This window comes from Lentzea sp. NPDC042327 (assembly GCF_040647275.1).
Lineage (GTDB): Bacteria > Actinomycetota > Actinomycetes > Mycobacteriales > Pseudonocardiaceae > Lentzea.
This window is the reverse complement of the sequence record NZ_JBEZBX010000027.1, coordinates 1-55,140: the sequence shown is the minus strand read 5'-3', so window position 1 is coordinate 55,140 and position 55,140 is coordinate 1. Positions and strand designations below refer to the sequence as shown.

General features: G+C 71.5%; 58 protein-coding genes. 34 read left to right on the top strand and 24 right to left on the bottom strand.

Annotation, left to right across the window (positions count from 1 at the left end):
• Positions 1-307: 307 nt before the first annotated feature.
• The 3 genes from AB0A63_RS38800 to AB0A63_RS38790 all read right to left on the bottom strand — a co-directional run bounded on the left by AB0A63_RS38800 (position 308) and on the right by AB0A63_RS38790 (position 2,626).
• Positions 308-1,174: an LPXTG cell wall anchor domain-containing protein gene (locus AB0A63_RS38800; RefSeq protein WP_360401191.1), complete on the bottom strand. Its 867-nt coding sequence runs from the start codon at positions 1,172-1,174 to the stop codon at positions 308-310.
• Positions 1,175-1,184: 10 nt separating this feature from the next.
• Positions 1,185-1,748 (bottom strand): papain-like cysteine protease family protein, encoded by a 564-nt coding sequence (locus tag AB0A63_RS38795; RefSeq protein ID WP_360401188.1) that lies wholly within the window; start codon positions 1,746-1,748, stop codon positions 1,185-1,187.
• A 326-nt stretch (positions 1,749-2,074) separates the two neighbouring features.
• A complete protein-coding gene (locus tag AB0A63_RS38790; protein WP_360401186.1) occupies positions 2,075-2,626 on the bottom strand; it encodes a helix-turn-helix domain-containing protein in 552 nt (183 codons plus the stop codon).
• Between the two features lie 242 nt (positions 2,627-2,868).
• Between AB0A63_RS38790 and AB0A63_RS38785 the strand changes: the two genes are divergently transcribed.
• Together AB0A63_RS38785 and AB0A63_RS38780 are read left to right on the top strand one after the other, a co-directional pair.
• A complete protein-coding gene (locus tag AB0A63_RS38785; protein ID WP_360401184.1) occupies positions 2,869-3,837 on the top strand; it encodes a chlorophyllase in 969 nt (322 codons plus the stop codon).
• 72 nt (positions 3,838-3,909) lie between these two features.
• Positions 3,910-4,509 (top strand): NAD(P)-binding domain-containing protein, encoded by a 600-nt coding sequence (locus AB0A63_RS38780; protein ID WP_360401181.1) that lies wholly within the window; start codon positions 3,910-3,912, stop codon positions 4,507-4,509.
• An 80-nt stretch (positions 4,510-4,589) separates the two neighbouring features.
• Here AB0A63_RS38780 and AB0A63_RS38775 read toward each other — a convergent pair whose 3' ends face one another.
• Positions 4,590-5,150 (bottom strand): snapalysin family zinc-dependent metalloprotease, encoded by a 561-nt coding sequence (locus AB0A63_RS38775; protein ID WP_360401177.1) that lies wholly within the window; start codon positions 5,148-5,150, stop codon positions 4,590-4,592.
• A gap of 182 nt (positions 5,151-5,332) precedes the next feature.
• Positions 5,333-6,268, bottom strand: a complete 936-nt coding sequence (locus tag AB0A63_RS38770) for an NAD(P)-dependent oxidoreductase (RefSeq protein WP_360401174.1) — start codon at positions 6,266-6,268, stop codon at positions 5,333-5,335.
• 79 nt (positions 6,269-6,347) lie between these two features.
• Here AB0A63_RS38770 and AB0A63_RS38765 point away from each other — a divergent pair, with 79 nt between their 5' ends.
• From AB0A63_RS38765 to AB0A63_RS38745, 5 genes are all read left to right on the top strand, one after another.
• Entirely contained in the window at positions 6,348-7,268 is a 921-nt protein-coding gene (locus AB0A63_RS38765; protein ID WP_360401171.1) for a LysR family transcriptional regulator, read from the top strand.
• An 86-nt stretch (positions 7,269-7,354) separates the two neighbouring features.
• Positions 7,355-7,672, top strand: a complete 318-nt coding sequence (locus AB0A63_RS38760) for a hypothetical protein (protein WP_360401168.1) — start codon at positions 7,355-7,357, stop codon at positions 7,670-7,672.
• 209 nt (positions 7,673-7,881) lie between these two features.
• On the top strand, positions 7,882-8,220 hold the full coding sequence (locus AB0A63_RS38755) for a hypothetical protein (protein ID WP_360401165.1): 339 nt from the start codon (positions 7,882-7,884) through the stop codon (positions 8,218-8,220).
• Between the two features lie 188 nt (positions 8,221-8,408).
• Entirely contained in the window at positions 8,409-8,951 is a 543-nt protein-coding gene (locus AB0A63_RS38750) for an SRPBCC family protein (protein WP_360401162.1), read from the top strand.
• On the top strand, positions 8,948-10,123 hold the full coding sequence (locus AB0A63_RS38745) for a zinc-dependent alcohol dehydrogenase (RefSeq protein ID WP_360401159.1): 1,176 nt from the start codon (positions 8,948-8,950) through the stop codon (positions 10,121-10,123). Before AB0A63_RS38750 ends, AB0A63_RS38745 begins: the two co-directional genes overlap by 4 nt.
• A gap of 49 nt (positions 10,124-10,172) precedes the next feature.
• Here the strand turns inward: AB0A63_RS38745 and AB0A63_RS38740 are convergent, their stop codons facing one another.
• From AB0A63_RS38740 to AB0A63_RS38725, 4 genes are all read right to left on the bottom strand, one after another.
• Positions 10,173-11,228: a hypothetical protein gene (locus tag AB0A63_RS38740; protein WP_360401156.1), complete on the bottom strand. Its 1,056-nt coding sequence runs from the start codon at positions 11,226-11,228 to the stop codon at positions 10,173-10,175.
• The gene (locus tag AB0A63_RS38735; protein WP_360401153.1) at positions 11,228-11,728 is read right to left on the bottom strand and encodes a SigE family RNA polymerase sigma factor; all 501 of its coding nucleotides are present in this window, start codon (positions 11,726-11,728) and stop codon (positions 11,228-11,230) included. The genes AB0A63_RS38740 and AB0A63_RS38735 overlap by 1 nt, the downstream gene beginning before the upstream one ends.
• Before the next feature lie 68 nt (positions 11,729-11,796).
• Positions 11,797-12,684 carry an SDR family NAD(P)-dependent oxidoreductase gene (locus AB0A63_RS38730; protein ID WP_360401150.1) on the bottom strand — a complete coding sequence of 296 codons (888 nt, stop codon included), beginning with the start codon at positions 12,682-12,684 and terminating at the stop codon, positions 11,797-11,799.
• Positions 12,681-13,877 (bottom strand): zinc-dependent alcohol dehydrogenase, encoded by a 1,197-nt coding sequence (locus AB0A63_RS38725; RefSeq protein ID WP_360401147.1) that lies wholly within the window; start codon positions 13,875-13,877, stop codon positions 12,681-12,683. The genes AB0A63_RS38730 and AB0A63_RS38725 overlap by 4 nt, the downstream gene beginning before the upstream one ends.
• 321 nt (positions 13,878-14,198) lie before the next feature.
• Between AB0A63_RS38725 and AB0A63_RS38720 the strand changes: the two genes are divergently transcribed.
• The 3 genes from AB0A63_RS38720 to AB0A63_RS38710 all read left to right on the top strand — a co-directional run bounded on the left by AB0A63_RS38720 (position 14,199) and on the right by AB0A63_RS38710 (position 17,964).
• Positions 14,199-14,750, top strand: a complete 552-nt coding sequence (locus AB0A63_RS38720; protein WP_360401144.1) for an EF-hand domain-containing protein — start codon at positions 14,199-14,201, stop codon at positions 14,748-14,750.
• 139 nt (positions 14,751-14,889) lie between these two features.
• A complete protein-coding gene (locus tag AB0A63_RS38715) occupies positions 14,890-17,232 on the top strand; it encodes a molybdopterin-dependent oxidoreductase (protein ID WP_360401141.1) in 2,343 nt (780 codons plus the stop codon).
• Positions 17,233-17,328: 96 nt separating this feature from the next.
• Positions 17,329-17,964: a hypothetical protein gene (locus tag AB0A63_RS38710; RefSeq protein WP_360401138.1), complete on the top strand. Its 636-nt coding sequence runs from the start codon at positions 17,329-17,331 to the stop codon at positions 17,962-17,964.
• Between the two features lie 64 nt (positions 17,965-18,028).
• On the opposite strand, the gene AB0A63_RS38705 is transcribed toward AB0A63_RS38710, so the two are convergent.
• Both AB0A63_RS38705 and AB0A63_RS38700 read right to left on the bottom strand, forming a co-directional pair.
• Positions 18,029-19,627 (bottom strand): aldehyde dehydrogenase, encoded by a 1,599-nt coding sequence (locus AB0A63_RS38705; RefSeq protein ID WP_360401135.1) that lies wholly within the window; start codon positions 19,625-19,627, stop codon positions 18,029-18,031.
• A complete protein-coding gene (locus tag AB0A63_RS38700) occupies positions 19,624-26,889 on the bottom strand; it encodes an SDR family NAD(P)-dependent oxidoreductase (protein ID WP_360401132.1) in 7,266 nt (2,421 codons plus the stop codon). Before AB0A63_RS38700 ends, AB0A63_RS38705 begins: the two co-directional genes overlap by 4 nt.
• Before the next feature lie 142 nt (positions 26,890-27,031).
• Between AB0A63_RS38700 and AB0A63_RS38695 the strand changes: the two genes are divergently transcribed.
• Complete coding sequence (locus AB0A63_RS38695; protein WP_360401129.1) at positions 27,032-27,196, top strand: hypothetical protein; 165 nt, start codon at positions 27,032-27,034, stop codon at positions 27,194-27,196.
• 137 nt (positions 27,197-27,333) lie between these two features.
• The gene (locus AB0A63_RS38690) at positions 27,334-28,542 is read left to right on the top strand and encodes an FAD-dependent oxidoreductase (RefSeq protein WP_360401126.1); all 1,209 of its coding nucleotides are present in this window, start codon (positions 27,334-27,336) and stop codon (positions 28,540-28,542) included.
• Between the two features lie 3 nt (positions 28,543-28,545).
• On the opposite strand, the gene AB0A63_RS38685 is transcribed toward AB0A63_RS38690, so the two are convergent.
• Genes AB0A63_RS38685 through AB0A63_RS38675 form a run of 3 tightly spaced genes read right to left on the bottom strand, consistent with a single transcriptional unit; the run spans position 28,546 to position 30,931 of the window.
• Positions 28,546-29,517, bottom strand: a complete 972-nt coding sequence (locus tag AB0A63_RS38685) for an ArsO family NAD(P)H-dependent flavin-containing monooxygenase (RefSeq protein WP_360401123.1) — start codon at positions 29,515-29,517, stop codon at positions 28,546-28,548.
• On the bottom strand, positions 29,504-30,577 hold the full coding sequence (gene arsB / locus AB0A63_RS38680) for an ACR3 family arsenite efflux transporter (protein WP_360401119.1): 1,074 nt from the start codon (positions 30,575-30,577) through the stop codon (positions 29,504-29,506). The genes AB0A63_RS38685 and arsB overlap by 14 nt, the downstream gene beginning before the upstream one ends.
• Before the next feature lie 24 nt (positions 30,578-30,601).
• Positions 30,602-30,931, bottom strand: a complete 330-nt coding sequence (locus tag AB0A63_RS38675) for a metalloregulator ArsR/SmtB family transcription factor (RefSeq protein ID WP_360401116.1) — start codon at positions 30,929-30,931, stop codon at positions 30,602-30,604.
• 86 nt (positions 30,932-31,017) lie between these two features.
• On the opposite strand from AB0A63_RS38675, the gene AB0A63_RS38670 reads away from it, so the two are divergent.
• A complete protein-coding gene (locus tag AB0A63_RS38670; protein ID WP_360401113.1) occupies positions 31,018-31,419 on the top strand; it encodes an arsenate reductase ArsC in 402 nt (133 codons plus the stop codon).
• Here the strand turns inward: AB0A63_RS38670 and AB0A63_RS38665 are convergent.
• The 4 genes from AB0A63_RS38665 to AB0A63_RS38650 all read right to left on the bottom strand — a co-directional run bounded on the left by AB0A63_RS38665 (position 31,416) and on the right by AB0A63_RS38650 (position 35,682).
• The gene (locus AB0A63_RS38665; protein ID WP_360401110.1) at positions 31,416-32,606 is read right to left on the bottom strand and encodes an MFS transporter; all 1,191 of its coding nucleotides are present in this window, start codon (positions 32,604-32,606) and stop codon (positions 31,416-31,418) included. The two genes, AB0A63_RS38670 and AB0A63_RS38665, sit on opposite strands and share 4 nt — an antisense overlap.
• Entirely contained in the window at positions 32,596-33,858 is a 1,263-nt protein-coding gene (locus tag AB0A63_RS38660) for an FAD-dependent oxidoreductase (RefSeq protein WP_360401107.1), read from the bottom strand. The genes AB0A63_RS38665 and AB0A63_RS38660 overlap by 11 nt, the downstream gene beginning before the upstream one ends.
• Before the next feature lie 266 nt (positions 33,859-34,124).
• Positions 34,125-34,682, bottom strand: coding sequence for an SMI1/KNR4 family protein (locus tag AB0A63_RS38655; RefSeq protein ID WP_360401104.1), 558 nt, complete (start codon positions 34,680-34,682; stop codon positions 34,125-34,127).
• A gap of 55 nt (positions 34,683-34,737) precedes the next feature.
• A complete protein-coding gene (locus AB0A63_RS38650; protein ID WP_360401101.1) occupies positions 34,738-35,682 on the bottom strand; it encodes a WYL domain-containing protein in 945 nt (314 codons plus the stop codon).
• A gap of 63 nt (positions 35,683-35,745) precedes the next feature.
• On the opposite strand from AB0A63_RS38650, the gene AB0A63_RS38645 reads away from it, so the two are divergent.
• From AB0A63_RS38645 to AB0A63_RS38635, 3 genes are all read left to right on the top strand, one after another.
• A complete protein-coding gene (locus tag AB0A63_RS38645; RefSeq protein ID WP_360401098.1) occupies positions 35,746-36,687 on the top strand; it encodes an alpha/beta hydrolase in 942 nt (313 codons plus the stop codon).
• A 79-nt stretch (positions 36,688-36,766) separates the two neighbouring features.
• Positions 36,767-37,333, top strand: a complete 567-nt coding sequence (locus tag AB0A63_RS38640; RefSeq protein ID WP_360401095.1) for a dihydrofolate reductase family protein — start codon at positions 36,767-36,769, stop codon at positions 37,331-37,333.
• 116 nt (positions 37,334-37,449) lie between these two features.
• Entirely contained in the window at positions 37,450-37,812 is a 363-nt protein-coding gene (locus tag AB0A63_RS38635; protein WP_360401092.1) for a hypothetical protein, read from the top strand.
• Here the strand turns inward: AB0A63_RS38635 and AB0A63_RS38630 are convergent.
• Positions 37,802-38,644, bottom strand: a complete 843-nt coding sequence (locus AB0A63_RS38630) for an RICIN domain-containing protein (RefSeq protein ID WP_360401089.1) — start codon at positions 38,642-38,644, stop codon at positions 37,802-37,804. The genes AB0A63_RS38635 and AB0A63_RS38630 overlap by 11 nt on opposite strands.
• A gap of 177 nt (positions 38,645-38,821) precedes the next feature.
• Between AB0A63_RS38630 and AB0A63_RS38625 the strand changes: the two genes are divergently transcribed.
• Entirely contained in the window at positions 38,822-39,616 is a 795-nt protein-coding gene (locus AB0A63_RS38625) for an SDR family NAD(P)-dependent oxidoreductase (protein ID WP_360401086.1), read from the top strand.
• Here the strand turns inward: AB0A63_RS38625 and AB0A63_RS38620 are convergent.
• The 4 genes from AB0A63_RS38620 to AB0A63_RS38605 are packed head-to-tail and all read right to left on the bottom strand — an operon-like array spanning position 39,605 to position 42,539.
• Positions 39,605-41,206 carry a SulP family inorganic anion transporter gene (locus tag AB0A63_RS38620; RefSeq protein ID WP_360401083.1) on the bottom strand — a complete coding sequence of 534 codons (1,602 nt, stop codon included), beginning with the start codon at positions 41,204-41,206 and terminating at the stop codon, positions 39,605-39,607. The genes AB0A63_RS38625 and AB0A63_RS38620 overlap by 12 nt on opposite strands.
• Complete coding sequence (locus tag AB0A63_RS38615; protein WP_360401080.1) at positions 41,203-41,535, bottom strand: metalloregulator ArsR/SmtB family transcription factor; 333 nt, start codon at positions 41,533-41,535, stop codon at positions 41,203-41,205. The genes AB0A63_RS38620 and AB0A63_RS38615 overlap by 4 nt, the downstream gene beginning before the upstream one ends.
• 3 nt (positions 41,536-41,538) lie before the next feature.
• A complete protein-coding gene (locus tag AB0A63_RS38610; RefSeq protein ID WP_360401077.1) occupies positions 41,539-41,715 on the bottom strand; it encodes a hypothetical protein in 177 nt (58 codons plus the stop codon).
• A 44-nt stretch (positions 41,716-41,759) separates the two neighbouring features.
• Entirely contained in the window at positions 41,760-42,539 is a 780-nt protein-coding gene (locus tag AB0A63_RS38605) for an SGNH/GDSL hydrolase family protein (RefSeq protein WP_360401074.1), read from the bottom strand.
• Positions 42,540-42,581: 42 nt separating this feature from the next.
• Here AB0A63_RS38605 and AB0A63_RS38600 point away from each other — a divergent pair, with 42 nt between their 5' ends.
• The 13 genes from AB0A63_RS38600 (at position 42,582) to AB0A63_RS38540 (ending at position 51,115) form a co-directional block, all read left to right on the top strand.
• A complete protein-coding gene (locus AB0A63_RS38600) occupies positions 42,582-43,127 on the top strand; it encodes a helix-turn-helix domain-containing protein (RefSeq protein WP_360401071.1) in 546 nt (181 codons plus the stop codon).
• A gap of 205 nt (positions 43,128-43,332) precedes the next feature.
• Positions 43,333-43,482 carry a hypothetical protein gene (locus tag AB0A63_RS38595; protein ID WP_360401068.1) on the top strand — a complete coding sequence of 50 codons (150 nt, stop codon included), beginning with the start codon at positions 43,333-43,335 and terminating at the stop codon, positions 43,480-43,482.
• 77 nt (positions 43,483-43,559) lie between these two features.
• A complete protein-coding gene (locus AB0A63_RS38590) occupies positions 43,560-43,850 on the top strand; it encodes a hypothetical protein (protein WP_360401065.1) in 291 nt (96 codons plus the stop codon).
• A gap of 139 nt (positions 43,851-43,989) precedes the next feature.
• A complete protein-coding gene (locus AB0A63_RS38585) occupies positions 43,990-44,364 on the top strand; it encodes an antibiotic biosynthesis monooxygenase family protein (RefSeq protein ID WP_360401062.1) in 375 nt (124 codons plus the stop codon).
• Positions 44,361-44,969: a SchA/CurD-like domain-containing protein gene (locus tag AB0A63_RS38580; RefSeq protein WP_360401059.1), complete on the top strand. Its 609-nt coding sequence runs from the start codon at positions 44,361-44,363 to the stop codon at positions 44,967-44,969. Before AB0A63_RS38585 ends, AB0A63_RS38580 begins: the two co-directional genes overlap by 4 nt.
• A complete protein-coding gene (locus AB0A63_RS38575; protein ID WP_360401056.1) occupies positions 44,966-45,355 on the top strand; it encodes a cupin domain-containing protein in 390 nt (129 codons plus the stop codon). Before AB0A63_RS38580 ends, AB0A63_RS38575 begins: the two co-directional genes overlap by 4 nt.
• Positions 45,352-46,608 (top strand): beta-ketoacyl-[acyl-carrier-protein] synthase family protein, encoded by a 1,257-nt coding sequence (locus AB0A63_RS38570; protein WP_360401053.1) that lies wholly within the window; start codon positions 45,352-45,354, stop codon positions 46,606-46,608. The genes AB0A63_RS38575 and AB0A63_RS38570 overlap by 4 nt, the downstream gene beginning before the upstream one ends.
• Positions 46,605-47,861, top strand: a complete 1,257-nt coding sequence (locus AB0A63_RS38565; protein ID WP_360401050.1) for a beta-ketoacyl synthase N-terminal-like domain-containing protein — start codon at positions 46,605-46,607, stop codon at positions 47,859-47,861. The genes AB0A63_RS38570 and AB0A63_RS38565 overlap by 4 nt, the downstream gene beginning before the upstream one ends.
• 1 nt (position 47,862) lies before the next feature.
• Entirely contained in the window at positions 47,863-48,105 is a 243-nt protein-coding gene (locus AB0A63_RS38560) for an acyl carrier protein (RefSeq protein ID WP_360401047.1), read from the top strand.
• 2 nt (positions 48,106-48,107) lie between these two features.
• Positions 48,108-48,566 carry an SRPBCC family protein gene (locus AB0A63_RS38555; protein WP_360401044.1) on the top strand — a complete coding sequence of 153 codons (459 nt, stop codon included), beginning with the start codon at positions 48,108-48,110 and terminating at the stop codon, positions 48,564-48,566.
• Complete coding sequence (locus AB0A63_RS38550; protein WP_360401041.1) at positions 48,551-48,880, top strand: TcmI family type II polyketide cyclase; 330 nt, start codon at positions 48,551-48,553, stop codon at positions 48,878-48,880. Before AB0A63_RS38555 ends, AB0A63_RS38550 begins: the two co-directional genes overlap by 16 nt.
• A complete protein-coding gene (locus tag AB0A63_RS38545) occupies positions 48,873-50,426 on the top strand; it encodes an FAD-dependent monooxygenase (protein WP_360401038.1) in 1,554 nt (517 codons plus the stop codon). The genes AB0A63_RS38550 and AB0A63_RS38545 overlap by 8 nt, the downstream gene beginning before the upstream one ends.
• Positions 50,423-51,115 (top strand): SchA/CurD-like domain-containing protein, encoded by a 693-nt coding sequence (locus AB0A63_RS38540; RefSeq protein ID WP_360401035.1) that lies wholly within the window; start codon positions 50,423-50,425, stop codon positions 51,113-51,115. The genes AB0A63_RS38545 and AB0A63_RS38540 overlap by 4 nt, the downstream gene beginning before the upstream one ends.
• A gap of 35 nt (positions 51,116-51,150) precedes the next feature.
• Here the strand turns inward: AB0A63_RS38540 and AB0A63_RS38535 are convergent, their stop codons facing one another.
• Positions 51,151-51,558 carry a hypothetical protein gene (locus AB0A63_RS38535; RefSeq protein ID WP_360401032.1) on the bottom strand — a complete coding sequence of 136 codons (408 nt, stop codon included), beginning with the start codon at positions 51,556-51,558 and terminating at the stop codon, positions 51,151-51,153.
• Positions 51,559-51,903: 345 nt separating this feature from the next.
• Here AB0A63_RS38535 and AB0A63_RS38530 point away from each other — a divergent pair, with 345 nt between their 5' ends.
• The 4 genes from AB0A63_RS38530 to AB0A63_RS38515 are packed head-to-tail and all read left to right on the top strand — an operon-like array spanning position 51,904 to position 55,039.
• Complete coding sequence (locus AB0A63_RS38530; protein ID WP_360401029.1) at positions 51,904-52,434, top strand: EF-hand domain-containing protein; 531 nt, start codon at positions 51,904-51,906, stop codon at positions 52,432-52,434.
• Positions 52,435-52,461: 27 nt separating this feature from the next.
• Positions 52,462-53,538: an isocitrate/isopropylmalate family dehydrogenase gene (locus AB0A63_RS38525; protein ID WP_360401026.1), complete on the top strand. Its 1,077-nt coding sequence runs from the start codon at positions 52,462-52,464 to the stop codon at positions 53,536-53,538.
• Positions 53,535-54,182, top strand: a complete 648-nt coding sequence (locus AB0A63_RS38520) for an isochorismatase family cysteine hydrolase (protein ID WP_360401023.1) — start codon at positions 53,535-53,537, stop codon at positions 54,180-54,182. The genes AB0A63_RS38525 and AB0A63_RS38520 overlap by 4 nt, the downstream gene beginning before the upstream one ends.
• Complete coding sequence (locus tag AB0A63_RS38515; protein WP_360401020.1) at positions 54,149-55,039, top strand: class I SAM-dependent methyltransferase; 891 nt, start codon at positions 54,149-54,151, stop codon at positions 55,037-55,039. The genes AB0A63_RS38520 and AB0A63_RS38515 overlap by 34 nt, the downstream gene beginning before the upstream one ends.
• Positions 55,040-55,140 lie beyond the last annotated feature (101 nt).

The following is a 55,140-nucleotide window of genomic DNA, read 5'->3' as shown; positions in this document are numbered from 1 at the left end:
TGACATCGAGCCAGCGAGACGTGGGAGCTTTGAGGAGCACGGTGTGGGAGCGGAGTGGAGCAGCTCCATACGTTGAAACGCACCGGAACGGTCCTCAATGGACCTGAACGGAACCGCGCCGACCTGCAGGAGTCGTATCTCCGCAGGTCAGCGCAGTCTCATCGCCATAGTTCACACAGAAGGAGCCCTCGGATCGACCTGAACTGCGCCCAACCGCACCAAAGCACAGGTCAACAGCCCTGAACGCACGCTCATAACGCCCAGAACGGCTGTCGTTCGCCGTGTCCACCGAGACCGAGCCGAAGAATCACCCAGCGTTGTTGCGCCGGCGCCGGAAGAAGAAGGCGCCGCCCGCGAGCACGAGCGCCGCGCTCGAACCGCCGACGAGCAACGGCGCGATGGACGACGTGCTGTCCGTTCCGCTTGCAATGCCGTAGCCGCTCGACATCCCCTTGGTGTCGTAATCCGATGCGGGCAGCTTGTCGGCGTAGCGGGCCTTGACCAGCTTCTGGTACTCGCTCAGCGACATGGACGACTTGCCGCCCAGTCCTTGCCGTGCCTGGTCGTTGAGCGGCTCCACCGTGGTGAGCTTCAGCTGGTACCAGCCGCGGATCTGCGGCTCTGAGAACACCAGGACCCCCGCACCGGCCTTGCCGGCGTACTCGGCCTCGTCGTCGCCCTCGCGCACCGCCGCCAAGTGCCAGCCGCCGCCCTGTGTGGGGGCGAGCATGACGGTGGCCTGGCGGTCGTTGACGGTGTTGCTCAGCGAGGACACCAGGCGGGCCAGCTTGACCGCCTCCGTGGCGATCGGCGGGGAGGTGCCCGCGACGAAGCCCGGCGTGATCTCGCTGACCGCCAGCGGGTCCTTGATCGTGAAGGCGGGCATGCCCTCGCACGGATTGGCCTTGTCCGGAACCATCTGCACGGATTGGGACCCGCCCTGGGGCACCGGCACGGCGAGGAAGCGGCACACGGCGTTGCGGACGTCGGCCGACTTCACGGCGTTGAGAGCGGCCTGGTAGTCGGGGATGTCCACCGGGAGCGGGTCCTCGGCCGGGGCCGCGTGGGCGGGGCCCGCGACGGACAGGAGCGCGGATGCGCCCAGTGCCAGGACCGCGGTCAGGCGGGAAAGGCGCGAAGCAGCCCGCCGCCAGACCGTTCTTGGTTCGCACATGATGCCTGCCTTAACGGGAGATGCCGATCCGGGAGTGGGTCCACTTGAACGAGCTGTTGTTGACGTAGTCGTTGTAGTTCCACCACGTGTAGGTGGCGGTGTCCGGCCACGGGTCGGCGACCGCGATGGTGTTGTTCGACGTGTCGAAGCCGTAGACGACGTTCATGTGGCCCCCGCCTGAGGTCCACCCGATGCGCGCACCGATGGGGCGGGAGGCCTTGACGTCGGTGTAGATCTGGTTGAACGAGGCCGCGCTGCCCAGGCCCGAGCCGGGGTGGGCCATGCCGAGGCTCTGCCAGCCCCTGGCCATGTCGTCGAGCGTGGCAGGCTGGTTGTTGCAGCCGTAGTAGGGCTGGGCCCGAGTGCAGAAGTCCGCCTGCGTGCTGCCGACGCCCTGGTACTTGGCGATCGTCAGGCCCGAGGCGGCCCAGCACCACTGGGTCTTCTCCTGCTTGTACATGGCGATGCCGTCGTACGCTGCTTCCGCTTGCGCCGCGCCTGCCGCGGTCACGAGCAACCACGAGGTCGTCAGCGCGATGGCCGATGCCGTGATCGCGAATGTGGATCTACCCATTTCCTTGTCCTCCTGGATGTGACGAGTACCGGGAGACCTGAGGACATGAAAGCGCGAAAATTCGCTGCCACGCAGAAACAACACACAAATACGCCCACAAGAGTGAACTCCATGAATTCCAGCTCCCAGGCCGGAGTCACGAATTACCGAACATCAACAACGAGCTGCCGAAACCGCCACTGGTTTCCGGTCTTTGCCCGTGAAGGTTGCGGTATTGCACTCTTTACGGTGTCGAAGACGGTCCGAAAAGGCCACCATCCGCATCCGCCCACGGAATGCGAGGGTGACTCGAACACTTTGAGGTGAATGCCAGGAGGTCCCGATACCTAAGGGTCCAGCTTGAGCGAACCGTGACCGACGTCGGTGCTGTCGGCGATGGCACGGACCAGGTTCAGCAGGTCGTCGTGGAGCTCGTCGGTCATGCGGCCCTCGGCGACACCGCGGAGGAACACCTGGTTGACACCCCTGATCGCGGCTCGGCCCGCGGCTCCCGACAGGTCGTCACGACCGGTTCCGTCGAAGGGGAAGCCGGTTCCGGGAGTTCGCTGGGAGACCTCGGCCTCCGCCATGGCGACCACGCCGGGGTTGGCCAGGGCCATGGCGCGGGTGAGCGCGGCTTCCTCCTGGTCGACGTTGTCGCGCAGGTCGTGCCACCACCTGTCCACCAGGTCGATGAACTCCAGCGCGGGGTCCTCCCGGTGCAGCGCGATGATCCGCTGCTCGATGGACGCGGGCCATTCGGTGATGAAGTCGAGCTTCGACGGGAAGTAGCCCGTCACGGTCCGCGGCGCGACCTCGGCCGCCTCGGCGATGTCGGCGATCGTGGTCCGTTCGTACCCGTGTTCGGCGAACAGACGCAGAGCCGTGTGCAGGATCAACCGCCGGCGTCGTGCTTTGGACCGCTCCCGAAGCCCCGGACCGTCACTGGCCACCCGCACCCCTCCCGCACTCCGTTGACCACCGCCTGCGTGCACCTCAGCATACATGCTTCCCATGGCTAAAATGCCGTCTTGTGCAAACTTGCCGTCCATGGCAATCTTTTGCCGGGCGGTCGGAGTCGATCACCCCTCCGAGTCCGTCGAGCAACGCGTTCACGGACGAACCGCCTGAGAGGAACACCATGAACACGTCCTACGCGGACGCCGCCGGCTTCCCGGTCAGCGACCCCACCCCCGTCCTCAGCTGCAGTCCCGTCTCGCTGGAGGTGCCGGGCAGGCCCGTGCCGCTGGAGATCAAGATCTCGGCGCCCGTGACCGGGACCGACCTGCCGGTGCTGCTGCTCTCGCACGGCCACGGCATGACCAACTTCCTCTCCTCGCTGCGCGGCTACGGGCCCCTCGCGGACTTCTGGGCCGCTCACGGGTTCGTCGTCGTCCAGCCGACGCACCTGGACTCCACGGTGCTCGGGCTGCGCGACCAGGACCTGCCCGACGCGCCGCTGTTCTGGCGCGACCGCGCCGTCGACATGCGGATCGTCCTCGATCACCTGGAGGAGGTCATCGCCGCGATTCCGGGGCTCCCGGGCCGTGTCGACACCGAGAAGGTGGCCGCGGTCGGGCACTCGGCCGGTGGCCACACGGTCTCACTGCTGCTGGGCTCGCAGGTGTCCGACCCGGACGACCCCCGGGAGAAGGACCTCTCCGACCCCAGGGTCAAGGCCGGCGTCGTGATCGGAGGACCTGGCATCGCCGACGAGCACTTCTCGCCGTGGGCCGCGGAGCACTACCCGATGATGAAGCACATCGACTTCGGGCAGATGACCGGTGCCGCGCTCGTCATCGCCGGCGACGAGGACCTGAACCCCCACTTCTCCTCCCGGCTCAGCTACCGCTGGGACGCCTACACCCACAGCCCCGGCGGGAACAAGACGCTGCTGACCCTCCTGGGCGCACAGCACCTGTTCGGCGGGATCTCGGGCTACGACGCCGTGGAAACCTCCGACGAGAACCCCGAACGGGTTGCCGCGCTGCGGGCGCTGGTGTGGTCCTACCTGCGGTCCCAACTGTTCCCCGGCGACATGTCCTGGGACATCGCCGTGAAGGCACTGGAGAGCCGGAAGACGCCTCTTGCGCAGGTCGAGACCAAGTAGCCCGCGACGTGCGGACCGCGGTCGACACCGCATCCCCGCATGTCGCTCGTCAGACCACCTCAGGAGGAACCCATGAACATCGCGATCCTCGGCACGGGCAAGGTCGGTTCCGCATTGGGGACACGACTGGCATCCACCGGTCACCACGTGGTCTACGGATCACGGACGCGCGCAGGCGAAGCGGGAACGGTCAGCCCGCGCGAAGCCGTCGCGTCCAGCGACGTGGTCGTCACCGCCATCCCCGGCACGGCCGTGGTCGCCGCCTTGGAAGACATCGGGGAGGACGTGCTGGCCGAGAAGATCGTGCTCGACCCCTCGGCCGCTTTCACCCCGCAGATGACGATGGCCTACCCCGGTGACAGCGTGGCCCAGCAGGTGCAGGCGCGTTTCCCACGGGCCCGTGTCGTGAAGACGCTCAACACGATGAACTTCACCATCATGGTCGACCCGCTGGCGTCGGTGTCCCAGGCGACCGTTTTCCTCAGCGGCGACGACAGCGCGGCCAAGACCGTGGTCACGGGCTTGCTCGGCGACCTGGGGTGGCCCGGGAGCAGCGTCCTGGACCTGGGCGGCGTCCACACCGCCTTGGCCACCGAGCACGTCGCTCCGTTGTTCTTCTCGACCGTCAGGGCCCTGGGAACCGCGAAGTTCAACATCTCCGTCTCGCGGTGACACACAGGTCGTCGCGATGGACGCACAGCGCCCGCGGGGCCCGGGTCCACAGGAGACCCAGGCCCCGCGGTCGTGCGTGATCAGGAGTGGACGGGGATCTGCTCGTAGATCACCTTCCACTCGTAGGTGCCGGCGAACCCGTTGGCCCACAGGGAGTTCACCCGAGCCGCCTCGGTGGCGTTGGGCGAGGCGACGGTGCAGGACGTGCCGGGGCCACCGCCCGACATCAGCTCCGAGCACGGGCCGCTGTAGTGGTCGGGCAGGCCGAGGGCGTGCCCGGTCTCGTGCGCGGTGATGCGGGTGACGTAGTACTGCCTCGCCTGCGTGTAGTCGATGAAGATCGTGCCGCTGCCGTGGCCGTTGGTCGAGGCGTACGAACCGCGCGGGTCGTTGCCCTCGCGGTAGCGCAGGGTGGCCGCGCTGCGGTTCTCCACCAGCTTCACGTTGGACACCCGCGCGTTCCAGTTCGCCGCGCCTTGCCGGATGGCGCTCGCGAACGTGGGGGCGCTGCTGGTGTCGTAGTACACGGTGACCGCCGCCGCGGTGGGCGGGGCCTCGGCGGCCGACGCCTGGCCCGTCAGGGGTGCGACGACGGTTGTGGCCGCGGCGAGCGCGACGGACAGGACGACTTTCTTGAACATGGGTTCTCCTCGCTTGCAGGGTGCGAAGAATGGAACCTCGGGGTTCCGCCACCCAACGTAAGGAGAGTCGTCGTGCCCGTTCGCCCGCCATTGGCGTGAAGCGGTTCAGCGCTCTTCACGGTTGACGTAGCCCGCTATTCGGACGAAAGCAGCACAACCAACGAAAGCGGGGCGAATGGTCGTCACTGTGCGTCAGATGCCGAGCTGACCGCCCCGGTAGTGGCGAGCGCCTGGGCGCGGGTGATCACGGGCCGGTAGCCCAGCTCCGCCACCGCCTTCGCCGTGTCCACAGTGCACGGCTGCGAGAAGAACCAGAGCAACGGCACCGGCACGTTCTCCACGGCCGTGGGGAGGTCGAGATCCGGTACCGACGGCTCCACCGCGTGGAGCCGGAACTGCGTCTCGAGGAACGACCTCAGCTCCACCGGCTCGCGGTCGGTGATGAAGTACGCCTCTCCTGGCCGGCCGTGCAACCAGCCGAGGACCAGTCCTTCCACGGCGTTGTCGACGTAGGTCACGTCGGTGCGCACCCTGCTGCCCTCGATCCAGGCGAACCGGCCTTCGCGCGCCGCCGCCACGATCGCGCCGATCAGGCTGCTGTGCGGTCCCCACACGAACCGCGGGCGGATGACGACGGTGCCGAGCCGGTCGTCCGAGGCCTCCGCGACGAGCTGTTCCGCCTGCGCCTTGGTGGCGGAGTAGGCCGCGGGCGAGTCCGGGCGCAGCGGAGCGGTCTCGTCCGCGTCGACCAGGGGGTCACCGGCCAGCAGCGCGGCTTCCGATCCACAGTGGACAAACCTGCGGGCGTGCACGCGGCGTGCGCCTTCCAGGGCGGCTGCGGTCCCGTCCACCGTCACGAGCCGGTGCCGTTCCGGGCTCGCCGCGAGGTCGGTCTCCGCGGCGAGGTGGAAGACCACGTCGTAGGTGTCGCCGGGACGGGCCCAGGTGGTGGGGTCGAGGAGGTCTCCCCGGACGGCGGTGGCGCCCGCGTGCTCGACTGCGGCGGCCGCTGCGTCGCTGCGCGCCAGGGCGGACACCGCGTGGCCGTCGGCGACCAGGCGGCGGATCAGGGCACTTCCGATGAAACCGGACCCGCCGGTGACGAATGCTGATGACATGTCAGGTCCAACGGCGGTGCAGGAAGAACACTTCCCGTCGCAGGATCGATATAAATTGCCCTAATGATAACTTTTGTTTATGCCAACTCTGCGCGCGCTGGAATGCCTGCTCGCCGCGGCCGACCTGGGTTCGGTGACGCGTGCCGCGCAGCACCTGCACCTGTCCCAGCCGGCGATCTCGCACCAACTGGTCGCCCTCGAACGTGAGGCCGGCACCGCCCTGCTGATCCGCGACCGCCGCGGAGTGCGTCTCACGGCCGCCGGACGCGCCGCGCTGCCCGAGGCTCGCCGGGCCGTGGCCGCCGCCGACGACGCGGTCCGCCTCGCCCGTGCGGTGGGTCAGGCCGCCGGAGGCACGGTCCGCGTGGTGTGCGCGCAGAGCCTCACGGTGGCGTTGCTGGCACCGGTGCTGGCCCGGTGGAACGCCGACCGGCCCGGCGTGACGATCGCCTTCCGCGAGAGCACGGACCCGGAGCCGGCCCTCGCCGCGCTGGAGTCCGGGGAGGCTGACGTCCTGCTCGTGCCCGACCTCGGCGCCACCGGCTTCCACGAGACCACGGTCGCCGAAGAGGAGATCGTGGTGGCACTGCCGGTCCGGCATCCGCTGGCCGCACAGCCCGCCATCCGGCAGGACGACCTGCACGGCCGGTCTTTCGTGCACTTCACGCCGGAGAACAACCTCGGCGCGTGGATCGAGAGCAACCTCGACGCCGACCTGAGGGGGTCGGTGGTGGCCCGCACCGCCGTGACGACGCACGCGCCCCAGCTGGCAGCGGCGGGCCTGGGGCTCTCCGTGGTGCCGGTCAGCGCCATCACCGCGGGTTTCACCGGCGTGGTCCGCTCCTTCGACCCGCGGTGGACACGCCGCCTGGTCGCCCTGACCGCGGGCCCCCACGACCCGCTCATCGCTCAACTCATCACGGACCTGCGCGACGGAGGGCTGCACGTGCCCGGCGACGTCGCGGACCAGCTCGCCTCCGCGACCTCGGAACAACGCTGATCGAGATGTCGGTCGTTCAACCGACTGTGCGCCGCCACACCGGTGGATATCTTGCGAGGAACGCCCGCAACAGCTGGAGGAGCACCATGACGACCGCCCGGCGGATTCTCACCGGTCTGGCCACCGCAGGACTGTTCATCTCCGTCCTCGGCGCGGGATCCGCCACCGCCGCCACCAAGGGCAAGATCTACATCTCCAACAACTGCGGCGCGGCGGTCTCCACGACGATCCACCGCACCAGCGGTGCGATGATCGCGGGCACCTCGGCCGCACCGGCCGGCAGCTACTTCGGCTACCCGGTCGACCCCGGCACCTACGTGGTCCGCGTGCCCGCCGGGAGCCGCACGGTGACGATCCTCGACCTCGGCGGCAAGGCGCACACCGCCGTCGTCAGGGCGTGCTGAACCGTCCTGCCAGGACAGAAGGGCCGTCACCCGCGTGGTGACGGCCCTTCTGCCGTAGGCCTTCTGCTCGCCACCGCCCACCGGCTCGTGTGCGAAGTGGTGCACCGCGAGCGGTCGAGCAGTGGTACTGGGGCGTGCCGCTCCCCTGTACGACGATCGGTTCGGTCGCGGGAAACCCCCGCCACCGCTGATCGGAGAAGGAGCAAGCCATGCGGCACCTCACCCGCCGTCTCGCCACCGCCGCGGCCGTCGCCGCGACGCTGACCGGGGTCTCCCTCGTCGCGTCGCCCGCGGCCTCGGCCCTCGCGCCGGGGACCCTGTTCCAGTACGGGGCGCTGAGCTGCAAGGCACTGGCCGCCGCCGACGGCGACGGCCTGGTGGAATGCACGGGCCAGCAAGGCACCAACTGGCGGTCCGTCGTCAAGTGCACCTGGGGCCTCACGTACTACGGCAACTGGCAGAACAACTACCTCGGTGGCACGACGCAGTCCCGGGCCGACTCGAACTGCTTCTGGGGCGTCGCGGACGTCACGGTCACCGGGAGCTGATCCCCGCGCGGAGCGACGGCGGCACCGGTCACCTCTCCCGCAACGGGGTTAGGCGCAGTGCCGAGGGGTAGTCAGGCCCAGGTGAGACCACCCCGGCTCGGACGAGGCGGCGTGCCTGGCCGCGCTGCGACGTCGCCGCGTCCGCAGCGAGCCCCCACCGGTGGTGCGGGGCACGCGAAGGAGGATCCGTGGAACTGACTGCTACGACCACTGTCCGCAAACCCGTGGCGGAGGTGTTCGCGTTCTGGCGCGATCTGCAGAACCTCCCGACGTTCATGGGGCATCTCGAGGAGGTCCGCACCACCGGTGCCCGGACGAGCCACTGGGTCGCCGACGCGCCGTTCGGGACGAACGTCGAGTGGGACGCCGAGATCACCGACGAGGTGCCCGCCGAGAAGATCGCCTGGCGTTCGACCGGTGACGCCGACGTGCCCAACGCCGGCACGGTCCGGTTCGTGGCCGCCCCCGACGGGGAGAGCACCGAGGTCCACGTCGGACTGGTGTACGAGATCCCGGGCGGTGCGATCGGCAAGGCGGTCGCCCGGTACTTCGGCGAGGAGCCGCACCAGCAGCTCGACGACGACCTGCGCCGGTTCAAGCAGGTGCTGGAGACCGGTGAGGTCGTCCGGTCCGACGGTGCCCCGTGGGGCAAGCGGGCGCGCGAGGAGTTCCCGCAACGCCCGGCGCAGCCGCTGTCGGACGCCGAGCTGGAGAAGGGAGCGGGCGCATGAGGGCGACCACCTGGGCCGGCCGCAACAAGGTCGAGGTCCGCGACGTGCCGGACCCGAAGATCCTCAACAGCCGCGACGCGATCGTCCGGATCACCTCCACCGCGATCTGCGGTTCCGACCTGCACCTGGTCGACGGCTACGTGCCGACCATGCAGGACGGTGACGTCCTGGGCCACGAGTTCATGGGCGAGGTCGTCGAGGTCGGCTCGGGTGTCGCCGCGGACCGGCTGCGCGTCGGGGACCGGGTCGTCGTGCCGTTCCCGATCGCCTGCGGTGCGTGTGCCGCCTGCGCGGCCGGGCTGTTCTCGTGCTGCGAGAACAGCAACCCGAACGCCGGGATCGCGGAGAAGATGTTCGGGCACCCGGTCGCCGGCATCTTCGGCTACTCGCACCTGACCGGCGGTTACGCGGGCGGGCAGGCCCAGTACGCGCGCGTGCCGTTCGCCGACGTCGGCCCGTTGAAGATCGAGTCGGACCTGACCGACGAGCAGGTGCTGTTCCTCTCCGACATCCTGCCCACCGGCTACATGGGCGCCGAGATGTGCGACATCCAGCCGGGTGACGTGGTCGCGGTGTGGGGTGCCGGGCCGGTCGGCCAGTTCGCCATGGACAGCGCCAGGGTCTTGGGCGCCGCGAAGGTCATCGCCATCGACAAGGAGCCCTACCGGCTGCAGATGGCCGAGCAGGCGGGTTACACGCCGGTGAACTTCGACGAGGTCGACGTGCGGTCCCGGCTGCTGGAGCTGACCGGTGGGCGCGGGCCCGACAAGTGCATCGACGCGGTCGGCCTGGAGGCCACGCACGGCAGCGCGCACGTCTCCGCCTACGACCGGGTCAAGCAGGCCGTCAAGTCCGAGACCGACCGCCCGCACGCACTGCGCCAGGCCATCATGTCGTGCCGCAGCGGCGGTGTGGTCTCGGTGATCGGCGTCTACGGTGGACTGATCGACAAGTTCCCGGCGGGCGCGTGGATGAACCGCTCACTGACCCTGCGCACCGGCCAGTGCCACGTCCACCGCTACATGAAGCCGCTGCTGGAGCTCATCGAAAGCGGGAAGCTGGATCCGACCCGGATCATCACCCACACGCTCCCGCTCGACGAGGCGGCACATGGCTTCGACATCTTCAAGAACAAGCAGGACAACTGCGAGAAGGTCGTCCTCAAACCCTGACGGGCCACGGCGTTCGGTCACCGCGGCGAACGCGGTGACCGAACCGCGGTCAGCTCGGCAGCACGAGCCGGTTGGCGATGTCGTACAGGTCGGCCTGGGGCACCCCGCCGGCGACGACGACCGGGGCCCCCCCGATGGCGTCGAGGACCCACAGGCGGCGGTAGCCGTCTTCGTCGGTGTAGCGCGTCGCGTGGCCCTGCACGAACTGCCCCGGCGTACCGGCCGGTTCGCCGACGACGGCGCTGTTGACGTGGACCGTCGGCTGAACGGTGCACGTGCCCAGCGAGTAGCCCGTGGTGGTCTCCGGCATGGCCGGGGACCGGTCCAGGCCCTGCTGGACGTTGAACGCGCAGATCCGCATCCCGTCGGGCAGGTCGCGCAGGCCGTAGGCCGGGGTGACCGTCGTCGCGCCGGGGAACTGGATGTTCTCCGCGATCCGGCGGCCGGTGTCGGCGAGCTGCTGCGCGGGTGCGGTGCTGCCGTGCGCGGCGGCCACGTGCACGTACATCGAGCCGCCGTCGGGGTGCGCCACGTACAGCTCGTACCCGCCCGGCCCGGTGGACACCGAGCTCTCCACCCCGCGCTGTCCCTCGACCGTCACGGCCTGGCCGGGACCCGACTTGAACATCGCCTCGTCCAGCGACACCATCCGGAACTGCTGGACGCCGATCTCCAGCACCTGGTCGCCGGCCGTGACGGTCAGCATGTACTCACCGCCGTACAGGGGCGTGGCCGGGTCTTCCGCGCTGAACCCGACGTTGATCCGGTGCACCCGGTGGGCGACCGTGCCCGGTGGGAGCCAGCCCAGCGAGTAGGGCATCCGCAGACCCGCCGCCGCGGCCTGGCTCGTGGGGGCCGGGGTCTCGGCTCCACCGGCGGTGGCCATCGGCTGGGACTGCACCGCGGGGTCCGGCCGGTTCAGCACCACGGCCGTGACCGCGCCGAGGGTCAGCACGGTCGCTCCGGCGGCGACCACCAGCGGCCGGCCCAGCGCGGAGCGCCTGCTGTCGATGCGCCGGCGCGCTGCGGCGAGCACCGCGTCGCTGTCGGGTGCGTCGGCCTCGCGCGCCGTGAAGGTGTCCTTGATCAGGTTCTCGATGTTCATCACGTCTCCCTGGCCTCCGCCATCTGCTCGATGACCAAGCCGTTTCGCAGTGCGGCCAACGCCTTGTGGGCGTGTGCGCGGACGGTCGCCTGGGCGCAGCCGAGCAGCCCGGCGATCTCGGAGTCGGGCAGCTGCTCGTAGTACCGCAGCACCACCACGGCGCGCTGGCGCTTGGGCAGCCGCGCCAAGCGCTGCCACATGTCCTCCCGCGCGGCGTGGTCCGACGCGAAGTCGTCCGCCCGTGCCTCGTCGGGGAGGTCCCCCGACGCGGTCACACGTGCGGACCGGCTATGTCGCCAGGACAGGTAGCCGTTGGTCACCATCCGCAGCACGTACCGCTCGGGGTGGTCCGCGCGGCTGATCCGTGACCAGTGCCGGTACATCTTGACCAGCACGTCCTGCACCAGATCAGCAGCCTGTTCCCGTTCGCCGGTGAGCATCGTCGCGTACCGCAGCAACCGCGGCAGCTGTGCTCGGGCGAAGTCGTCGTAGTCAGCCATCACCCTTGAAGACTCACGCCGACGGCGATCCGTTTACCGGCTTCTCGGACAACGCGCCGGCCACACCTTCACCGTTCGGCGGGCCAGCGCCCGTGCGTCCCCTCACCGGCGGGGTGCGGCCGGAGAACGGTGCCCGGTGTGGGCGGCACCGCCTTCCTCGTCAGCGCCGCGAGGCGGAACAGGGGCCCGACGAGCAGGTCGTAAAGGCCGGGCAGGAACCGGAAACCGGCGACGATGAGCGGGTTCGCGGGTCCTACCGGCACGCTGACGTGCCGCTGCGGGTGGTCGGCCAGGCGGACGATCGCGGCGGCGACCCGCTCGGGGCTCAGGACCGGAACAGGTGGCCGCGCCGCACGACCGGTGTAGTTGGCGGCCTGGTCGTAGATCGGCGTGTTGATGCTGCCGGGGCTCACGATGCACACGTGCACGCCTGGCTCGTCGCGCGTTTCCTGTTGCAGGGTGCGGAGTACGGCGCGTTGCCCCCACTTGGCCGTGGAGTAGGCGCCCATCTGCGGCACGGTGATGGAGCCGAGCAGCGAGTTCACGCCGATGAACACACCGGTGCGCTGGCGGCGCAGAACGGGGAGGACCGCCTGCGCCAGGTGCAGCGTGCCGTGCACCGCGGTGTCCACGACCGTGGTGAACACCTCGGCAGGCATCTCCTCCACGGTCCCGTACCCCATCACCGTCGCACTGTGCACGACGACGTCGATGCGCCCGTGCAGGTCCATGGCCTTCCCGACGATCCGGCCGGCGCCATCGGGATCGCCGATGTCGTCGGCGACGACGTCGACCGCGGCGGTTCCCACCGCCCGGCAGGCCTTCTCCGCGGCGTCGAGCGCCGCACCGCTGCGGGAGGCCAGGACCACGGCATCGCCGCGGGAGGAGAACGCCACCGCCGCGGCCAGCCCGATCCCGCTGCTCGCGCCCACCACGAGCACCACCCGGCCGGTCATGGGTTCAGCACGACCTTGATGCAGCCGTCGCTCTTGGCGCGGAACATCTCGTAGCCGCGCGCGGCGTCGGCGAGCGGGAGGTGGTGCGTGGTCAGGTCCAGGGTGCCGAGCGGATCGGCCGGGTCGAGGACCAGCGGCAGGATCTCGTCGGTCCACCGGCGCACGTGGGCCTGTCCCATGCGCAGCTGGATCCCGCGGTCGAACATCTCCATCATCGGCATCGGGTCCTGCTCGCCGCCGTACACGCCGGACACCGACACCGTGCCACCGCGGCGCACTCCCTTCACCGCGGTGTGCAGGGCGTCGAGGCGGTCCAGTGCGACCTTGTCGATCACCTTCTGGGCGATGCCGTCGGGGAGCAGTCCAGCGGCCTTCTGCGCCGCGGCGACCAGTCCCCCGCCGTGGGCCTCCATGCCGACGGCGTCGATGGTGGCGTCCGGCCCGCGGCCGTCCACCATCTCGATCAGCTTGGCCGCCACCTCGCCGGAGCCGTCGAACTCGTCGAGGTTCACGGGTTCGGCCCCGTGGCGTTCGGCCAGCGCGAGCCGTTCGGGAACCCGGTCGACGCCGATGACGCGGCCGGCGCCGAGGTGCCTGGCGATCCGGACGGCGAACTGCCCGACCGGGCCCAGCCCGAGCACGGCGACGGTGCCACCGGGAGGCACGTCGGCGTAGCGGACGGCCTGCCACGCGGTCGGCAGGATGTCGGACAGGAACAGGAACTGCTCGTCGGGCGTGCCGTCCGGAACGACGATCGGCCCGAACTGGGCCTGCGGCACCCGCAGGTACTCGGCCTGGCCGCCGGGCACCGAACCGTAGAGCGAGGTGTAGCCGAACAGGCTCGCGCCCTTGCCCTCGCCGCGCACCTGCGTCGTCTCGCACTGCGCGAACAGGTCGCGCTCGCACATCCAGCAGTGCCCGCACGAGATGTTGAACGGCACCACGACCCGGTCGCCCACCTCGAGGTGACCGCTCGCCTCGGAACCGACCTCCTCGACGACGCCCATCGCCTCGTGGCCGAGCACGTCACCCGGTTTCAGGTAGGGCCCCAGCACCCCGTACAGGTGCAGGTCCGATCCGCAGATCGCGGTCGAGGTCACCCTGATGATCGCGTCGGTGGGCTCCTCGATCCGCGGGTCCGGAACGTCGACCACCTGCACCTTCTCGTTGCCCTGCCACGTCAGCGCCTTCACGGGTGCCTCACCTCTGACGCTGGCGTGGTGGTACTTGCTGACCTGGCCGGGGTGCGCGGCGACGCGTTCAGCGCCGTGCGCACGACCGCCGTCGAGCGGGTGATCCGAGACATCCGACTTCCCCTCGTGACACTGGTGGACAGGTCAGCAGTACCCCGCAAAATCGACTCAAAACCGTTTCAACCTGTTCGTGGTAACGGACGGACCCCGCCGATCGAACGACCTCGGCGTAGAGGCAGCGTCACCCGGTCGGCTGGTTCACCCTTTCCGGTAGCCGTGTCGCCGGGCACTCGCGGAACGGGTTGCCTAGGTTGCGTCGTCATGACCGAAGTTCGTGATCTCAAGTACCGGCAGTGGTTCAAAGGCGCCGATGTCGACGGCGACGGAGTCATCACCTGCGAGGACGTCCGGCTGATGGGCGAGCGGTACGTCGCGGCCCGCGGTGCCGCGCTGCAGCCCGCGACCGCCCGCCACCTCGTGGAGGGGCTGGAGGCGTTCTGGACCGGTGTGATCGCGCCGATGGACCAGGACGGTGACGGGAAGGTCGACCTGCGGGAGATGACCGAGGGGTTCCGGCGGGCGCTGGGCGACCGCGGCCTGTACCCGCAGCAGGTCGGACCCGTGGCCGACTGCTACTTCGACCTGATCGACCTCGACGGGGACGACCGGGTCGACCGCACGGAGTTCGAGGAGATCTTCCGCCTCGCGGGCAACGTCTCCCCCGAGGACTGCGCCGCCGTCTTCGACGCGCTGGACGTCGACGGCTCCGGCGGGCTCGACCGCGCCGAGTTCCACCAGGCGCTCGCGGAGTTCTTCTACGGCGACGACCCGCACGCGCCCGCCGCCCACCTGTTCGGCAAGATCACCGCATAACCGCCACGCCGTGTCGTCCGGCCCGCTGCACCCGAAGCCGAGGCAGCGGCCGGACAGGACCCATTTGCACTACATCACTCCGCCAGCCGCATGAGCAACCATGGTCCCGGGCCGGGAACTTCGGTGGCAGAGGTGATGCATGGTCGAGCAACGCATGTCGGTCGCGACCCATTGGGGCAGTTTCGTCGCCGTGGTCGAGTCCGGCCGGTTGGTGCGGATCGAGCCGAAGCCCGGTGACCCCGCTCCGTCCCCCATCGGCCCCGGGATGGTGCGGGCCGCCGACGACAGCGCGCGCGTGCTGCGCCCCGCCGTGCGCAAGGGCTGGTTGGACGGCGAGCCGCGCGACCGCGGCACCGCCAGGGGCTCCGACGCCTTCGTCGAGGTGAGCTGGGACCGTGCGATCACGCTGGTGAGCGACGAGCTCCGCCGGGTCCGCGCGGAGCACGGGGACAGCGCGGTGTTCGGCGGGTCCTACGGGTGGGCGAGCGCGGGCAGGTTCCACCACGCGCAGGGACAGCTGCACCGGTTCCTGGCGCTGGGCGGGGGCTTCACCGACTCGCGCAACACCTACAGCACCGCGGCTCTGGAGGTCATCCTCCCCCACGTGATCGGCGGGCACCCGTGGAGCTACCAGAGCCGGATGCCGATGTGGGACGAGATAGCCGAGCACTGCGAGCTCGTGGTGGCGTTCGGCGGGCTCGCCCTCAAGAACAGCCAGATCAACCCCGGCGGGCTGGCCCGGCACCAGACGCGGGACCTGCAGCGCCGGTGCCGCGAGGCCGGCGTCCGGTTCGTGAACGTCAGCCCGATCCGCAGCGACACCGCCGGGTTCCTCGACGCCGAGTGGCTGCCCGTCGTCCCCAACACCGACACCGCCGCGATGCTCGGCATCGCACACACGATGCTGGTCAACGGCTGGCACGACGAGGACTTCCTGAGCCGGTGCTGCGTCGGGTTCGACCGCTTCGCCGCCTACCTGACCGGCGAGCTCGACGGCGTCCGCAAGGACGCGGCCTGGGCCGCGGGGATCACCGGCCTCGACCAGGACGTGCTCACCGGTCTCGCCCGCCGCCTCACCGCGCAGCGGTCACTCATCATGGTCAACTACGCGGTGCAACGCGCGGACCACGGTGAACAACCGATCTGGATGTCCGTCGTGCTGGCCGCCATGGCGGGCTCCCTGGGCCGGCCCGGCTGCGGCTGGGGTGCGGGCTACGCGACGATGGACGCGACGGGCGTCGCTCCGGACCGCCCGTTCGTGGGGACCATCCCCGCGGTCCCCAACCCGGTTCCCGACTTCATCCCCGTCGCCAGGATCGCCGACGCCCTGCTGCACCCCGGTGAGGTCATCGACTACGACGGCAGCAGGCTCACGCTGCCCGAGCTCCGCCTCGTCTACTGGTGCGGGGGCAACCCGTTCCACCACCACCAGGACCTGCACCGGTTGACCCGCGCGTGGCAGGTTCCCGACACGGTCGTGGTGCACGAAGCCTGGTGGAACACGACGGCCAAGTTCGCGGACATCGTCCTGCCCGTCGCCACCAGCCTCGAACGCGACGACTTCGCCGCCGGTTTCTCCGACCCCCACCTCGTCGCGATGCCGAAGGTCCGCGAGCCCGCCGGCGAGTCGCGCACCGACCACCACATCTTCGCCGACCTGGCCGCCCGGCTCGGGTACCACGAGGAGTTCACCGAGTCGCGCTCCGAGCTCGACTGGGTCCGCCACCTCTACGAGGAGACGAAGGCCCAGCTCGGTGACACCGCCGCGCTGCCGGACTTCGACGACTTCTGGCGCAGCTCCACCGCCGCGCTGCCGGCCTCGACCGGACCGTTCCCCGGCAGCTTCGCAGCCCTCCGCTCGGATCCGCGGCAGTTCCCCCTGACCACGCCGTCGGGCCGGATCGAGATCTTCTCCGAGGAGATCGACTCGTTCGGCTACGACGACTGCGCAGGGCACCCCACGTGGTTCGAGCCGGTGGAGTGGCTCCGCGCCGGGCTGGCGGACCGGTTCCCGCTGCACCTGATCTCGAACCAGCCCGCCTCACGCCTGCACAGCCAGTACGACAACGGCGGCCACAGCCTCGCCTCGAAGATCCGCGGGCGCGAACCCGTGACGATCAACCCCTCGGACGCCGCGGCGCGCGGCATCGAGGACGGCATGGTCGTGCGCGTCCACAACGACCGGGGGAGCTGCCTCGCGGGCGCGGTCCTGTCGGACGACGTCATGCCCGGTGTCGTGCAGCTGTCCACCGGAGCGTGGTGGGACCCGGTCGAGCCGGGCGTGAGCGGGACGCTGGACCGCCACGGCAACCCGAACGCCCTCACCGCGGACCGGCCGTGCTCGCGCCTGTCCCAGGGACCCAGCGCCCACAGCGTTCTCGTCGACGTCGAACCCCATGACGGCCCGCTCCCCGACGTGCTGGCCTTCACCCCGCCGCGGATTCTGGGTGATCAGCACCAAAACCCGTTGCGGCACACGTGAACCTCCTCTTTCGAGTTACGTGCGGCGAAGTTCTCCCCGGAATGCGTGACACTGGGGATCATGGCGATCACTCGACGCATGTTTGTCAGCGGCGCAATGGCGGCGCCTGTTCTCGCGCAGCTGCACGGAGGGACGTCCGCGAGCGCGAGCCCGACCGCTGACGCGGCGTTCACCCTGCTGGACGGACTGGGTGAGATGCGGCTGACCGACGTCGCGCGCGAGCGGCTCGCGACGGAGAAGATCGAGGTGCAGGCCCTGGCGCCGGCCACCGCGATCGTGGGGGCGGACGGCACGACCGTCGTCGGCGTCAAGCTCCCCCCGGAGTACAGCACCGGCACCATCAGCCCGGTGGGGCAACCCGGGAAGGGGTCCGGACGCGCGCTGGGCGGGGTGGTGCTGCGCAACGCGAAAGCCCGGATGGAGATCGCCGGAATCCGGGGGTCGGTTCCGGACGGGCGGGTCTTCGCCTTCCTGAAGATCAACGACCAGTGGGTCGGCGAGCTGCCGCTGTACGCCGGCGATGTCAGCGCGGTGAGGCTGTCCGTGCAACCGGGGGCGCCGGGTCAGCCGACTGTGATCAAGGGCAGCAACATCCCGATCACCCCCACCAAGGAGGGCGTGGACGCCTTCACGAAGGCATTCGGCGTTGCGTTGTTCTCCGTCACGGACACGGTGTTCACCGCGACGGGCGGGGGCCGTGCGTGGCCCGTGCCGGACTCACTGCCCGTCTGACCACTTCGGAACGACGACCACCGGCGCACCGGGAGAACCCCGTGCGCCGGTGGTCGTCTTCGTGTCAGTTCACCCCCATGACGGCTTCCCAGGGGTGGGTCCTGGTCGTGGCGATGGCGACGGCCTGGAGGCGGCTGGCGCGCAGGAAGGGGTAGGCGGCCTCACCGTGCGGGCCTCCGCTGTCCCCGGTGCCGCCGAGCCCCGGCGTGTACGGGGCGTGGGCCATGTGGGAGTCGTTGACCTTGAGCACTCCCCCGTTGGTCACCGCCGTGGTGAACCGCTCGACCACCTCCCGGCTCTCCGCCCACAGGGAGTTGCGCAGACCGAACCTGTTGCCGTTGAGGAACCCGATGCAGCGGTCGAGCAGGTCAGGACCGTCCTCCGGCACCACCACCGACAGCAGCGGGAAGAAGCACTCCTCGCGCACGGCGGACATGGTCTCGGCGAGCTCGAAGCCGTCGATGCGCACCACGGTCGGTTCGATGAACAGCCCCTGGGGATCGGGTTCGCCGCGCAGGTCGATCTGCGCGCCACCGCAGACCTTCGTGGCGCCCGCGCGCAACGCCTCGTCGAGGCAGCGCCGGAAGGCCGTGGCGCGCAGAACGGGGCTGAGCACCGTGTCGGAGTCCTCCGGGTCACCGGGGCGCAGCGCGGACGCGGCCTCCCGCAGCCGGGCGAGCAGCTGGTCGGCGACGGCGGGGTGGACGACGGCGTACTTCGGGCCGATGCAGGCCTGGCCGGAGGCGTAGAACGACTCGACCAGCGCCGCGGTGGCATGTTCGAGGTCGGCGTCGTGCCACACCAGCAGGCCGTCGTTGCCGGACAGCTCCAGGATCGCCCGCTTGCCCCGCTCCACGCACTCGCGTTCCAGTGCCAGCCCGCGGGCGCTGGAGCCGAAGTAGTAGATGGTGTTCACCAGCGGGCTGTCCAGCCACTGCCGCATGGTGATCTCGAAGTCGGCGCACAACACGTTGATCGTTCCCGGCGGCGCCCCGTTCGCCTCCAACGCCGGGATGATGACGTTGTGCAGCGCGTGGGCCAGCGAGCTGGCACAGCTGCGCGGCACCCGGATCACCACGCTGTTGCCCGCCAGCAGCACCAGGGAGGCGATCAGCCCGTACAGCGGGACGTTGGCCGGCGGGTCGACGCAGACCACGCCGTCGGGCTGGCGTTGCAGCACGATCGTGTGGTGCGGCGTGCTGATCTCCTGCCGCAGCAGGGAACGCGCCAGCTCCAGGCTCTCCGGGCGGACGAGGTGCAGCACCGCGTTGAGCTGCGCCTCCGCCAGCAGGCGCGGGCACCCCTCCATGCGCATCAGCCGCGCGAGCTCCTCGCGGTGCTCCAGGAACCTCTCGTACAGGTCGCCCACGCACGCCAGGCGGTCGGTGAACGGCACCAGGCGCAGCCGTGCCGCCGCCTCCGCTGCCGCCCGCAGCGCTGCCTGCCCCTGTTCCGGCGTGGACAACGCGACCGAGCAGAGGACGTGCGGGTGGGCGTGCACCTCCTCCTCGGTGCCCTCGCGGAGCAGGCGGAACAGGGACGCCGCGGTGGTCCCGCCGGGGTCCAGGACGGCGCGCACGCTCATGCCGTACGCGCGTTCGTCGGTGTCGACGAGCGCGCCGCCGATGTAGAGCGGGAAGTGCCGCACGGTCGTCTGGGTCACTGGTCGTCCTCGGTCTTGAAGTAGGTGGCCAGGGAACGGGCCAGGTCGTCGATGCCGGTGCTCGCGACCACCCGCATGACCGGGATCTCCCGGCCGAACCGGCGCCGCATCTTGGTGACCAGCTCCGCACCCATCAGGGAGTCCACGCCCAGCTGGTCCAGCGGCCGGTTGCGGTCGATGCGGTCCGGTGCGACGCCCAGCACCTCGGCGAGCGTCTTCACGACGTGGTCGGCGACGAGCTCGACCGCCTCGTCCACCGAGGCCTCCCGCAGCCGGGCGACCAGGTCCTCGTCCTCGCCGTCAGCGGTCTGGTCGCCCCCTGTCAGCTCGCCGAGCCTCGGGGTGGTGAGGTGGGAGTAGAGGCGGCGCAGGAACTGGCCGTCGTGGCTCCACACCAATGCCACCTCGGGACCGCCGACCAGGTCGTCCAGCGCACGGCGCACCGCGCGCAGCGGCAGCAGGTTCAACCCCGCCCTGGTCACCGTCTTGGCCGTGGTCTCGTTGCGCGCGACGTAGCCGACCTCGGCGAGGGCACCCCAGGCGATCGCCTGCCCGGCCAGCCCCCTGGCGCGGCGAGCACGGGCCAGCGCTTCCAGGAAGAGGTTCCCCGCGCAGTAGGCGGCCTGACCGGCGTTGCCCACCACGGCCGCCCCCGAGGAGAACAGGAGGAAGAGGTCGAGGTCGTGGTCACCGGTGAGGCGGTCGAGGACCATCGCGCCGGCCATCTTCGGTGCGAGCACGGCGCGGAACCGCTCCGGCGTCAGGTCCGCGATCATCGCGTCGTCGAGCACCATCGCCGCGTGCACCACGCCCCGCAGCGGGGCGCCACCGCCGTCGATTGAGTCGATGACAGCGCGCATGGCGGACTCGTCGGTCACGTCGGCGGCGTGCACGGACACCGCCACCTCCCGCGCGGTCAGCTCGGCGACGAGGTCCCCGGCCCCCGGCACGGCCGTTCCCCGCCGGTTCACCAGTGCGAGGTGCCTGGCCCCGCGGTCCACGAGCCAGCGCGCCGTCTCGGCGCCGAACCCGCTCGCGCCACCGGTGACCAGGTAGGTGCCGCACGGGTCGGCCGCGAAGGCGCTCGACCGGGCAGCCCGCTCGACCGGTGGCCGCCGGTCGAAGGTGACGACCAGTTTGCCGATGTGCCGGGAGTGCTGGAGGGACCGGAACGCCTCTGCGGCCTGGGCAGCCGGGAACGCCCGGTGCGGGATGGGGTGGACGGCTCCCGACCGGACGTGGTCGATGATCCGGTCGTGCTCGGCGGCGATCTCCTGCAGCCGGTGGCTGCCCAGCTGGTCGACGTCCACGGCGAAGTAGCTGATGTTGTTGCGCAACGGGAACAGCGAGACGTTGCGGTCGCTGTAGAGGTCGCGCTTGCCGAGCTCGACGAACCGGCCGCCGAACCGCAGCAGCTCCAGGCTGCGCCCGATGAACTCACCGCCCAGCGAGTTCAGCACCACGTCGACGCCCTGCCCGCCGGTGACGGCGAGCACGTCGGCGGCGAAGCTGAGGCTGCGCGAGTCGAAGACGTGCTCCACGCCGAGCAGCCTGAGGAAGTCGCGCTTCTCCTCTGTGCCCGCGGTGGCGATCACCGCGGCACCCAGGTGGCGGGCGCACTGGAGGGCTGCCAGCCCGACGCCACCGGCGGCGCCGTGCACCAGGACCGTCTCGCCCTTGGCGAGCCCGGCCTGGTTCACCAGCCCGTAGCTCGCGCTGATCAACGCGACGGGCATGGTCGCCGCGGCGACCAGGTCGATCCCGTCGGGCACCGGTCCCACCAGGTTCTCGTCCGCCAGCACGTGCGAGGCGAAGGAACCGGCGACGGACCCGAAGACCCGGTCACCCGGCCGGTACCGGGTCACGCCGGGGCCGACCGCCGTGACCACTCCCGCGCACTCGCCGCCGAGGTGCGTGCCGGTCATGCCGGCCTCCACCACCCAGCCCGGCAGCAGCCCGACCGCGAGCAGCGCGTCGCGGTAGTTGATGCCCGTCGCGCGGACCTCGACGGCGACCTGTCCGGGGCCGGGTTCCGGCATCTCCGCGGCCACCCACGCCAGCTCGTAGGACGGTCCCGCGTCACGGGCGATGAGCCGGTACGGGGTGGCGGGGTCGTCGGCAGCCGGTGCGGGCAGGTCGCGCAGCCGCGGCACGAACCGGCCCGACGCGGTGAGCACCACCTCGTCCTCGTCCGCCGGATCGAGGACCTCACGTGCGATCCGGTCGACCGGGACGTCGGGCCCGGCCGACACGCGCCGGATGCCGAGCAGGCTGTGTTCGGCGGCCACGGTGCGCGTGGCGCCCCAGAACGCGGCGCCGGCCGGGTCCGCGGCCCCCTCGGGCGCCGGGTTGACGCCGGTGGGGCGGCTGACCAGCCAGAGCCGCGTCACCGCTCCTGCGGGGAGCTCGGCCGACCTGACCGCGAGCGCGCGCACGAGCTCGAACCGCCGGGTGGTCGCCTCGACGGCGGCCGCCGGGTCCGGACCGGTCTCGGCGAGCACGAGCACCACATCGGTCTCGGAAGCGGTGAACCAGTCGGCTGTGCCGGTGCCGGCGGTGGTCCGCACCGCGTCGGCGCCCAGCTCCGCCAGCCTCGTCGTGAGCGTCGCGGCCAGTCCGTCGTCGGTGTCGTCCTCGGCGACGACCACGACACGGCCGGTGGTCGCGACGCTCGTCGCCTCCTGCACCGGAGCGGTGCGCGGCACCCTGCTCGCTGTCGTCAGCGAGCACAGCTCGCCTTCGAGGACCGTGCGCGCGGCGTGGAAACCGTTGCCCGGCAACAGGTCACGCCACTGCTGAGCGGACAGCACCGGCGAGGCGGGCCGCAGGTCGAGGTCGGTCATCGACCAGAACTCCGGTACCAGGCCGAACGGCAGGGCGAGCAGCAGCGGGTCGTGGGCCTCGACGAACAGCAGACGTCCGTTGTCGGTCAGCACCTCCGACACCGCGCGCAGCGCCGCACGCACGTCCTTGGCCGCGTGGAGGGCGTTCCCGGCGACCACCACGTCGAAGCCACCTGCCTCGACGTCGGGCTGGTCGAGGTCCAGGGTCCGGTACTCGACGAAGTCGTACCGCGCGAACCGTGCCTCCGCCGGAGCGAGGCAGACCTGCGAGACGTCCGTGAACACGTACCGCGTGCGGTCCGCCGGCAGCACGGGCAGCAACGCCGCGGTCAGCGCACCGGTGCAGCCGCCCACCTCGAGAATCCTCAGTGGACGATCCGCCGGCCACGCCTCGACCAAGGCGCGCATGACCTCCGCGGCGGCCTGGTTGCAAGACCGCAGTGACGGAGACAGGTCGTAGTAGTGCGCCAGGGTGTCGCTGCCGTGCGCGGGAGAAAGGATGTCCAGCGCGTCGCGTTCACCGCGCAGCAGTGCGGCCAGGTGCAGGCCGCACCGGCCGAACAGGGTCAGGTCCGCGACGTGCTCGGGGAAGTCGGTGACCAGGCCCGCGAACGCGGGTTCGGCGACGTCGGGGCGGATCCGCCAGCGGGTGCGCCCCTGGAACTCACCGAGCCACTCCAGGTGGTCGTGGTCGGCGGCGAGTCCGGTCAGCAGGTCGAGCAGGCGGCCGAACTCCGGGCGCACTCCGGCGGCCAGCAGGTCGTCGGTGAAGAACACCTCCGCGCCGTCGAGGATGGTGGTGAACGCGCGCACCGTGAAGGCGGCGGTCGCCGCGAGCCGCCGTCGCCGCAGCTCCGCGTACCCGGTGACCGGCCGCCCCTCGACCAGGGGCGACGGGCAGGGCACCGCCGCGGTGGGCGGCAGGCCGCGCGGTGCGGCGCGGAGCTCGGTGTGCTGGCGCAGGACCGCGCGCCGGCTGGGCACCTTGACCCGCAGGAACCGGCAGTCGAGCAGTTCCAGCTGGACGGTGCCCGCGTCGTCGGTGAGCGTGATGTCGGCCGAGGCCCAGGACTCCGCGAGCGTGCGGCAGCGGAAGTGCACGGCGCCGGTCTTGGTGGGCGGGCTCCACAAGCGGGCTGAGCCGACCGCCACGGGCAGGTAGGAGTCCTCGTCGGCGACGTGGCCGCGGCGGATGCGGCCGAGCTGGATCGCGGCCTGCGGGGCGACGTCGGTCCACGCCGGGTGCGCGTGGAACCCGGTGAGGTCCAGGTGGCCGCAGTCGTAGTCGGCCAGCACCTCCGTGCCGTCGACCCACAGGTCGGAGATGACGAGGAACTCGGGGCCGTAGCCGAGGCCGATCCGCTCACCGTCGGCGTACAGCGTCTCCCGGTCCACGTGCTCGCCCCTCCCGGCGAACCGCGTGCGCAGCTCGGCCAGGTCGAGCGGTGGCGGGGCCGGGGCCACCCGGCGGCGCACCCGCCCCCGTGCGTGGGTCAGCCACACCTTCCCCTCGGCCGAGCACGTGGCGACCCGGAAGACACCGTCCTCTTCGGACAGCGACACCTGCATGCGGGGCAACACGGACTCGTCGTCGGGAGCCACCAGCGGCTTGGTGATGTGCAGTTCCCTCACCTCCGCCGGTCCGTCGAACACGAGCTGTCCGGCCGCCCAGCCCATCTCCAGGTAGCCGGCCGCCGGCATGATCGGCGTCCCCGCCGCCCGGTGACCGGCCAGCCACGGCCACCGCGCCGGGTCCACGGTGGTCTGCCACGTCGGGTCGGAGACGGCGACCCGGTCCCCGAGCAGCACGTGGTCGGGCGGCGCGCTGGCACCGCTCCAGGTGTGCTGGTCGCCCAGCCAGAACCGCTCGCGCCGCCACGGGTAGGCGGGCGACGGCACGACCCGGCCCCGGCGGGGGAAGAACCGTTCCCCCGCGATCGGCACGCCCGCGGCCAGCGCGGACTCCACCGAGCTCAGCAGAGCGGCCGGTCCGGGCTCGTCGCGGGTGAGCGTCGGCAGCACGGCGAGCACGCTGTCCTTCGCCGCTCGCTTCAGGTACGTCCGCAGCACCGGTTTCGGCCCGATCTCGATGATCGTGTCGAACCCGGCCGCGACCAGGTGGTCGGTGGCCGCAGCGAACCGGACGGGCTCGCGGACGTTGCGCCACCAGTACCCGGCGTCCAACCGCTCCCCCGCCAGGGGCGCGCCGGTGACCGTGGAGACGAAGTCGACGGTGGCGGCTTTCGGCGCCAGACCGGCCAGGTCCGCCAGCAACGGGGCGCGCACCGGTTCCATCGCCGTGCTGTGGAACGGGTAGTCCAGTTCGAGCAGGCGGCAGAAGACCTCGCGCTCGGCCAGCCGGTCGGCGAGGTCGTGCAGATCGGCCCTCGGCCCGGCGACCGTGACGTCGTGCGCGCTGTTGATCCCCGCGATCTCCACGCGCCCGTCGTACCGTGCGAGCAGGGCCTCGGTCTCGTCCTGCCCGAGGCTGACCGCGGCCATGGTGCCGGTGCCCGCGGTGGTCGCCTGGGCCCGGCTGCGCGCCACCACCAGCCTCACGGCCTGCTCCACGTCGTAGATCCCGGCGGCGAATGCGGCGGCGACCTCACCCACGCTGTGGCCGTACACCGCTTCCGGCCGCAGGCCGCGTTCCGCGAGCACCGCCACGATGCCGGCCTGCACCGCGAAGAGAACGGGCTGGACCACGCTCGTGTCGTGGAACCGCGGCTCGGCCGACCGCAGCTCGTCGGCGACCGTCCAGCCGGCGAGCGGCGCCAGCACGGCGTCGATTCCGGCGACCGCGGCGGCGAACACCGGGTCGGTGTCGACGAGGTCGGCCGCCATGCCGGCCCACTGCGCGCCATGGCCGGAGAAGGCGAAGGCGACGCGGCCCCGCTCGGTCGCCCGCTGCGGCGGAACCTGCTTCGCCAGCCGTTGCCGCGCCTCGTCCGCGTCGGCGGCGAGCACCACCCGGCGGTGGGCGTGCTTCCCCCGTCGCTGGGAGGAGGTGTAGGCGAGGTCGGCGAAGTCCGTGCAGTCGGCCAGCCGCCGGTCCATCCGGGCCACCGCGTCGGCCAGGGCGGCCTCGGTGTGCGCCGAGACGACGATCGGCACCGCGGTCGCCACGCGCAGCGCGGGCGGAGCCGCGGGTGGTTCCTCCAGGACGACGTGGACGTTCGCACCGCCGAACCCGAACGAGTTCACCCCGACCAACCGGCCCTCCGCCGGCCGCGACCGCTCCACCGGCGTCAGCGCCAGGCCGTCGAAGTCGATCTCCGTGCTGCGCGGGCTCGCGTGCGGGGTCGCGGGGATCTCGCCGTGGCGCAGCACGAGCACCGCCTTGCACAGCCCTGCCATGCCCGACGCCGGTTCCAGGTGCCCCAGGTTCGCCTTGACCGAGCCGATCGGGAGCGCCGCGCCGGTCCGGCGGAGTCCGAGGGCGCCGCCGATCGCCCGGCACTCGACCGGGTCGCCGATCGGCGTGCCGGTGCCGTGCGCCTCCAGGTAGGCCAGGTCGTCCGGGTCGAGCTCGAACCGGTCGTAGACCTGGCGCAGCAACGCTTCCTGGGCCGCACAGCTGGGCAGCACCAGCCCGCTGGTGTGCCCGTCGCTGTTCGTCCCGGACCCCGCGATCACGGCGTGGACGCGGTCGCCGTCGGCAACCGCGTCGGCCAGGCGCTTGAGGACCAGCACGCCACCGCCCTCGGCACGGACGTACCCGTCGGACTGGGCCGAGAACGGGCGGCACCGCCCGGTCGGCGACAGGAACCCCGCCTTGGCGAACCCGACGTAGGTGATGGGGTTGAGCAGCAGGTTGACCCCGGCGGCGAAGGCGACGCGTCCGCCGCCGTGCCGCAGGTGCTCGCAGGCCAGGTGGACCGCGTTCAGCGACGAGGCGCACGCCGTGTCCACCTTCAGACTGGGCCCGTGCACGTCGAACTGGTGGGACAGCCGGTTCGCCGTGTTGGACAGGGCCGCCCCGGAGTTCGTGTAGGGACCGACCGCGGACGGGATGAGCATCTGCTGCCCGCCGTAGTCCAGCGCGGACACGCCGACGAACACGGCGGCATCCGTACCGGCCAGCGCCGCCGGGTCGATCCCGGCGTCGTCGAGCGCCTCGACACCCAGCTCCAGCAGCAGCCGCTGCTGGGGATCGATGCACACCGCCTCACGCGGGCTGATCCCGAAGAAGTCCGCGTCGAACCCGGTGATGTCGTCGAGGTAACCGCCCGCGAACGTGTAGGACTTGCCCGGCCGCATCTGGTTGGAGTCCCAGTACCGCTCGACGTCGAACCGGCCGGGCGGCGGCGCCCCGACCGCCTCACGCCCCGCGGCCAGCAGCGACCACAGCCCCTCCAGATCGCCGACCCCGCCGGGAAAACGACACGCCACGCCCACGATTGCGATCTTGTCCAGCACGCCCGGATCATTTCGGACCGCGGGTGCCGGATCCACGCTGGCGCAGGCACTCACCCGGATGACCAACCCATCAGGTGACACCGCCACCGCGTTTCGGTGGTGAAGCCGTCGGGAAGCCCGATGATCGACCGTGAGGAGGGCGATGGATCCCCGGAGTCGCAACGGCCTTGTGGGCATGGTCCTGGCGGCGGCTGCGTCGCTGACGACCCTGCTGCTCGGGTGGCCCCTGGTCGTGCCGATCCTGCTGTTCGCCGCCGGATGGCTGCTGGGGGGCTACGTGGTGTGGAACTCCCTGCGCCGCCGCTGACGCGAGACCACGTGCTGCTCGCCGGTGTGCAGCGGCAGCCGGCCGTCAGCACGTGAAGTGACCTGGGACACGTCGTGTCACGAAGTCCGGCGACGCGCCGTCTCCATGCCGATTCCCGAAAGACGGAGGAGGCAGTCATGGCCGGCAGCACGCACGTGGTCGTTATCGGTGGCGGGTACGCGGGTGTCATGGCCGCGAACCGGCTGACGCAGCGCGAGGACGTCGCGGTCACGTTGGTCAACCCGCGGTCCGAGTTCGTGCACCGGGTGCGCCTGCACCAGCTGGTGGGCGGGTCGGACGCGGCGGTCGTCGCGTACGAGGACGTTCTGGCGCAGGGCGTTCGGCTCGTGGTGGACGCGGTGGACGTCATCGACGCGGCCGGGCGCCGGGTGCGGCTGTCCGACGGCTCGGCGCTCGGCTACGACTACCTCGTCTACGCCGTGGGCAGCGGCAACGCCGAGCCGGACGTGCCGGGGGCGGCTGAGTTCGCGTTCCCGATCGCCACGCTGGAGACGGCGCAGCGGCTGCGTTCGGTTCTCGCCGACACGGCCCTCGCCGCGCCGGTGACGGTGGTCGGAGCCGGTCCCACCGGCATCGAGACCGCGGCCGAGCTGGCGGAGCTGGGCCGCCGGGTCACGCTGGTGTGCGGCGGTGTTCTCGGCCCGTACCTGCACGCCCGCGGCCGGCGCGCGGTCGCACGGCGGCTGGCGGCGCTCGGCGTGACCGTGGTCGAGGGCGGCGACGCGAAGGTGACGGCGGTGACCAGGGACGCCGTGCGGCTGGCCGACGGCAGGGAGCTGGCGAGCGCGGTCACCGTGTGGACGGTGGGCTTCGCCGTTCCGGACCTGGCGTTGCGCAGCGGTCTCACCACCGACACGGCGGGCAGGCTGCTCACCGACGAGACGCTGACGAGCGTGGACGACGAGCGCGTCGTCGCGGCCGGGGACGCCATGGCGCCGTCCGGTCTGGCACTGCGGATGAGCTGCCTGAACGCGATCCCGACGGGTGCGCGCGCCGCCGACACCGTGCTCAGCCGGCTCGCGGGCGAGCAGCCGGAGCTCCTGCACCAGGGCTTCTACGCGCAGTGCATCAGCCTGGGCCGCGCGGCGGGCATCTTCCAGCTCGCCACCAGGTCCGACGTCGCGGTCGGCGTGCACGTCGGCGGCAGCCTCGGCGCCAAGGTCAAGGAGAGCATCTGCAAGGGCATCCCCGACCACCTGGCCGACGAGGGGCGCAAGCCCGGTTCGTACCGCCTGCACCGGCTGCGGGGCGGTGCCGAGAAGCGCCGGCGGCTGCTGGACGCGCACCGCGCTGAGCTCCAGGAGCCGGCCGAACAGCGGGTCTGACCGTCACGCGAGGGAGGCGGCGATCTTCGCGACGGTCGCTTTGGCGGTCGGCCCGACGCCGATGAGCGTGGCGGACGCCGGACCGGTCCAGCTGCCGTACCCGACCAGGTGCAGGCGTGGTTCCTCGACCGCGGTGGTGCCGTCGACGGCGATGCGGCCGTTGGCGGCGCGCAGCCGCAACGGTGCGAGGTGGCCGAGCGCAGCCCGGAAGCCGGTGCACCAAAGGACGGCGTCAGCGTCGGCGAGGACGCCGTCATCCATCGGTGTGGCGACGAGGAGGCCGCTGTCGCGTGCCTCCCGCACGGCCGGCACCGCGACGATGTCACCGAGCTCGCCGACGCCGCCGTGGCGGGTGGCGATGTCGAACAGGGCCTTGCCGTCGATCTCGTCGGGCATGTACCGCGGTGGCCGGCGGGTCATCCACGTCAGCTCGGCGTGAGGCAGCAGGTCGGCCGCGATCTGAGCACCGGAGTTGCCGCCGCCGACCACGACGACCTTCCGGCCCGCGAACTCCTGTGGGCCGGCGTAGTCCACGGTGTGCAGCTGACGCCCAGGCAGCCGCACCGACGGCCGGAACGGCCGCCACCACGTGCCGGTCGCGCTGACGACGTGCCGTGCCGACCACGTTCCGTTGTCGGTGTGGACGAGCAGGCCGTGCTCGTCCCGGCCGACCTCGCGCACCTGGACCGGCCGCTGCACGGGGATGTCGTAGCGCTTCTCGTAGGCGGTGAGGTAGTCGACGACGTGCTGCGCGGTCGGGTAACCGTCCGGGAACGGCGACATCGGCCAGCCGGGCAACGAGCTGTGGCGCGCGACGGAGAACAGCCGCAGCGAGTTCCACGTGAGCGGCCAGGCGCCGCCCGGCACGGGTCGTGCGTCGAGCACCACGTGGTCGATGCCCGCGCGGCGCAGGTAGAAGGCAGCAGCGAGCCCCGCCTGCCCGCCGCCGATCACCACGACGTCAGAGCTGGGCACGAGCTGCCCAGCGACGCCGGAGCCACAGGCTCACGTAGACGAGTGCGACGAGCACCGGAACCTCGATCAACGGACCGACCACGCCCGCGAGCGCCTGCCCGGAGGTCACGCCGAACACTCCGATCGCCACGGCGATGGCGAGCTCGAAGTTGTTGCCCGCCGCGGTGAACGCGAGCGTTGTGGTCCGCTCGTAGGAGAGCCCAGCGGCCTTGCCCAGCGCGTAGGAGCCGGCCCACATGATGGCGAAGTAGACCAGCAGCGGCAGAGCAATGCGGGCGACGTCGAGCGGGCGGCTGGTGATGTTCTCGCCTTGCAGCGCGAACAGGATGACGATCGTGAACAGCAGCCCGTAGAGGGCGATCGGGCCGACGCGCGGCAGGTACTTCGACTCGTACCACTCCCGGCCCTTCGACCGCTCCCCCAGCTTGCGGCTGAGGTAGCCGGCCAGCAGCGGGATGCCGAGGAAGATGAGAACGGACTTGGCGATCTCCCACGCGGAGAAGTCGACGGATGCGGTGTCCAAGCCGAGCCGGCCGGGTAGCAGGTCGAGGTAGAACCAGCCGAGCACACCGAACATGACCACCTGGAACACCGAGTTCAGCGCGACGAGCACTGCGGCTGCCTCACGGTCGCCGCAGGCCAGGTCGTTCCAGATGATGACCATCGCGATGCAGCGGGCGAGGCCGACGACGACCAGTCCGGTGCGGTACTCGGGCAGGTCGGCCAGGAAGGTCCAGGCCAGCGCGAACATCAGCGCGGGCCCGAGGACCCAGTTCAGCACCAGCGACAGCAGCATCGTCCGCCGGTCGCGGGTGACGGTGCCGAGCTCGTCGTAGCGGACCTTCGCGAGCACCGGGTACATCATCAGCAGCAGGCCCAGGGCGATCGGCAGCGACACCTCGCCGATCCGCACCGCGTCCAGCACGCTCTGCAGGCCCGGCGCCAACCGGCCGAGCAGCAGGCCTGCGACCACGGCGAGGCCGATCCACACCGGCAGCAGCCTGTCCAGGAAGGACAGTCGGTGCAGCACGTCCGGTGCTGCGGTCTGAGTGGTGCTCAACGGGTTCTCCGGGATGTGGTCGGGTCAGTCGCAGCAGGTGCTGGCGTCGCGCAGCGGCCCGCCCGGCGCCAGCACGGCCGCCAGCGCGTCGATCGCGGCGTTGTCGACGCGGTACCAGCTCCACGTCCCGCGGCGTTCCCTGCTCAGCACACCGGCCTGCACGAGGATCTTGAGGTGGTGGCTGAGTGAGGACTGCGGCATGTCGAACTGGTCGGCGAGGTCGCAGAAGCACGCCTCCTGCCCCTGCGTCCGGCGCACCAGCCCGACCAGCTCGACCCGGATCGGGTCGCCGAGCGCCTTGAACAGGCGGGCGGCGGTCGTCGAGTCGAGCAGCACCTGGTCCTGGCTCGTCATGGCGTGAACCATAGCGACTTGGATTGACAAAAGTCGATACAGCGGGTGTGATCCGCATCGACAAACTCCGGTCCGAGGAGAGCGCCGTGTCCCACACCCCCGAGGTGCTGTTCGTCTGCGTGCACAACGCCGGCCGCTCACAGATGGCCGCCGCGCTGTTGCAACACCACGGCATGGGCCGCATCGCGGTGCGCTCCGCCGGGTCGGCGCCGGCGGAGGAGGTCAACCCGGCCGCCGCCGCGGCGCTGGCCGAATGGGGGCTGGACATCACCGCCGAGGTGCCCTCGAAGCTCACGACCGAGGACGTCGAGGCGTCCGACGTGGTGATCACGATGGGGTGCGGTGACACCTGCCCGGTGTTCCCCGGCAAGCGCTACCTGGACTGGCAGCTCGACGACCCCGCTGGCCGGGGCGTCGACGCGGTGCGGCCGATCCGCGACGACATCGACCGGCGGGTGCGCGCCCTGCTCGCCGAACTGCTCGGCTAACGCGGCACGCTGGCGGTCGACAACGCGGCCGCCAGCACCCCGACCACCCCCAGCACGACGAACACGGCCGCGTAACCACCCAGCCACGCCGCCAGCGCACTGCCCGCCCACGGTGCGACCGCCGACGTGAGCATCACCGGCGCGGTCAGCAGGCCGTTCAACCGTCCGTAGTGGACAGCACCCCACCGGTCCGTGATCGCGGTCGCCTGCACCAGCGTGAAGATCCCGCGCGTGACGCCGGCGAGCACCGACCCGGCGACCAGCAGCAGAGCCGGTCCGGGCACCACGCCCAGCGCCACCGTCACCGCCGCGCTGACCAGCAGCACCAGCAAGGTCCGCACGCGCACCGACGTCCGCGCGGACAACCTGCCGTACCCGAGCCTGCCGAGCACCTGGCCGATCCCGCCCAGCCCGAGCGCGACAGCGGCCGCGGTCGTCGTCATGCCGCGGTCGGTGAGCAGCGGCACGAGGTTGATCACGACGGCGTACACGCTGAACGCGGCCAGGCTCATCGCGACCACGAGCACCAGGAACGGCCTGCTGCGCGCCACCACCGACGGGGTGTGGACGGTTTCGTGCTCGACCGCGGGCCACGGCAGCCGCAAACCCAGGAAGTGCAGTGGAACCGTTGTGACGGCGAGGATTCCGGCCAGCACGAGGTAGGTGCCACGCCAGTCCAGGCGGTCGTTCAGCACGGCCGTCAGCGGCGCGAACACCGTGCTGGCCAGCCCGCCGACCAACGTCACCGCGGTCAGCGCCGTGACCCGGCGCGTTCCGTACCAGCGGGTCAGCGCGGCGAACGCGGGCGCGTAGAACACCCCGGCCATGGCAACGCCGGTCAGCAGCCACGCGGCGGAGAACCACACCGGCGAACGCGCACTGGCCAGCGCGACGAGCGCGACCACGGCGAGGGCGGAACCGGTGGTCATGATGGCGCGCGGCCCGTGCCGGTCGAGCAGCCTGCCGACCGGGATGCCGACCAGACCCGCCACGACCTGGCTGGCGGAGAACCCGGCCGTGATCGCCGCGAGCGACCACCCGGTGCGCGCGCTGATCGTGGGCAGCAGGACCGGGAACGCGTAGTAGAGCACGCCCCAGCTGATGATCTCGGTCGTGCACAGCACGACCAGCACGCGCCGCACCCCGCGGTCGACGCCGGGCCGCGCCGTCGTGGTGTCAGCCGACAAGGCCGCTGCACTCTCCGGCGGGAGCGTCGAACACACCCGCACCACCGCACACCCCGGTCTCCGGCAACACGAGCTCGACCCGCCCGGCGGCCTCGTGGTCCCCCGCGATCCGCGCGACCACCGAACGCACCTGCTCGTAGCCGGTCAGCGCGAGGAAGGTCGGCGCACGGCCGTAGCTCTTCATGCCCACCAGGTAAACGCCCGGCTCGGGGTGCCGCAACTCGCTTTCACCATGTGGGTAGACCGTGCCGCACGAGTGCACGTTCGGGTCGATCAGCGGCGCCAGCCCCGTCGGCGCCTGCAGCACCGGGTCGAGGTCGAGCCGGACCTCCGACAGCCACGACAGGTCCGGCCGGAACCCGGTCAGCGCCACGACCTCGTCGAGGCCGCCGACCTTTCGTCCGTCGAACGACTCCAGCGTCAGCCTGCCGTCGTCTTCGCGCTCGACCGCGGCGGTGCGGAACCCGGTGACGATCTCGACGCGACCGGCGTCCACCGCCTTCTGCGCCTTCAGTCCCAGGGCACCACGAGCCGGCAGTTGGTCGGCTTCTCCGCCACCGAACGTCGTGCCGACCGAGCCCCGGCGCAACAGCCACACGATCGTCGCACCCAACTCCGGTTCCGCGAGTGCGACGAGAGCGGTGAGCGCCGAGTGGCCGCTTCCGGCGACCGCGATCCGCTTTCCCGCGTACCGATCGCGCTGCGCCGCGAGGTCCGGTGTCCGGTAGCTGATCCGCGCTGCCTTCTCCCCTTTGGCCGGCAGGCCGTCGCCGCCCAGGGGGTTGGGCGAGTTCCACGTGCCGGATGCGTCGATCACCGCTCGTGCCGCGATGCGCTCCTCACCGGACTCGCTGTGGACGTGCACCGTCAAGGGCTCGGTTTGCCGGCCCGCGTCCACCACCCGGTCCCGGCCACGCCGTGCGACACCGACCACGCGCGCACCGAACCGGACGCGGTCGCCGAGCGCCTCGGCGAGCGGTGCGAGGTACAGGTCGACCCAGTCCGCGCCGGTCGGGCAGGTGCCGGTCTGCGGGCGTACCCATCCTGTTGCGGTGAGCAGCTTTTCGGCAGCGGGGTCGATCAGCTCGTCCCAGCGTGAGAACAGGCGGACGTGGTTCCACTGCGACACCGACGCTCCTGCCCGGTCGCCCGCTTCCAGCACGAGGACGTGCTCGCCCCGCTGGACCAGATGTGCTGCCGCGGCCAGGCCCGTGGGGCCGGCGCCTACGACGACGACCGGGTGATCGCTCACTGCACGACTCCTTGCATCGAAGAGTTTCGAAGCAAGACTCTATCGATCGTCTTCGATGGAAGCAATCATCGATCGGCGTCGATGGTCGCATTGGACGTTGCCCGCCGTGCGGACGCGACACGCCGGCTGCTGTCCGACCGAGTCGAGAACGCGACCCTGTCGTTCCTGCCGGGCGGGATCGTCCTCAACCCAGCGCAACGGTCACGTGGTGCGCAGTGGTCGTGCAGCCCGACGTGGTCGGTCTGGCGAGCGCACGCCGACCAACGTCAGTACAGGTCGGCAAGGACGAGCGTGCTCTCCTCCATACGGGCCCGACCGCTCTCGATCAGATCAGCGGCACGCGCGAGGAACGCCGTCAGCGACGGCGCGATCGGCTCCCCCAGGTCGGGAACGTTCGGCCGGAACACGACCTGCCCCACCGTCCCCAGCTCACCGGGCTCCAGGTCCAGCAGGTAGCAGTCGCCCTGGAACGCGAGGAACGGCAGCCAAGACCGCGACCACACGGTCCACCGGTAGTGGGCGGGCTGCTCAAGAGGCGTGGCCATGTCCTCTACGACCTCGGTCAGCATCCGGTGCATCTCGATGATCTCGTCCACGGGCAGGAAGTGGAGGTAGTTGATCGAGCCGTACAGCTGGTCGGGGTCGTCCTGACCGTCCGAGGCCCGCAGCAGCGCGCACAGCTCCTCCGGCAGCACGAGGCCGGTCGCGGCGGCGAGCCGGTCCAGGTCGTCCTGGGTTGCGCCGGGCCGGAACGGCGCGGTGTCGGGCAGGTGCCCCTCGATGGCGGCTCGCAGCCGCGTGAACTCCTGGACGGTCTCGTTCATACCGGCAAGTCTGACCTGTGGTCGTCCGGCGCGTGCACCGACCGGATCTCACCGCTCACCCGTACCGCGACACCAGCGCCCTGCCGATCCCCGCCAGGTGCTCCCGCACGCCCGCGGGACCGGTCACCTCCACCCACTCGACCAGCCCCGCGAGCTCACCGGCCACCACGTGCTCGTCCCGTCCGCGGATCACGACCTCCACCCGTCCGTCCGCGGCAGCCCCTCCCACCTCCAGCCGGCCACCGAAGGCGATCCGGAGCACGCCCACCGCACCAGGCACGCACACCGCCCGCACCTCCAGGGGTGCCCGCTTGCGATCGACCTCGTCGGCGATCTCGCGCCAGCTCTCGGCGAGGTCGAAGTCCGCCGGTCGGTGCGCGGGTTCGCCGGTCACGTCGACCGACGTCACCCGATCGACCCGGAAGGTCCGCCGACCGGCCTCGGTGTGGGCGACGAGGTACCACGACTGTCCTTTGGCGACGATGCCCAGCGGGTGGACGGTCCGTTCGGTCGGCGCCTGCTCGCGGTCGACGTAACCGAGGCGCACCTGGAGGCCGCGGATCACCGCGTCCTGGAGCGCGTCGAGGGAACGAGGTGGTGGCGGGAACGAGCCCGACCCCCAGTGCCGCGGGTCCACGACCACCGACGACGCCGCCGCCTCGGCCTGCACGCGGAACGGTTCCGGCAGGGCGTGCACGAGCTTGCGCAGGGCTGTCTTCACGGCCGGGGTCGCGACCGAGGCCGGCCCGGCGACCAGGAACAGGGCGCGGGCCTCCCCCGCGGTCAGGCCGGACAGGTCGGTGCGGGCGCCGCCCACCAGGCGCCAGCCGCCGCCACGGCCCTGCGTGGAGTACAGGGGTATGCCGGCCACGGCCAGGGCGTCGAGGTCGCGGCGGGCGGTGCGTTCGGAGACCTCCAGCTCGCGCGCGACCTCCGCTGCGGTCACCTGCCCACGGCGTTGCAGCAGCAGGAGGACGGCCACCAGCCGGTCGGTTCGCACGCCGGACAGATTTCCACGGAAAGCGGTCACGGGATGACCGGTTTCGGTCAGCAGGATCGCCGCATGACCTCACCGACCGCGTTCCCCGAGCCCACCCTGATCCCGGTCAACGGCGTGGAGCTCGAAGTCTTCGAAGCAGGCCGGCACAACGCGGGCAAGCCGATCGTGCTCTGCCACGGCTGGCCGGAGCACGCCTTCTCGTGGCGCCACCAGATGCCCGCCCTCGCCGAAGCCGGGTACCACGTCATCGTCCCGAACCAGCGGGGGTACGGCCGCTCGTCACGGCCTGCGGGGGTGGCGGACTACGACATCGCGCACCTGACGGGTGACCTCGTCGCGCTCCTCGACCACTTCGGCTACGAGGACGCCACGTTCGTCGGGCACGACTGGGGCTCGTTCGTCGTCTGGGGGCTGGCCCTGCTGCACCCGAAGCGGGTGAACGGGGTGGTCGGCCTCAGCCTGCCCTACCAGGTGCGCGGCGACCGGCCGTGGGTCGAGGTCGTGGAGGAGGTGCTCGGGCCCGACTTCTACTTCGTCCACTTCACCCGGCAGCCGGGCGTGGCGGACGCCGTGTTCGACGCGAACACGCACCGGTTCCTGCGCAACCTCTACCGCAAGAACGAGCCGCCCAGGGCGCCGAGGCCGGGCATGGCGCTGATCGACCTCGCCCGGCAGGAGACGCCGCTCGGCGAGCCGCTGCTGAGCGACGACGAGCTGGCCGTCTACGTGGCCGCGTTCGAGTCGACGGGCTTCACCGGCAGCGTCAACTGGTACCGCAACCTCGACCGCGACTGGCATCTGCTGGGAGAGGCCGACCCGGTCGTCCACCAGCCGGCGCTCATGATCTACGGCGATCGGGACGCGGTCGCGAGGTTGGAGAACCTGACCGACTTCGTGCCCGGTGCGGAGGTGGTCAGCCTCGACTCCGGCCACTGGATCCAGCAGGAGAAGCCGGAGGAGACCACGGCGGCGATCCTGGACTGGCTGGAGCGGCGGGGTTCCTGAACGTCCTCGGGCTGTCGAAAAGACCTCCGCCCGTTCGACGTGTCCGCGAGAGCACGGTTGAGGCGGAAGGACACGAACCATGGGACTCGTCATCTGCGACATGTCGATCTCGCTCGACGGCTACGTCACCGGTCCCGGTGCCAGTCGCGACAACCCGTTCGGCGACGGTGCCGGCAGCCTGCACGACTGGCTGTTCGAGGACCCGGCCGACGCGGACCGCCGGTACCTCGAGGAGGCGGTCGCCCTCTGCGGCGCCGTGGTGATGGGCCGCACGTCGTTCGACAAGACCGTGGACGCGTGGGGTCCCGGCGGCCCGGCCCCCGGCTGTCGGAGCTTCGTGGTGACCCACACCGCGCCGGCGGGGGAGCACCCCGGCTACACCTTCGTCACCGACGGCGTGGCGAGCGCGATCGAGCAGGCCCAGGAGGCGGCCGGCGACCGGTGGGTCGGTCTGCACGGCGCCACGGTGATGCAGCAGGCGCTGCCGCTCGGACTGGTCGACGAGATCTTCGTGCACGTGGTCCCGTTGCTCGTCGGCGGCGGCACACCGCTGTTCGGCGCGCTCGGCTCCGCGATCAGGCTCGAACGCGTCGAGACGCACCACTCCCCCGCCGTCGACCACCTGCGGTACCGGGTCGTCAGGTAGCGGCCCCGGCCGGGAACGCCTGTTCGGAACTGTTCCGAACAGGCGTTTCCGTTGTGCCGACCGATCTTCCGGTCCGAGGGTTGAGGCCGTTCGGTTCGACTCACGGAAGGTTGGTCATGGCTTCGTTCAAGGCTTTGTTCGCCATCGCGGCGCTCGCCGCCGGTGGTGTCGCGATCCCGGTTTCGGCTTCCGCGTCCGACGTCGGCGCGCTGGCGTGCAGCCAGCACTCGCACTCGGCGAAGGACACCTTCAACCGAGGCCGTGCGGCCAAGTCGAGCATCCCGATCCGGTCCGCCGGCCCCTACTCGGGCTGCAGCATCGACGGGTACGTCGACAACACGGTCAACCTGCACTACCACTGCTACGTCACGAACAGCGCGGGCAACACCTGGACCTGGGTGCGCGTCGTCGACCAGCCGGTGGCCGGCTGGGTGTGGGACGAGAACCTCGTGGGCGGCGGGTCCGCGGTCAGGTGCTGACCAGCGTGAACCGCTGGTCCTCCTCGCCGGAGCAGTGTTGCTGGGCGAGCTCGGAGCCGGCGACGAGGTCCGACGGGCCGCCCAGCACCCCGATGCACAGACCGCTGTGCACGGGCCGGAGGCGGTAGCCGCCGCCGTCGTCGTCGGCCTCGAACAGGAAGCGCTGGTGTGCCGCGCCCGTGCAGTTGTGCGGTGACACCAGCGCCTCCGCCTCCAGCTTCGCGTCGTCCACGCCCAGGCAGCCCACGCCGTGCCTGGGGTGGAACCACTCGATCTGGAACGTGTCCGGTGCGACCTCGGTCAGCGACGTCTCGGGCACGACGCCCTCGCACGGGCGCAGCACCGCCAGCTCGCGGTCCGTCCGGCCGTTGCGCTCGCGGCCCTCGCCCACGCACAGGTCGCCGACCTTCAACAGGGAGCGGCCGTTGCGCGGACCCGTCGGCCACAGCAGGAAGGTGGCCGTCGCGGCGATCACCACCACGAACCCGATCGCCAGCGGCACCACGAACCTGCGCCGTTTGCGAGGAGTGGGAACAGGGGGAGGTGGCTCGATGCCCGTCGCGAGGCGCTGACGGGCGTCGAGCCACTTCCGCACGGCGTCGTCGTCGAGACCGCAGGCGCGGACGAATGCGGACACCAGCTGTTCGCGGGGCAGGGAGGAGCGGTTGAGCGCCGTCGCGGTGGTGCTCGACGGCAGCACGTCGCCGACCGCCGCGGCCTTGCCTTCCAGCTGGCGGAACGTGTACCCCGACCACTGCCGCAGGCGGCGCAGGCCGGCCACGAAGTCCGCCGCGCTGGTGATGTCGTCCGGGTCAGGAGGAGTGATGGCCACGTCACCGCAGAGTGCCGCAAGCCCGTCGAATGCCGATCTTTAGCCCGAACGGTTCAGGGTCCCTGCTCCACCGCTCACCGCCTACGGTGGCGTGAACCGAACCGGGTGGGAGTGAGCGATGGCGGTGCTGGACCGGTACGACTCGATGATCAGGGAGAAGACCCCGGCGGGTCTGCGATGAGGGGCGCGGTCGTCACCGGTGCCGGGCGCGGCGTGGGCAAGCTCGTGGCGAAGATGCTGGTGCAACGCGGCTACACGGTGCTGGTGACCGATGTCGACGAGGCCACCGCGACCGCGACGGCCGCCGAGATCGGTGCCGCGGCACGGGTGCTCGACGTGCGCGACCACGAGGCGGTGGAAGCGGCGCGCGACGACATCGTGGCCCGCGCGGGCCGGCTCGACGTGTGGGTCAACAACGCGGGAGTGCTGGTGACCGGGCCGGCGTGGGAGCAGGACGCCGCCACCCGCAGGCTGATGATCGAGGTCAACACCCTCGGGACCATCAACGGAACCGTGGCCGCCATCGAGGCCATGCGCGGTCACGGTGGCGGGCACGTCGTGAACATCGTGTCGCTGGCGGGCATCACGGCCGTCGCGGGCGAGGCGGTGTACGCGGCCTCCAAGCACGCGGCCATTGGCTTCAGCCTCAGCACCCTCGCCGACCTGCGGATGGCGGGCGTGCGGGACGTCGACATCTCGTGCATCTGCCCGGACGGCATCTGGACGCCGATGCTCTACGACAAGCTGGACGACCCGTCGGCGGCGTTGTCGTTCTCCGGCACGCTGTTGCAGCCCGCCGACATCGCCGCCGCTGTGGCCCGTGTGCTCGACAGGCCGCGGCCGGTCGTCACCGTTCCGAAGTGGCGTGGGGCGCTGGCCCGGTTCGGTGACGTCTTCCCGCGGTTCGGGCTGCGCGCGATCCCGCTCATGGTGGCGCAGGGACGCCGGAACCAGCGGAGGTCAGCTCGGTAGCGTTCCGTTGCCGTGCAGCAGGCCACGCGCGTGCTCGATGGCCTCGGGAGTGGTCGCGAACATGCGCACCCCGTGGGTTTCGAGCTGCCGGCGGTGCTCCTCCCGCACTCCGGACAGCAACACCGTGATGCCCCGGCGTTCCAGCCGCTCCACGGCGTCGCGCAGCACCAGCGCACCCGTTCCGTCCATCGTGGACACGTGGGACAGGCGCAGCACCACTACCGAGACCTCGGCGATCTCGGTCAGCTCCAGCAGGAACCGGTGCGCGGCGGCGAAGAACAGCGGCCCGTCGAGCCGGTAGGCGACGATGTGCTCGGCGAGCAGGGCGTGCTCCTCCTCGGCGTGGTCGCCGGGTTCGAGCGGTTCCTCGTCGACCCGGACCGACCGGGCGACGGCGCGCAACGCGAGGGCACCGGCGACGACCAGGCCCAGGATCACGGCGGTGACGAGGTCGAGGACCAGCGTCGCGACCGCCGTGAGGGCGAGCACGACGGCGTCGGACCGGTTGGCGCGCATCAGCACCCGCACCGAGCCGACCTCGACCATGCGCACCGCGGTGGCGATCAGCACGCCCGCCAGCACGGCCAGCGGCACCCGCCCGACCATGGGAGCGGCCGCCAGCATGATCACGGCGAGCGTCACGGCGTGCACGAGGGCCGCCAGTCGTGAGCCGGCACCGGACCGGACGTTGACCGCCGTTCGCGCGATGGCCGCGGTGGCCGGCACGCCACCGAAGACGGGTGCGACGACGTTCGCGATGCCCTGGCCGAACAGCTCGCGGTCCGGGTCGTGCCGCTGGTTCACGCTCATGCCGTCGGCGACCGTCGCGGACAGCAGGCTCTCCAACGCGGCCAGCGCCGCTACGGCCACCGCCGACGGCAGCAGCGACCACAGCGCCGTCACATCCACAAAGGACAGTGAAGGTGCTGGCAGGAACGCCGGTAGCGCACCGATCCGCGCCACGGGCAGGGACCACAGCTCCGCGACCACCGTGCCCAGCGCGACCGCCAGGAGCGAGAACGGGATCGCCGGCTTCCACCGTGCGCCGAGGAGCATGACCACGGCCACTCCCCCGGCCAACGCGGCGGCGGGCCAGGACGGCCCGGAGCCGAACGCGCGCACGGCGCCGACCACGACGTTGTGCCCGCCCCCGGCCTGAACACCCAGAGCGGCGGGCACCTGTTGCAGCGCGATCACCGCCGCGATGCCGATGGTGAAGCCCTCGACCACCGGAGCCGGCACGTACCGCATGTACCGCCCGGCCCTGGCCGCCGCCAGCACGAGCAGCAACACCCCCGCCATCAGCCCGACGGTCAGCACCCCGCCCGGACCGAACTCCGCCACGATCGGCACCAGCACCACCGTCATCGCACCGGTGGGACCGGAGACCTGCAGGCTCGACCCGCCGAACACGGCCGCCAGCGCCCCCGCGACGACGGCCGTCGCCAGCCCCGCGGCCGCACCCAGCCCCGACGCCACGCCGAACCCCAGCGCCAGCGGCAACGCCACCACCGCGACCGTCAACCCCGCGACGAGATCCCGAGGTGCCGCGGCCGACCAGTCCGCCTTGGCGGGCAGGAAGGTTCTCACGCGGAGTTCTCGCGCAGCTGCTCCAGCAGCTCGTTCTGCCCCACCAGCAGCTCGGTCAGGATCCGCCGCGCGGCCTTCATCAGATCGGCCACGTCGGCACCGGCGAGCGCGTACACCACGGTCGAACCCTCACGCGTCGCCGTGACGATGCCGGACCTGCGCAGCACGGCCAGCTGGGCGGACAGGTTGGACGGCTCCACCTCGATCTCGGCCAGCAGGTCGCGCACGGCCTGGGGACCGTCCTGGAGGAGTTCCAACACCCGGATGCGCACCGGGTGGCCGAGCATGCGGAAGAACTCCGCCTTCGCCTGGTACAGCGGAACGGGCATCGCTCATCCCTCCCGCGGCGCGTCGACCGCCACACCGTGCTCGGCGGCCAGGCGCCGCAGGTTGGCCAGATCTGCCGCGTGCATCTCGGCGGCGTACTCGTCCTGCTGCTCCACCGCCCTGCGCACCGCGCTCTGCGCCTGCTCGACGCGCAGGAGCAGGTTGTCCTCGAACTCGTTCACCGGCCCACGACCTGTCGACTTGAAGAATTCTTCAATTCAACAGTCTACGGTCCCGTCAAGTGGCCCGGGCCGATCGCGTCCCACCGGCCGCGTGGGAGCTGACTGGGCAGGCTGCGGCGGAAGTCGGACCGGACGATGGCGTACAGCGAACGGACCTCGGCCAGCCGCTGTGCCGCGCTGACCGGTGGTCCGGCGGGGAGCCAGGGCGTGCGGGCGCGGCCGACGAGGAGCTCGGCGAAGGTGTGGGCGATGCCCGCGTGGCCGTGGGTGCCGGGGTGGACGCGGTCGATGGACCACATGCGCGGCGCGTAGGTGCGCTCGTCGTGCCACAGGTCGTGCATGATCGCGTCGTGCTGGTCCGCGATCGTGCGCACGAGGTCGTTGACGTGCCGGAACCGCGAGCGCATCGCCTGGTGCAGGTTCGCGGGTCCCGGCCAGCGGCGGGTGATGTCTGGCAGGGTCGCCATGATCACGCGGGCGCCACCGTCGCGCAGGGCGGCCACGGTGTCGGACAGCGCGCGGCCGACCGCCGTGCTGTCGAAGCCGGTCCGGTCGAACGCGTCGTTGGCGCCGACCATGACGCTGACCAGGTCGGGCTTCAGCCGCAGCGCCGGCTCCACCTGGTGTTCCAGCACGTGCCGCGCGCACCACCCGCGCACGGCGAGGTTGTCGTACCGCAGGCCGGGCCAGGCGTGGTCGAGCTCGCCGGCCAGGACGTCCGCCCAGCCCCGCAGGCTCCCGTCCGGGCGGGGGTCGCCCACTCCCTCGGTGAGGCTGTCGCCCAGCGCCACGAACCGCCGCACGGGCTGAGTACTGTTGACCATACTCAGCAAGGTAGCGCACGCCGCCTGTGACAGAGTGCGCGCATGCAGCCCGACCAGACCGGTGCCACCGCCGCACAGCAGGCGCAGTCCGCCGACGACGCGCGCGAGCTGCGGTGGGACCGCGAGGCGTGGCGGCTCGACCCGGACTCCGTGCAACGCGCCCTGGACGTGCTCGTGCCGCGCAGCGCAGGGCAGATCGTGCGGGAGGCGTTCTACGGCACCCGCCGCTTCGACGACTTCCTGCGCCACACCGGCATGACCCGCGGCGTGCTGTCGGCCCGGCTGCGGGAGCTGACCGCCCAGGACATCCTGACCAAGGTCGCCTACCACGACGCCGGCTCCCGCGGCCGGCACGAGTACCGGCTCACCGGCAAGGGGCGAGACCTGGCCGCGGCGATCATCAGCCTGCTCACCTGGGCCGACCGCTGGCTGCCCAGCCCGGACGGGCCCACGGTCGTGCTGACCCACCGCGACTGCGGCGCACCGGTCGGCACCGAGATCCGCTGCGGTGAGGGGCACCAGGTCGGCGACATCGGGGACATCCGGGCCCAGCCCGGTCCCGGCGCACAGCCCGCACCCTCGTCCTGAGCGACGGGGTCCCGGTGCTCGGGGCGTGCTCGTTCAGCCGCGCTGCGGCAACCCTTGCGGTGGCGGGAAAACGTTCCAGCACGGCCCCACCCCGGTGGTCCTTCGCAGCGACCGGACCTTATGCACCTCGCGGTGCTGTCGCTCATCCTCTGGCACTCGATCCTCTTGGGACAGTGGTTCCCGCCGTCGTCGGCAACCCCCACCCGTGCAGTGGATTCCGTGCTCGATCGGGCTGCCGAACGCGGTGGTGATCAACCCGCCGCGCACGCCGCGAAGAGCGTCCTCCCTCGAACGGGCGGCGTTGCGCTCGATCGAGGGCTGGGCCGGCCGGATCGGCTTGTCGGACGCGTCCTGAGGTACTCGATGGCGACCGGCGCCCGGCCGGGTGTCGGCGCAGCGCCGTGTTCGGCGCGATCAGGAGAGGACGACCCGATGTCGCGTTTGTCCCGAGCGGCCGGTCTGACCGGCATGGTGTTCACCGCCACGGCTTTGTTCTCGTTCATCGGGCCGCCCGCCCAGGCCGACCCCGGCATCTGCATCGACCACGTGATGGAGAACGGGCACGAGGCGACCAGCAACGTGCTCAAGGCGTGCAAGATCGCGAAGACGGGCAAGAGGGAAGACGTCAGGACGTGCCTCCGGATGCTGCGCGCCGAGGGCGTGGAGCGCGAGGTGGCCTCGCACGCCTGCCGGATCGCCTCCGAGCCGGACCTGGCTTCCTGACCGAATCCCGAGGTTTGTCCTCTCGATCGGGTGGATCTTCTGCCTGACGCCCGACCCCGGCTTGCTGGCGGGCGCAGGCAGATCAACGCTCGGTGACTACGCGGTTGCCCGTTCATCCTGTGCACACTGAGGAGACGAGATGGTGTCGACGGCGGAGCACCAGACATCCGAACGCGACCGGCTGCGGGTGGTCTTCCGCCTGCGGGTCCCGGAAGCGGAGCAGGACCGCTTCCTCGACGCCTACCGGGGGATCAGGTTCCAGGTGTCGCAAGTGGAGGGCTACCTCGGCGACCAGCTGTGCCAGTCCGAGGACGACCCGGAGGACTGGATGATCACCAGCGAGTGGTCGAGCGCCGCGCACTTCCACGCGTGGGAGCGCGGCGCCGACCACCGGCGGCTGGCGGCCCCGCTGGTCGCGTGCGCGACGACGCGGGAGTCCTCGCGCTACCACGTCCGCCTGACCACCGCGCAGGGCACCGAAGCCGTACGACAACTGCTGGAGGCGAAGTCGTGAACCGCTATGCGTTGACGTTCCCGGTGCGCCCGGAGTCGGAGGCGGCGGTGGCCGAGATCCTGGCCGGTTACGCCGGACCCCCGCCCGGCCGGCCGCAGGCCGCGCGCCCGCTGCTGAGCCGCACGTCGGTCTTCATGGTCGGGCCGGTGGTGGTGCGGGTCGTGGACATCACCTGCCCGCCGGGGGAGGCGATCCGGCACTTGGCCGTGCAGCCGCAGATCCAGGCCGTGGAACAGCGGTTGCGGCCACACCTGGTGCAGGACCGCGACCTGTCCGACGACGACGGCAGGCGGCGTTTCCTGGCCGGCTCGGTCATGCGCCTGGTCGCCTCCCGCGACGGCAGTCCCGGTCACCTGCCCCGTGCGGCGGCGTTCTACCGGGCGTTGCCGGGCCGGGCCGGTGAGGTGGCTCGGCTGCTCGCCTCCGCGGGGTCGGATTCTGACTGCGGCACAACGGTTTTCCTACGAAGGGACATGGTCGTGCACCTCGTGGAGTCCTCGAACGGCATGCCTGTCGTGCCGCTCGCCGACAGGCTGGCGCCGCTGGTGCACCAGGCCTGCCCGATGTCGCTGGTGACCGACCGCGTGGTGGGGGCGGTGGCATGACCGGCCAGCTCCACCGCGCGGTCAGCCAGGACGACGCCGCGCCCAACACCCGCCGCGGCGGCGACATCCGCGTCCTGCTCGGCCCTGCGACGGTCGGTGCCACCTCCGGGTTCATGGGTGTCGTGCTGGTCGGGCCGGGCGAACAGGTGAACGAGCACTACCACCCGTACTCCGAGGAGTTCCTCTACGTCGTCGAGGGTTCTGTGGTGCTGGACCTGGACGACGTGCCGCACGAGGTGCGCACGGACCAGGCGATCCTGGTGCCGATCGGGGTGCGGCACCGCCTCCGCAACCCCGGGACGTCGCCGGCCCGCGTGGTGTTCCAGCTGTCCCCGTTGGCGCCCCGGCCGGAGCTGGGGCACGTGGACACGGAGCACGAGTCGTGACGCGCCGGGTGGCGGTCACCGGCCTGGGGGTGGTGGCACCGGGCGGCATCGGGACGAAGGCCTTCTGGGAGCTGATCACGTCCGGGCGCACCACCACCCGGCCGATCACCCTGTTCGCCGCGGAGGAGTTCCGGTCGAGGATCGCCGCCGAGTGCGACTTCGACCCGGTGCACGCGGGCCTGACCGCCGCGGAGATCGCCCGGATGGACCGCTACGTCCAGTTCGCCGCCGTTGCCGCCGACGAGGCGTGGCGACAGGCACAGGTGCCCGTCACCGACCCGTGGCGGCTGGGTGTGTGCATGGGGTCCGCCGTGGGCGGCACGACGCTGCTGGAGCAGGACTACGTGGCCACCTCGCGCCGCGGGCAGCAGTGGGTGGTCGACGCGGGCGCGGCCTCGCCGTTCCTGCACTGCGCCCTGTCCCCCGCCGCGCTGGCCGCGGAGGTCGCCGACCGGGTCGGCGCCTGCGGGCCGGTGCGGACGGTGTCGACCGGGTGCACGGCCGGGCTGGACGCGGTGGGCCACGGCGCCCGCCTCATCGAGGACGGCCGGGCCGACGTGGTGGTGGCGGGAGCTTCGGAATCCCCCATCTCACCGATCACGGTGGCGTGTTTCGACGCGATCCGCGCGACCTCGACGCGCAACGACGACCCCGCGCACGCGGCCCGCCCGTTCGACCGCGACCGGGACGGGTTCGTGCTCGGTGAGGGCGCGGCGGTGCTGGTGCTGGAGGAGCTCGGCCACGCCCGCCGCCGGGGCGCGGAGGTGCTGGCGCAGGTCGAGGGGTTCGCCACCCGCAGCAACGCCCACCACATGACCGGCCTGACGACGGAGGGCGTCGAGATGGCCGAGGCCGCGCGGCGCGCGCTGTACCACGCCGGGGTGGCGTCAGAGGAGATCGGCTACATCAACGCGCACGGCTCCGGCACCCGGCAGAACGACCGGCACGAGACCGCCGCGTTCCACCGGCTGCTGGGCGAGCGCGCGCACCAGGTGCCGGTCAGCTCGATCAAGTCGATGATCGGCCACTCGCTGGGCGCGATCGGCTCCATCGAGCTGGCCGCCTGCGCGCTGGCCCTCGTCCACGGCGTGGTCCCGCCGACCGCCAACCTGGACACGCCGGACCCCGAGTGCGACCTGGACTACGTGCCGCACACCGCCAGGGAACGCCGGCTGGACGTGGTGCTGTCGGTCGGCAGCGGCTTCGGCGGGTTCCAGTCCGCGGTGGTGCTGACGAGAGCGGGACGGCCGTGAGCCCCGCGACCACCGGTCCGGCGCCCGTCGTGACCGGTCTCGGTGTGATCGCCCCGAACGGACTCGGGGTCGGCGAGTTCTGGGCCGCCGTGCGGGACGGGCAGCTGGCGCTGGCACCGATCGGGCGGTTCGAGCCCAACCCCTACCCGGTCACCGTGGCGGGCGAGGTGACCGGGTTCGAACCGGCCGGGTGGGTCGACCCGCGGATCACCGTGCAGACCGACCGGTTCACCCACTTCGCCCTCGCCGCCGCCGACCTGGCGCTGCGCGACGCCGCGCTGCACCCGGCGGAGGTGGACCCCTTCGAGTTCGGCGTGATGACGGCCAGCTACAGCGGCGGTGTGGAGTTCGGCCAGCGGGAGATCGAACGGCTGTGGCGGAACGGTCCCGCGCACGTGGGCCCCTACCAGTCGATCGCCTGGTTCTACGCCGCGTGCTCCGGTCAGGTCTCCATCGGCAACGGCCTGCGCGGCCCGTCCGGGGTGCTGGTCGCCGACGAGGCGGGCGGCCTGGACGTCCTCGCCGCTGCCGGCGGTGAGCTGCGCCGAGGCGCGCGGGCCATGCTCGTCGGCGGCGCGGAAGCCCCGTTCTGCCCGTACGCGATGTGCTGCCAGCTCGGGCTGGGGCTGCTCAGCACGTCCGGTGACCCGGCAGCGGCCTACCAGCCGTTCACCGAGCGGGCCGGCGGGTTCGCACCGGCCGAGGGCGGCGCCATCCTCGTCGTGGAGGACGCCGGCGCCGCGCACCAGCGGGGCGCCACCGTGAAAGCGGTGGTGGCGGGGCACGGCGCGACCTACACCGGCCGGCGGCGGTTCGACCGGTCGGCGCAGGGACTGCTGCGTGCCGCCACGGGCGCGCTGGCCGAGGCGGGGCTGACCCCCGACGACGTGGACGCGGTGTTCCTCGACGCGATGGCCGACCCGTGTGCCGACGCCGCCGAAGCCGAGGCGCTGCACCTGCTGCTGGGCGAGCGCGCGAACCGGGTGCCGGTGACCGCGCCCAAAGCCGGGTACGGGCGCTGCTACGCCGCAGCGGCCGTGCTCGACGTCGCCGCCGCGGTGCTGGCCCTCGAACACGGCCTCGTGCCGCCCACCCCCGGCGTGCGCGACTGCCGGTTCGACCTCGACCTGGTCACCGGCGCCGCACGTCCGGTCGACCTGTGCACCGTCCTGGTGCTGTCCCGCGGCGTGTACGGCGGGAACTCGGCGCTCGTGCTGCGCCACCCGGAATCACCGACCATCGGAGGTGTGTGACGTGGACACCCGACTTTCCCCCGACGACCTGGCAGCGCTGATCAGCCGGTGCACCGGGGTTCCCGTGACGAGCGAGCAGGTCACGGACCCCGGCCGCACCTTCGACGACCTCGGCGTGGACTCCCTGGGCGTGATGGGCGTGCTGGCCGAGCTGCAACGCGACCACGGCGTGTCCAAGGACGCCGAGCTGCTGACGCACCAGTCGCCGCGCGAACTGCTGGCCCTGCTGCCGGGGAGGGCCTGAGGATGAGCGGGCACACCGAGAACGAGATCGTCATCGACGCGCCGATGGAGCTGGTGTGGGAACGCACCAACGACGTCGAGCACTGGCCGGAGCTGTTCAGCGAGTACGCCTCGGCCGAGGTGCTCGAACGCGACGGTGACCGCGTGCTGTTCCGCCTCACCATGCACCCGGACGAGGCAGGCCGGGTGTGGAGCTGGGTGTCCGAGCGCGTCGCGGACCGGGCCACCAGGACGGTCACCGCCCGGCGCGTCGAGACCGGGCCGTTCGAGCGGATGCACATCCGCTGGACCTACGAACAGCTGGACACGGGCGTGCGCATGCGCTGGGTGCAGGACTTCGCGATGAAACCCGACGCCCCCGTGGACGACGCCGCGATGACCAAGCGCATCAACGCCAACAGCCGCGTCCAGATGTCCCTGATCAAGCGGAAGGTCGAGGAGGTCGCGTGCACCGCACACTGATCGTCGCCCGCATGGTGCCCGAGGCCGCGGACGAGGTCGCCGCCGTGTTCGCCGGCTCCGACGACCACTCCGGCCTGCCCACCGCGCTCGGCGTGCGAGGGCGCAGCCTGTTCCGGTTCGGCGAGCTCTACCTGCACCTGGTGGAGAGCGACCGCCCGTTGCCCGAGGCGGTGAGCGCGCATCGCGACGACCCCCGCTTCCGGCGGATCAGCGAGGAGCTGAGCCCGTTCGTCTCCGCCTACGACCCCGACACGTGGCGTGAGCCCAAGGACGCGATGGCGCAGGAGTTCTACCGGTGGGAGCGCCATGTCTGACGTTCCCGTGCTGATCGCGGGCGGCGGCGTGACCGGCCTGTCCGCCGCCGTGTTCCTCTCCTGGTACGGCGTGCCGACCGTGCTGGTGGAGCGCCACCCCGAACCGTCGACCGATCCCAGGGCCCGTGCGCTCAACCCGCGCACGATGGAGCTCTACCGGGCCGTGGGCCTGGAGGAGGCCATCGGGCAGGTGCGGTCACCGATCGCCGACCACACCGTCGTCGCCCATGCCGAGGCCGTGGCGGGCCCGGAACTGCTGCGGCTGCCCAACCGCCTCGACACCGGCCCCGACTCGCTGAGCCCCTGCCGGTGGGCCGCGATCGACCAGAACCAGCTCGAACCACTGCTGCGCGCACACGCCGTCGAGACCGGCGCGGACGTGCGCTACCACCAGGAGGTGGTGGCGGTGGACAACGGGCCCGACGGTGTCGTCGCGGTGGTGCGCGACCACCGCACCGGGCGGGAAGAACGTGTGCGCGCCGATCACCTCGTCGTGGCGGACGGCGCGCACAGTCCCGTCCGCCGCATGCTCGGCGTCGGGCAGGACAGCTCGGACCTCCTGGCACGCAAGGTCAACATCTACTTCGACGCCGACCTCCGCGAGCCGCTGGACGGGCGCAAGATCGTGGCGCTGACCGTGCGCAACCCCGCCGTGCACGGGTTCCTCACGTCCATCGACGGCGCGAAGCGGTGGCGGTTCGCCGTCTCCCTGCGTCCGGGTGACGACGTCGCCGACTTCACCGAGGAGCGGTGCGTTCACCTGCTGCGCACGGCCATCGGCGTCGGCGACCTGCCGATCGTCATCGACCACGTGTCCGAGACGCCGTGGGAGATCTCCGGCCAGGTCGCCCACCGCATGCGCGTCGGCCGGGCGTTCATCGCAGGCGACGCCGCTCACGCCATGCCGCCCGTCGGCACCTTCGGCGTGGCCACCGCTGTCCAGGACGCCTTCAACCTGGCGTGGAAGATCGGCCTGCACCACCGCGGCGTGGCCGGCCCGGGACTGCCGGCCACCTATGAGACCGAACGCCTCCCCGTGGCCCGGCACACCACGGCGCTGACCGTCGAGCGGTACGGCCTGGTCAACGGCAAACCGGGAGACGCGCGCGAGAGCGCCATCCGCCAACGGGCGACGATGTTCGGCTACACCTACCCCGAAGGCGCTCTCGTCGCGGACGACACCCCCGCTCCGCACCCGGTGGAGGACCCCGACCACCCCACCGCCGCGCCGGGCTGCCGCGCACCGCACGTTCCCCTGGAGCACAACGGCACCGCACTGTCCACAGTCGACCTGATGGGACGCGGCCTGGTGCTCGTCACGGGCGCCGGCTGGCAGCCGGACGCGACCTCCTCCGGTGCCGGGGTCGAACACCACCGCATCGGCGACACCCTGCTCGACCCCACCGGCGACCTCGCCCGCCGCTGCGGCATCACCGACGACGGCGCCGTCCTGATCCGCCCGGACGGGTTCATCGCGTGGCGCAGTACGACCGCACCCCGTCCCGGCGTCCTGTCGGCCGTGGTCGACCAGGTGCTGTTCCGATGAACGAGCGGCTCCTCAGCGGCCATTGCGGCGGCTTCCCGGCGGTCACCATGACGGGGAGCCGGACCGTGGACCGCTACGCGTTGATGTTCCCGGTGCGGGCCGGGTCGGAGGAGGTCGTGGCCGAGCTCCTCTCCCGGTGCACAGCCCTTCCCGAACGCGGACCGGAGACCGGGTGGGCGCCGCTGGAGCGCACCTCGGTCTTCATGGCGGGGCGTGTCGTGGTGCGGGTCGTGGACATCACCTGCCCGCCCTCGGAGGCCGTCCAGCACCTGGCGGGGCAACCCCGCATCCAGGCGCTGGAGCAGCGGCTGCGGCCGCACCTGGTCCACGACCGCGACGCGACCGACGAGGCGAGGCTCCGCTGGTTCGTGGCGACCGCCGTGATGCGGGTGGCGTCCGGCAACGGCCGCACCGGCCGGCTGCCGCGCAGGGCGGTCCTGTACGAGTCGCTGCCGGGGCACGCCGGCGAACTGGCCCGGCGGCTCGCCGGCATCACCGTCGCCTCAGGTGGCACCACCGTGTTCCGGCGGCGCGACCTGGTGGTGCACCTGATCGAGTCGGACGACGAGGCACCACCGGTGCCGCTGGTCGGCCTCGTCGCGCCGTTCGCGCGGCTGGCACGGCCGATGACCCTGGTGACCGACCTCGCGGTCGATGCGGCGGTGACCGCCGGCAGCACCCGGCGGTGAGCCCATCCGAACTCCGCCTCGGTGTCAGTGGCGGTTCACCGCCCCCGCCGCAGCAGCTTCCACAGCACCAGCACGAGCGCCGCCGCACCGGCCGCGACCACCGCCGGGTGCTGCCGGGCCTGCCGGACACCCTGCTCGACCCGCTGCCGCACGGGCTCGGGCAGCGCCTCGACCGCCTCGATGGCGGTGACGCCGACCTGCGTGGTCACGACGCCGACCTTCTCGCCGACCTGACCCGCGACGGCGCTCGCCTTGCCGCTCACCTGCTCGGCGACCGCACCGGCCTTGCCGCTCACCTGCTCGGCGACCGCACCGGCCTTCTCACCGACCTGACCCGCGATGACGGTCGCCTTCTCACTCACCTGAGCGGCCACGGCGGTCGCCTTCTCGCGGACCGCGCCGGCCTGCTCGGCCGCGTCGGCGGGAACGTTCTTGTCGCTCATCGGTGTGCCCTTCACTGGTGGGGTTGTCCGCAACTTGACCTCCTCTACCCCGAAGGGCGCCGGTCTACGCCTGCACGGTGCGTCGCAGGCCGCCCCCCCGATCGGGAGAACGACCGCGGCGAGGCGAATCGTTCGCAGTAACGGAAGAACCCGGCAGTGCGCCTCCGACGACGACCATGCGCTCCAGATGTGCCGCGACCCGGGAGCAACACCCACATCCGGGGGATTCAGACGGCTCCAGCCGAAATTCACACTTTGTGGTCATGACCGGTCAGTCGCGTGCCTTCTCCGGGCTACGGTCGCCACGGTTCCTGATCACGTTCACCCGGAAAGAGTGGTCCAGCAATGCAGAGCAACGCCCTCGACCGCGTCGCGGTCGTCTTCAGCCTCTTCGACCGCAACGGGGACGGCCACCTCCAGGCCGAGGACTTCGAGATCATGGCGGACGACGTCGTGGCGGCGGCACCGCAGTCAGGCCAGGCGGCCAAGAGCGCGATGCGCGAAGCGTTCGAGCGCTACTGGGAGACCCTGGTCACCGAGCTGGACGCCGACCGCGACGGCACGATCACCTTCGAGGAGTTCACGGCCTGCGTGCTGGCGCCGGAGCGGTTCGACCACACGATCAGCGAGTTCGCCGAGGCGCTCGCCGACCTGGGCGACCCGGACGGCGACGGGCTCATCGAACGGCCCGTCTTCCTGGCGCTCATGACCGCGATCGGGTTCGAGCAGGACGCGATCCACGCGCTGTTCGACGCCTTCGGGCCCACGCCGGACGACGAGATCACCGTGTCGACCTGGGTCGCCGGGATCAAGGACTACTACAGCCCCGCGAAGACCGGCATCCCCGGCGACCACCTGGTCACCAGCAGGGTCTGACCGGCCGACGAGCAGGAGAGGAACGCCTTGGTCCCCACCATCGGGCTCGCCGTCGGCCGCGGCACCGGTCCTGAGCTCGCTGACGTCTTCGAACGGGTCGTGACCACGTTCGGGGACGTCCGCATCGTCCGCTCCCCCAGGCTCTACCACTCGTACTTCTCCCTCAAGGCGGAGGCGAGCGGGGTCGCGGAGGTCGGGCTGCTGACCGGGCAGGACGCCGACCACTACGAGCAGTTCTGCCGCGAACAGGCACGCGCGGGCACGACCGCGGTCTTCCGCACCGCGATCAACGCGCAGTCGCTGTACCTGGTCCGCGAACGGCTGCAGGCGGTGAAGGTCGACCTCATCGCCGGCCGGGACACCTCGCTGCTCCTGGTCCGCGACCAGGCCCAGGGCTTCTACACCGGCGAGAACCACCACGAGCCCGGCGTCGTGCGCCGCACCACGGTCTTCAGCAGGGAGATCACTGAGAAGGTCGTCCTCGCCGCGCTGCGGCAGGCCAGGCGGTACTGGCCGGGTGAACCGCTGGGGCAGGTCGTGATGGCCTACAAGTTCCACCTGCTCGACGGAGCGCTGGGCGAGTGGGTGGCCGACATCGGTGCGCGGCACGGCGTGGACCTGCGGCTGGCGCAGCCGGACACGGTCAACCGCAACATCATCGAGCACGGACTGCCCGCCCGCAGCGTCGTCATCGGGTCCAACGAGTGGGCCGACGTCATGCACGTCGTCCTGCTCGACCGGCTGGGCCGCGAGCGCCAGGAGAACCGCTGCACCGAGAACCTCCACCTGCACCCCGACGTGCAGAACCTGGTGGAGTACCAGACGGTGCACGGCTCTGCCGACGACCTGGAGGGCCTGGGCATCGTCAACCCGACGGCGACGATCCGCGCGGCAGCGGCGATCGCGGAGCGGCATGCCGGGGCCACCGGTGCGATCGCGCGTGCGGAAAGCGCTCTCACCGCCGTGGCGAACCAGGGTGTGCGCACCCCGGACCTCGGCGGGCGGAACTCGACCGGCGAGGTGGTGGCCGCGGTGCTCGAACTGCTGCGGGAGCCGGGTCATCGCGGCCGGCACGCGGCACCGGTGCCGGCGGGCGAAGCGTGAGCACGACGGCGCTCGTCGTCATCGACCTGCAGAACGACTTCTGCACCGGCCCTGCCGTCGCCGCCCGGTACCGGGGCGACCCCGCCGCGCTGGACGCGGTGGCCGGCAACGCCGCCCGTGCCGTCGCCGTGGCGAGGAACCGGGCGGTGGAGGTGCTGTTCGTGCGGTTCCACGGCGACGTCGAGCACCAGGGCCCGAGCTGGCGGCGGCGCGACCTGGTGCTCGGCAAGAGTCCCAAGTGCCTGGAGGGCACGTGGGGAGCCGAGTTCCACCGGGTGCGGCCGTTGCCGGGAGAACGCGTGTTCACCAAGCAGGCGCGGTTCGACGCGTTCCTCAGCGACGGGTTCGAGGAGCACCTGCGCCGGACGGGCGTCGAGCACCTGGTGTTCGCGGGCCTGTACGCCGACGTCTGCGTGGACACCACGGCGCGAACGGCGTTCCAGCACGGTTTCCACGTGAGCGTGCTGACCGACTGCACGACGAGCCTGCACCTGCCCGACGACACGGTCCAGCGGTTCATGGCCACCGTCTACGGCGCCCGGCTGACGACGCTGGCCGACCCGGACGTGTGGTCGGCGCCGGTGCGGCACGACCAGGAGAGGCAGGACAGGTGCCGGGTACCGGACACGGCAGCCAGACCGTAGAGCACGGGGTCGCGCGCACCGCCCTCATGGTCGCCGCGGCCCGTGCCATCGAGACCCACCGGCCGGACTCGCTCGCACGTGACGAGTACGCCGAGCACTTCGTGCGCGCGGCCGGCACCTGCGAGGACTGGCCGCTGCGCCTCGACGCGGTCCCGGACGGCGACGACGACCCGTTGTGGGGCAGGCTCGGGCGGTACTTCGGCCTGCGGACGAGGGTGCTCGACGACTTCGTGCTGCGGTCGGCGCAGACCGGGGCACGGCAGGTGGTGCTGCTGGGCGCCGGTCTCGACACGCGGGCCTTCCGGCTGGGCTGGCCGCGGCGCTGCGTGGTGTTCGAGCTCGACCAGGACCCGGTGCTGCGCTTCAAGCAGAACGTGCTCGACGACCTCGGTGCGAGGTCACGCGCACACCGGGTGCCGATCGCGGTCGACCTGCGCGACGACTGGAAGACGTCGTTGCGCGACGCGGGGTTCGATCCCGCCGCGCCGAGCGTCTGGCTCGCCGAGGGCCTGCTGCTCTACCTGCCCGGCGACGCGGAACGGCGCGTGATCGACGTCGTCGACGAGCTGAGCGCGCGGGGCAGCTCGATGGCGTTCGAGGTCAAGCTCGGCGTGGAACGGCCGGAGGTCCGCTCCAGCGCCGTGTACTCGGCGGCGAGGCAGCGGATCGGCGTCGACCTGCTCAGGCTGTTCGACGCCGAACCGCGCCCGGACTCCGCCGGTGATCTCGCGAACAGGGGCTGGGTCACGCGGGTGACGACCCCGTTCGACTTCACCGCGGAGTTCGGGCGCGGCCCGCGACCGGAGCCCGACGACGCGCTGGCGAGCAACCGGTGGGTGTTCGCGGCCCGGCTCTGACGAAGCCGTCAGAGCGCTCGTGCGATGGCGATGTTGCCCGCGAGCCGGTCTCCTGCTTCGTAGATCATGTATTCGTGGCCTTGGTAGGTGCCGAACGAGGG

What these genes read in the sequence shown, in the direction of transcription:
- AB0A63_RS38800 (WP_360401191.1), bottom strand. Translation starts at nt 1,174, where the DNA reads ATGTGCGAACCAAGAACGGTCTGGCGGCGGGCTGCTTCGCGCCTTTCC.
- AB0A63_RS38795 (WP_360401188.1), bottom strand. Translation starts at nt 1,748, where the DNA reads ATGGGTAGATCCACATTCGCGATCACGGCATCGGCCATCGCGCTGACG.
- AB0A63_RS38785 (WP_360401184.1), top strand. Translation starts at nt 2,869, where the DNA reads ATGAACACGTCCTACGCGGACGCCGCCGGCTTCCCGGTCAGCGACCCC.
- AB0A63_RS38780 (WP_360401181.1), top strand. Translation starts at nt 3,910, where the DNA reads ATGAACATCGCGATCCTCGGCACGGGCAAGGTCGGTTCCGCATTGGGG.
- AB0A63_RS38775 (WP_360401177.1), bottom strand. Translation starts at nt 5,150, where the DNA reads ATGTTCAAGAAAGTCGTCCTGTCCGTCGCGCTCGCCGCGGCCACAACC.
- AB0A63_RS38770 (WP_360401174.1), bottom strand. Translation starts at nt 6,268, where the DNA reads ATGTCATCAGCATTCGTCACCGGCGGGTCCGGTTTCATCGGAAGTGCC.
- AB0A63_RS38765 (WP_360401171.1), top strand. Translation starts at nt 6,348, where the DNA reads ATGCCAACTCTGCGCGCGCTGGAATGCCTGCTCGCCGCGGCCGACCTG.
- AB0A63_RS38760 (WP_360401168.1), top strand. Translation starts at nt 7,355, where the DNA reads ATGACGACCGCCCGGCGGATTCTCACCGGTCTGGCCACCGCAGGACTG.
- AB0A63_RS38755 (WP_360401165.1), top strand. Translation starts at nt 7,882, where the DNA reads ATGCGGCACCTCACCCGCCGTCTCGCCACCGCCGCGGCCGTCGCCGCG.
- AB0A63_RS38745 (WP_360401159.1), top strand. Translation starts at nt 8,948, where the DNA reads ATGAGGGCGACCACCTGGGCCGGCCGCAACAAGGTCGAGGTCCGCGAC.
- AB0A63_RS38740 (WP_360401156.1), bottom strand. Translation starts at nt 11,228, where the DNA reads ATGAACATCGAGAACCTGATCAAGGACACCTTCACGGCGCGCGAGGCC.
- AB0A63_RS38735 (WP_360401153.1), bottom strand. Translation starts at nt 11,728, where the DNA reads ATGGCTGACTACGACGACTTCGCCCGAGCACAGCTGCCGCGGTTGCTG.
- AB0A63_RS38730 (WP_360401150.1), bottom strand. Translation starts at nt 12,684, where the DNA reads ATGACCGGCCGGGTGGTGCTCGTGGTGGGCGCGAGCAGCGGGATCGGG.
- AB0A63_RS38720 (WP_360401144.1), top strand. Translation starts at nt 14,199, where the DNA reads ATGACCGAAGTTCGTGATCTCAAGTACCGGCAGTGGTTCAAAGGCGCC.
- AB0A63_RS38715 (WP_360401141.1), top strand. Translation starts at nt 14,890, where the DNA reads ATGGTCGAGCAACGCATGTCGGTCGCGACCCATTGGGGCAGTTTCGTC.
- AB0A63_RS38710 (WP_360401138.1), top strand. Translation starts at nt 17,329, where the DNA reads ATGGCGGCGCCTGTTCTCGCGCAGCTGCACGGAGGGACGTCCGCGAGC.
- AB0A63_RS38695 (WP_360401129.1), top strand. Translation starts at nt 27,032, where the DNA reads ATGGATCCCCGGAGTCGCAACGGCCTTGTGGGCATGGTCCTGGCGGCG.
- AB0A63_RS38690 (WP_360401126.1), top strand. Translation starts at nt 27,334, where the DNA reads ATGGCCGGCAGCACGCACGTGGTCGTTATCGGTGGCGGGTACGCGGGT.
- AB0A63_RS38675 (WP_360401116.1), bottom strand. Translation starts at nt 30,931, where the DNA reads ATGACGAGCCAGGACCAGGTGCTGCTCGACTCGACGACCGCCGCCCGC.
- AB0A63_RS38655 (WP_360401104.1), bottom strand. Translation starts at nt 34,682, where the DNA reads ATGAACGAGACCGTCCAGGAGTTCACGCGGCTGCGAGCCGCCATCGAG.
- AB0A63_RS38645 (WP_360401098.1), top strand. Translation starts at nt 35,746, where the DNA reads ATGACCTCACCGACCGCGTTCCCCGAGCCCACCCTGATCCCGGTCAAC.
- AB0A63_RS38640 (WP_360401095.1), top strand. Translation starts at nt 36,767, where the DNA reads ATGGGACTCGTCATCTGCGACATGTCGATCTCGCTCGACGGCTACGTC.
- AB0A63_RS38635 (WP_360401092.1), top strand. Translation starts at nt 37,450, where the DNA reads ATGGCTTCGTTCAAGGCTTTGTTCGCCATCGCGGCGCTCGCCGCCGGT.
- AB0A63_RS38625 (WP_360401086.1), top strand. Translation starts at nt 38,822, where the DNA reads ATGAGGGGCGCGGTCGTCACCGGTGCCGGGCGCGGCGTGGGCAAGCTC.
- AB0A63_RS38615 (WP_360401080.1), bottom strand. Translation starts at nt 41,535, where the DNA reads ATGCCCGTTCCGCTGTACCAGGCGAAGGCGGAGTTCTTCCGCATGCTC.
- AB0A63_RS38605 (WP_360401074.1), bottom strand. Translation starts at nt 42,539, where the DNA reads ATGGTCAACAGTACTCAGCCCGTGCGGCGGTTCGTGGCGCTGGGCGAC.
- AB0A63_RS38600 (WP_360401071.1), top strand. Translation starts at nt 42,582, where the DNA reads ATGCAGCCCGACCAGACCGGTGCCACCGCCGCACAGCAGGCGCAGTCC.
- AB0A63_RS38590 (WP_360401065.1), top strand. Translation starts at nt 43,560, where the DNA reads ATGTCGCGTTTGTCCCGAGCGGCCGGTCTGACCGGCATGGTGTTCACC.
- AB0A63_RS38585 (WP_360401062.1), top strand. Translation starts at nt 43,990, where the DNA reads ATGGTGTCGACGGCGGAGCACCAGACATCCGAACGCGACCGGCTGCGG.
- AB0A63_RS38575 (WP_360401056.1), top strand. Translation starts at nt 44,966, where the DNA reads ATGACCGGCCAGCTCCACCGCGCGGTCAGCCAGGACGACGCCGCGCCC.
- AB0A63_RS38555 (WP_360401044.1), top strand. Translation starts at nt 48,108, where the DNA reads ATGAGCGGGCACACCGAGAACGAGATCGTCATCGACGCGCCGATGGAG.
- AB0A63_RS38545 (WP_360401038.1), top strand. Translation starts at nt 48,873, where the DNA reads ATGTCTGACGTTCCCGTGCTGATCGCGGGCGGCGGCGTGACCGGCCTG.
- AB0A63_RS38540 (WP_360401035.1), top strand. Translation starts at nt 50,423, where the DNA reads ATGAACGAGCGGCTCCTCAGCGGCCATTGCGGCGGCTTCCCGGCGGTC.
- AB0A63_RS38535 (WP_360401032.1), bottom strand. Translation starts at nt 51,558, where the DNA reads ATGAGCGACAAGAACGTTCCCGCCGACGCGGCCGAGCAGGCCGGCGCG.
- AB0A63_RS38530 (WP_360401029.1), top strand. Translation starts at nt 51,904, where the DNA reads ATGCAGAGCAACGCCCTCGACCGCGTCGCGGTCGTCTTCAGCCTCTTC.